The sequence below is a fragment of the Pedobacter jeongneungensis genome (assembly GCF_000633455.1).
Lineage (GTDB): Bacteria > Bacteroidota > Bacteroidia > Sphingobacteriales > Sphingobacteriaceae > Pedobacter > Pedobacter jeongneungensis_A.
This window is the reverse complement of record NZ_AYMG01000001.1, coordinates 1-57671: the sequence shown is the minus strand read 5'-3', so window position 1 is coordinate 57671 and position 57671 is coordinate 1. Positions and strand designations below refer to the sequence as shown.

The 57671-nt window shown below is 39.4% G+C and carries 45 protein-coding genes (1 of these 45 running past the window's edge); 26 read left to right on the top strand and 19 right to left on the bottom strand.

Translation table 11 applies throughout. From position 1 onward, the window contains the following. From U859_RS0100240 to U859_RS0100230, 3 genes are all read right to left on the bottom strand, one after another. Positions 1-514, bottom strand: the 5' portion of a protein-coding gene (locus U859_RS0100240) for a shikimate dehydrogenase family protein (RefSeq protein WP_025141438.1). Its footprint begins 230 nt before the window's first position; 514 of the gene's 744 nt are visible here — the first part of the coding sequence; it begins with the start codon at positions 512-514; its stop codon lies beyond the left edge, outside the window. 153 nt (positions 515-667) lie between these two features. Further along, entirely contained in the window at positions 668-1435 is a 768-nt protein-coding gene (locus U859_RS0100235; RefSeq protein WP_025141437.1) for a phosphosulfolactate synthase, read from the bottom strand. Between the two features lie 60 nt (positions 1436-1495). After that, entirely contained in the window at positions 1496-2899 is a 1404-nt protein-coding gene (locus tag U859_RS0100230; RefSeq protein WP_025141436.1) for a tetratricopeptide repeat protein, read from the bottom strand. Between the two features lie 250 nt (positions 2900-3149). On the opposite strand from U859_RS0100230, the gene U859_RS0100225 reads away from it, so the two are divergent. Then, positions 3150-3605: a nuclear transport factor 2 family protein gene (locus tag U859_RS0100225; protein WP_025141435.1), complete on the top strand. Its 456-nt coding sequence runs from the start codon at positions 3150-3152 to the stop codon at positions 3603-3605. A 143-nt stretch (positions 3606-3748) separates the two neighbouring features. Here the strand turns inward: U859_RS0100225 and U859_RS0100220 are convergent, their stop codons facing one another. Continuing rightward, on the bottom strand, positions 3749-6259 hold the full coding sequence (locus tag U859_RS0100220) for a M1 family metallopeptidase (protein ID WP_025141434.1): 2511 nt from the start codon (positions 6257-6259) through the stop codon (positions 3749-3751). 124 nt (positions 6260-6383) lie between these two features. On the opposite strand from U859_RS0100220, the gene U859_RS0100215 reads away from it, so the two are divergent. Next, positions 6384-7925, top strand: coding sequence for an aldehyde dehydrogenase family protein (locus U859_RS0100215; RefSeq protein ID WP_025141433.1), 1542 nt, complete (start codon positions 6384-6386; stop codon positions 7923-7925). 154 nt (positions 7926-8079) lie between these two features. Then, entirely contained in the window at positions 8080-8796 is a 717-nt protein-coding gene (locus U859_RS0100210; RefSeq protein WP_025141432.1) for a 3-ketoacyl-ACP reductase, read from the top strand. Between the two features lie 57 nt (positions 8797-8853). Here the strand turns inward: U859_RS0100210 and U859_RS0100205 are convergent, their stop codons facing one another. Beyond that, positions 8854-9495: a GIN domain-containing protein gene (locus U859_RS0100205; protein WP_025141431.1), complete on the bottom strand. Its 642-nt coding sequence runs from the start codon at positions 9493-9495 to the stop codon at positions 8854-8856. Between the two features lie 281 nt (positions 9496-9776). On the opposite strand from U859_RS0100205, the gene U859_RS0100200 reads away from it, so the two are divergent. The 4 genes from U859_RS0100200 to U859_RS0100185 all read left to right on the top strand — a co-directional run bounded on the left by U859_RS0100200 (position 9777) and on the right by U859_RS0100185 (position 14665). Then, the gene (locus tag U859_RS0100200; RefSeq protein WP_025141430.1) at positions 9777-12581 is read left to right on the top strand and encodes an outer membrane beta-barrel family protein; all 2805 of its coding nucleotides are present in this window, start codon (positions 9777-9779) and stop codon (positions 12579-12581) included. A gap of 2 nt (positions 12582-12583) precedes the next feature. Beyond that, positions 12584-13366, top strand: a complete 783-nt coding sequence (locus tag U859_RS0100195; RefSeq protein ID WP_025141429.1) for a GLPGLI family protein — start codon at positions 12584-12586, stop codon at positions 13364-13366. A gap of 57 nt (positions 13367-13423) precedes the next feature. Then, entirely contained in the window at positions 13424-13993 is a 570-nt protein-coding gene (locus U859_RS0100190) for a Crp/Fnr family transcriptional regulator (protein ID WP_025141428.1), read from the top strand. 237 nt (positions 13994-14230) lie between these two features. Further along, complete coding sequence (locus tag U859_RS0100185) at positions 14231-14665, top strand: carboxymuconolactone decarboxylase family protein (RefSeq protein WP_025141427.1); 435 nt, start codon at positions 14231-14233, stop codon at positions 14663-14665. Between the two features lie 87 nt (positions 14666-14752). Here the strand turns inward: U859_RS0100185 and U859_RS0100180 are convergent, their stop codons facing one another. Then, the gene (locus U859_RS0100180; RefSeq protein WP_025141426.1) at positions 14753-15544 is read right to left on the bottom strand and encodes a rhamnogalacturonan acetylesterase; all 792 of its coding nucleotides are present in this window, start codon (positions 15542-15544) and stop codon (positions 14753-14755) included. Positions 15545-15547: 3 nt separating this feature from the next. Continuing rightward, on the bottom strand, positions 15548-17188 hold the full coding sequence (locus tag U859_RS0100175; protein WP_025141425.1) for a glycoside hydrolase 43 family protein: 1641 nt from the start codon (positions 17186-17188) through the stop codon (positions 15548-15550). Between the two features lie 438 nt (positions 17189-17626). Here U859_RS0100175 and U859_RS0100170 point away from each other — a divergent pair, with 438 nt between their 5' ends. From U859_RS0100170 to U859_RS0100120, 11 genes are all read left to right on the top strand, one after another. Then, on the top strand, positions 17627-18583 hold the full coding sequence (locus U859_RS0100170; RefSeq protein WP_025141424.1) for a pectinesterase family protein: 957 nt from the start codon (positions 17627-17629) through the stop codon (positions 18581-18583). Between the two features lie 159 nt (positions 18584-18742). Further along, on the top strand, positions 18743-20413 hold the full coding sequence (locus U859_RS0100165) for a glycoside hydrolase family 28 protein (protein WP_025141423.1): 1671 nt from the start codon (positions 18743-18745) through the stop codon (positions 20411-20413). Positions 20414-20418: 5 nt separating this feature from the next. Then, entirely contained in the window at positions 20419-22350 is a 1932-nt protein-coding gene (locus U859_RS0100160) for a glycoside hydrolase family 88 protein (protein WP_025141422.1), read from the top strand. A 280-nt stretch (positions 22351-22630) separates the two neighbouring features. Beyond that, on the top strand, positions 22631-23662 hold the full coding sequence (pelA, locus tag U859_RS0100155; RefSeq protein WP_025141421.1) for a pectate lyase: 1032 nt from the start codon (positions 22631-22633) through the stop codon (positions 23660-23662). Positions 23663-23773: 111 nt separating this feature from the next. Beyond that, on the top strand, positions 23774-25285 hold the full coding sequence (locus U859_RS0100150; RefSeq protein ID WP_025141420.1) for a tagaturonate reductase: 1512 nt from the start codon (positions 23774-23776) through the stop codon (positions 25283-25285). A 1-nt stretch (position 25286) separates the two neighbouring features. Continuing rightward, positions 25287-26933, top strand: a complete 1647-nt coding sequence (locus U859_RS0100145; RefSeq protein ID WP_025141419.1) for a UxaA family hydrolase — start codon at positions 25287-25289, stop codon at positions 26931-26933. 203 nt (positions 26934-27136) lie between these two features. Continuing rightward, complete coding sequence (gene uxaC / locus U859_RS0100140) at positions 27137-28537, top strand: glucuronate isomerase (RefSeq protein WP_025141418.1); 1401 nt, start codon at positions 27137-27139, stop codon at positions 28535-28537. 114 nt (positions 28538-28651) lie between these two features. Further along, on the top strand, positions 28652-29707 hold the full coding sequence (locus U859_RS0100135; RefSeq protein WP_025141417.1) for a sugar kinase: 1056 nt from the start codon (positions 28652-28654) through the stop codon (positions 29705-29707). Beyond that, positions 29700-30362, top strand: coding sequence for a bifunctional 4-hydroxy-2-oxoglutarate aldolase/2-dehydro-3-deoxy-phosphogluconate aldolase (locus U859_RS0100130; RefSeq protein ID WP_029985305.1), 663 nt, complete (start codon positions 29700-29702; stop codon positions 30360-30362). The genes U859_RS0100135 and U859_RS0100130 overlap by 8 nt, the downstream gene beginning before the upstream one ends. A gap of 21 nt (positions 30363-30383) precedes the next feature. Then, a complete protein-coding gene (locus U859_RS0100125; protein ID WP_025141415.1) occupies positions 30384-31823 on the top strand; it encodes an MFS transporter in 1440 nt (479 codons plus the stop codon). Positions 31824-31934: 111 nt separating this feature from the next. Then, complete coding sequence (locus U859_RS0100120) at positions 31935-33560, top strand: NADP-dependent glyceraldehyde-3-phosphate dehydrogenase (RefSeq protein ID WP_025141414.1); 1626 nt, start codon at positions 31935-31937, stop codon at positions 33558-33560. A gap of 182 nt (positions 33561-33742) precedes the next feature. On the opposite strand, the gene U859_RS0100115 is transcribed toward U859_RS0100120, so the two are convergent. The 5 genes from U859_RS0100115 to U859_RS0100095 all read right to left on the bottom strand — a co-directional run bounded on the left by U859_RS0100115 (position 33743) and on the right by U859_RS0100095 (position 42503). Next, positions 33743-34483: a rhamnogalacturonan acetylesterase gene (locus tag U859_RS0100115; RefSeq protein WP_025141413.1), complete on the bottom strand. Its 741-nt coding sequence runs from the start codon at positions 34481-34483 to the stop codon at positions 33743-33745. 4 nt (positions 34484-34487) lie between these two features. Next, the gene (locus U859_RS0100110) at positions 34488-35510 is read right to left on the bottom strand and encodes a pectinesterase family protein (protein ID WP_025141412.1); all 1023 of its coding nucleotides are present in this window, start codon (positions 35508-35510) and stop codon (positions 34488-34490) included. A 231-nt stretch (positions 35511-35741) separates the two neighbouring features. After that, positions 35742-37391 carry a fibronectin type III domain-containing protein gene (locus tag U859_RS0100105; RefSeq protein ID WP_025141411.1) on the bottom strand — a complete coding sequence of 550 codons (1650 nt, stop codon included), beginning with the start codon at positions 37389-37391 and terminating at the stop codon, positions 35742-35744. A gap of 19 nt (positions 37392-37410) precedes the next feature. After that, complete coding sequence (locus U859_RS0100100; protein WP_025141410.1) at positions 37411-39255, bottom strand: RagB/SusD family nutrient uptake outer membrane protein; 1845 nt, start codon at positions 39253-39255, stop codon at positions 37411-37413. A gap of 17 nt (positions 39256-39272) precedes the next feature. Continuing rightward, positions 39273-42503, bottom strand: a complete 3231-nt coding sequence (locus U859_RS0100095; RefSeq protein ID WP_025141409.1) for a SusC/RagA family TonB-linked outer membrane protein — start codon at positions 42501-42503, stop codon at positions 39273-39275. A gap of 262 nt (positions 42504-42765) precedes the next feature. On the opposite strand from U859_RS0100095, the gene U859_RS0100090 reads away from it, so the two are divergent. Then, positions 42766-43782: a LacI family DNA-binding transcriptional regulator gene (locus tag U859_RS0100090; RefSeq protein WP_025141408.1), complete on the top strand. Its 1017-nt coding sequence runs from the start codon at positions 42766-42768 to the stop codon at positions 43780-43782. A 123-nt stretch (positions 43783-43905) separates the two neighbouring features. Then, the gene (locus tag U859_RS0100085) at positions 43906-45090 is read left to right on the top strand and encodes a class I SAM-dependent rRNA methyltransferase (RefSeq protein ID WP_025141407.1); all 1185 of its coding nucleotides are present in this window, start codon (positions 43906-43908) and stop codon (positions 45088-45090) included. Positions 45091-45808: 718 nt separating this feature from the next. Here U859_RS0100085 and U859_RS0100080 read toward each other — a convergent pair. Together U859_RS0100080 and U859_RS0100075 are read right to left on the bottom strand one after the other, a co-directional pair. Further along, positions 45809-46060, bottom strand: a complete 252-nt coding sequence (locus U859_RS0100080) for a DUF6814 family protein (protein WP_025141406.1) — start codon at positions 46058-46060, stop codon at positions 45809-45811. A gap of 10 nt (positions 46061-46070) precedes the next feature. Then, positions 46071-47594, bottom strand: coding sequence for an MFS transporter (locus tag U859_RS0100075; RefSeq protein WP_025141405.1), 1524 nt, complete (start codon positions 47592-47594; stop codon positions 46071-46073). A 148-nt stretch (positions 47595-47742) separates the two neighbouring features. Here U859_RS0100075 and U859_RS0100070 point away from each other — a divergent pair, with 148 nt between their 5' ends. Continuing rightward, entirely contained in the window at positions 47743-48633 is an 891-nt protein-coding gene (locus U859_RS0100070; protein WP_025141404.1) for a bestrophin family protein, read from the top strand. Here U859_RS0100070 and U859_RS0100065 read toward each other — a convergent pair. The 5 genes from U859_RS0100065 to U859_RS0100040 all read right to left on the bottom strand — a co-directional run bounded on the left by U859_RS0100065 (position 48630) and on the right by U859_RS0100040 (position 53068). After that, positions 48630-49259 carry a Pr6Pr family membrane protein gene (locus U859_RS0100065; protein WP_025141403.1) on the bottom strand — a complete coding sequence of 210 codons (630 nt, stop codon included), beginning with the start codon at positions 49257-49259 and terminating at the stop codon, positions 48630-48632. The genes U859_RS0100070 and U859_RS0100065 overlap by 4 nt on opposite strands. A gap of 678 nt (positions 49260-49937) precedes the next feature. Continuing rightward, complete coding sequence (locus tag U859_RS0100055) at positions 49938-50483, bottom strand: TlpA family protein disulfide reductase (protein ID WP_025141402.1); 546 nt, start codon at positions 50481-50483, stop codon at positions 49938-49940. A gap of 69 nt (positions 50484-50552) precedes the next feature. Further along, the gene (locus U859_RS0100050; RefSeq protein ID WP_240182994.1) at positions 50553-51839 is read right to left on the bottom strand and encodes a hypothetical protein; all 1287 of its coding nucleotides are present in this window, start codon (positions 51837-51839) and stop codon (positions 50553-50555) included. A 151-nt stretch (positions 51840-51990) separates the two neighbouring features. Continuing rightward, positions 51991-52518: a hypothetical protein gene (locus U859_RS0100045; protein WP_025141400.1), complete on the bottom strand. Its 528-nt coding sequence runs from the start codon at positions 52516-52518 to the stop codon at positions 51991-51993. Next, complete coding sequence (locus tag U859_RS0100040) at positions 52511-53068, bottom strand: RNA polymerase sigma factor (RefSeq protein ID WP_025141399.1); 558 nt, start codon at positions 53066-53068, stop codon at positions 52511-52513. The genes U859_RS0100045 and U859_RS0100040 overlap by 8 nt, the downstream gene beginning before the upstream one ends. A 1071-nt stretch (positions 53069-54139) precedes the next feature. Here U859_RS0100040 and U859_RS0100025 point away from each other — a divergent pair. The 5 genes from U859_RS0100025 (at position 54140) to aspS (ending at position 57364) form a co-directional block, all read left to right on the top strand. Next, entirely contained in the window at positions 54140-54544 is a 405-nt protein-coding gene (locus U859_RS0100025) for a hypothetical protein (RefSeq protein WP_025141398.1), read from the top strand. A 95-nt stretch (positions 54545-54639) separates the two neighbouring features. Further along, positions 54640-54765 (top strand): hypothetical protein, encoded by a 126-nt coding sequence (locus U859_RS32435; RefSeq protein ID WP_262496773.1) that lies wholly within the window; start codon positions 54640-54642, stop codon positions 54763-54765. A 14-nt stretch (positions 54766-54779) separates the two neighbouring features. After that, a complete protein-coding gene (locus tag U859_RS32605; protein ID WP_410477216.1) occupies positions 54780-54863 on the top strand; it encodes a hypothetical protein in 84 nt (27 codons plus the stop codon). A gap of 32 nt (positions 54864-54895) precedes the next feature. Next, positions 54896-55465 (top strand): Crp/Fnr family transcriptional regulator, encoded by a 570-nt coding sequence (locus tag U859_RS0100015; RefSeq protein ID WP_025141397.1) that lies wholly within the window; start codon positions 54896-54898, stop codon positions 55463-55465. Positions 55466-55618: 153 nt separating this feature from the next. Further along, on the top strand, positions 55619-57364 hold the full coding sequence (gene aspS, locus U859_RS0100010) for an aspartate--tRNA ligase (protein WP_025141396.1): 1746 nt from the start codon (positions 55619-55621) through the stop codon (positions 57362-57364). Positions 57365-57671: the final 307 nt, after the last annotated feature.

Sequence of the window (57671 nt, the reverse complement as noted above, 5' to 3'; positions counted from 1 at the left end):
GCGAAGCCAGAATTTCTGGCGTAAGTTCGGTGTATAGGATAGCGCCTTCAACAGGTTTACGCACCACTACCTGGTATTCGATATTGAGCTTTTCTAAAACATATTTTACTGCTTTGGCTGCTCCCCCATCGCCAAAAACCAGTGCTTTGGTATGTTGTGAACCTAATAAAGGTGTTAAGGATGTTTCAAAACCGTAGGCGTCGGTATTGTAGCCTTTTAAATAATTTTCGTTTTCGAAACTTTTAATGGAAATGCAGTTTACGGCGCCGATTTTCTCTGCAGCTTCATCTACTTCGTTTAAATAACAAAGCACATTTACTTTATGTGGAATGGTTACATTCAAGCCGCAAAGCGATGGGTTTTCGCTCAGTAGGTCAGGCAGCGATTTAATATCTTCAATCGGAAAAAGCTCGTATCGATGACCGGCGATGCCTTCATTCAAAAACTTTTCGGTAAAATATTTTTTAGAGAAAGAGTGAGATAGCGGATAACCGATTAAGCCGTATGTTTTCATATTGATGTAAAAAGTAAGAGGCTGTATTATAAAATCGATTTGTCATCCTGAGCCTGTCGAAGGACTATTGCAAATGCATATAAAGCATTTCGACAAGCTCAATGTGACAATTCTAAGAATATACCGGTTTATAATACAGGTACTTAAATTCGATTATTTTGCTTGGTTCAGGAAATAGTCGAAAGTATCTCCACGCAAACCTAAACGAATGGTTTCTAAAGGAATTACTTCAGCTGGAGCAATGTTACCAAGGTTTACATTGCTGCCAATTAATTTGATAAACCAAACCTGCTGCTCCTTTTGTGGCGCTTCCCAAATTATGGTTTCTTCGGGGATCTGTGTTAAGATTTCATCAACCAAACCTTCACGCACTTCGCCGCTTCCACGGTAAATACCTACGTTACCGCCTTCGCGGGCTTCGGCAATTACTTTCCACGATCCGGCTTCAATTTCGGCCTGCATTAATTTAATCCACTTGTATGGTGCAAATATTTTAGCTGCATCTTTACTGCCTACTTCCGAAATTACCGTTACCTGTTTAGAAAGCTCACGGATAAATTCACATTTTTTATCATGCTCAATTTCGATAGACCCGTCAGAAACTTCTGCATATTCCATTCCGTACTGGTCTAAAATACGTTGATAATCTGAAAACTGGTTACGGATAATAAAGGCTTCAAATAAGGTTCCTCCGAAATAGGTTGGAATGCCTGCACTTTTATATAAAGCTAATTTTTCTTTAAGGTTTGGTGTTACGTGTGATGTTGCCCAACCTAATTTTACGATATCTGTATGTACGCCGGCAACTTCAATAAAATCTTCTACCTGGCGTAGGCTCAATCCCTTATCCATAACCATTGTTAAGCCTTTTTGGCGTGGTTTAGCTGGACGTTCGGGAACGTTTAATAATGGATAATTCATATGCGTACAAAAGTGAAAAAAATTTTGAGATTTATTTGTTAAATTTTTCTCACAAGGTCATTACCTTATATATCTGTTTATAACGTTCAAAATGGCACTATTATCCTGCAATTGCGGTAAATATTCAAATAAAATATAGTGTTTGTCAGGGTCAGTTGTTAAAGCCGTTTCCAAATATCCCAGCGCATCACTATAATTGCCCATGGCAAAAAGATAGGCTACCATGCGATAGTAAAGCTCAGCGGCTTCCGGATTGTTCTTAATCGCCTCAGCCATTGTTTCTGATGCTTCGAGCAGTTTTCCCTGCTCGTATAGCACAGTGCTAAAATCTAACCAGGCTTCAATATCCATCGGATTAAATTCCAATACTTTTTCGTAAGCCTCGATCGATTCATCAATCTGGCCTAATTTATAATAAGCATCGGCCATGGCAAACCAAAAGTCTGGGTTTTCGGCTTCTAAATCAATTGCTTTTTTATAAAAATGAAGCGATTCGAAATAACGTTCTTCAAAATTCAGCGTAACTCCGATCCCAAACCAGGCATCGCCCATTTTTGGGTCCATTTTCACTGATTTTTTATAATAAGAACGTGCTTCGTCCATTTTTTCGAGCTTTTCGTAACACTCGCCGATGGCACAATAGGTATCGGCATTAGGTGGTTCGTATTCGAAAGTCTGTTTGTACACATCAATGGCTTCGTCGTACTTATCCAGCTGTACCAGCGCATTTCCTTTATTAAAATAAGCCGAACTGAAATCTTCTTTAATTAAAATCGCATAATCGTAAGCATCAATTGCTTTTTCGAAAAGGTTCAGTTTGTGGAAACTATTGCCCAGGTTGTACCATGCCGCGTACGAATATGGATCGGTATCGATATATTGCTGATAGAACTTAATGCTCTCTTCCTGTTTATCCAATACATCGTAACAGAAAGCCAGTTCATATAAACCATCCTGATTTTCCATATTCTGCTCTAAACTAAGCTTAATGTAAGTAATGGCGCTTTCATAGTCACTCATGCTTTGATATACATAAGCCATCTGCAATAAAATTTCATCGGTACTTTCGGCCAGGCCTAAAGCTTTTTCGTAATTTTCCAAAGCCTCGTCATAACGTTCAGTGTTCTGAAAAATATTACCGCGCAGCAGATAAATATCAGGTTCTGAAGGCTCTAAAAGTTCAGCCTTTTGCAAAGCGATGAAAGCCTGTTCGTGGTTGTTGGTTAAAATGTAAAGATGAGCCTGTTTAATTAAAAAAACAGTTGCATAAGGGTGTTGACTGATTGCAAAATCAACTACCTGCAAAGCTTTGACCGGATCATTTTTCTCAATGTAAAAATCTACAATGTATTCGAATGCACCTGCATCGAAAAAATACTGATCCTGATTGCGGAGCATTTCTTCGTAACGTTCTACCGAGCGTTGTGCGTCTTCGTTGGATTCAAAAAAGAATTCTTCTTCCATATATTATACTATTAAAGAACCGTGCCAATTAGCAGAAAAACACATTATAAGTTTACCAATTAAAATAATCCGTTTTTAAAATAATTATTAACATCAACAAGCTTAAACAGCGTAAATGGCTGAATATAAAGTGTATTAACTGTGGTTAAGATGTGTGGATAATCGATAGATTTTTTGCAACATCGCGGTTCCTTTTCCCTTCTTTTACAAAAATACTATAAATTTATGGGATATACGTAATTAAGAAGTCATGAAAGGATTGATCATTTTTGCCCTGTTTTTGCTGGAGTTTACTACAGCTGGTTTTGCACAAAACAGTGAAGAAAGTGCTGTTAAAGAAGCGGTAAATCACTTATTTGCCGGAATGAAAACAGGTGACAGCGCTGTAGTACGGTCTGCTTTTGCGGCCGGTGCAGTAATGCAAACCATTGTGAATAAGGCTGAAAAGGTGAACGTTAGAACAGAATCGGTTAATGATTTTGTAAAGCTTATTGGCATGCCGCATAAAGAAATATATGATGAACGCATTGTGTTCACTAAAATATTAATTGATGGGCCACTGGCTGCTGTATGGACAGATTATAAATTTTACGTTGGTGAAAAATTTAGTCATTGCGGGGTGAATTCCTTTCAATTGGTAAAGGGAGATAAGGGCTGGCAGATTGTTTATATTATTGATACAAGGAGAAAGGATGGTTGTAATTAACGTTTTTATAGGTTGAGTTATTATTTTGTGGAAAGCAAGGCTTGTGGTTTGATTATTGTTTGTCGGGCTTTACATTTTATAAAAGAGTCGTCATTGCGAGAAGGCTTTTTCAGCCGACGAAGCAATGACGACTCTCGGTATTCTTATTCTTTTCCTAAATCTGCTGCGCCTTTTTTAAATAGCTCAGCCTGTTTGTTCAGGTTTGTTTTAGCTTCCCCGCTTGCTGCTGTGGCCTGTTTTGCTTTGGCTTGTGCGGTGGCTGTATAAGCGCCTGCCAGCTGTTTGTTTAAATACGATTGCAGTTTTAATCTTTCAATCGCGCTACTGATGTTGTTTATCCCTTTTTCGGTAATCGTTGGGTTTGTATTTGCCCTTAAATACTGGAAATACTGACCAATTACGCCAAAAATTTTATTGCGGTCGCCAGTTAGCATAATGTTTTCGTAAAATGCCTGATGCTCATCTTTAGGATCGCTGATATACAACGATGCAATAGAAGGTGCAATATGCTCTTTTGTATCGGCATCTAAAGCAGATAATGCTGCAATACTTTCTTGTGGTGCCAGTTTGGCTAAACCACCAATACCAGCAGCCAGTACTTTGTACGATTTGTCTTTAAGGCTTTCTAACATCAATGCCTTATAGGTTTGATCGCCGGTTTCGGATAATTTTACAATTGCAGCAGATCTTACCTCGGTATCTTTATCGCTTTTGGCCAGTTGAAGCAAAATTGGTAAAGCTGCAGCTTTAATGTTTGCATCTTCCAGGTTAATGCCATCGATACTTAAGGCACGTAAATCGCCCGATTTATCTTTTAGCCCCTCTAATAATACCTGTTGACCGCTATTGGCTTTGCTCTGCATAATAAATTGCAAAGCCTCAATCCTATTGGCATAGCTAGGTGCGTTTTTGTACTGGAAATAATAGTTTTCGGCAATTTTATTATCATTGGTTTCACCCACGATGATTTTGTCTACGTCAAAATCGATCAGATCGGGTTTAGCGCTTACCTCAAAACTAAAATTCTGCTCGCGGCTATTGATCAGGATATCTTTTCTGATTTTTTTACCACCCGCATAAATGTCAATTTTAACCGGTAAGGTAAAAGTTTGCACGCTCGAATCCTGAGTTTGTTTCACCTTAATGGTTGCTTTGCCATTTTCGTAGCCATAATCGATGCTTAAAATCGGGTGACCGCCATTGTAGTACCACTGGTTAAAATATGGGCTCCAATCTTTACCGGTCACATCCTCCATAGCTAAACGTAACTGGTGTGTTTCGCCATTTTTGAAAGCGTTTGTGGTTAAATAGCGGTTAAGCGATTTATAAAAGGCTGCATCGCCCATCTGGTTTTTAAGCGCATATAAAATGATCGAACCTTTGGCATAACTCACATTGTCGAACATGTCTTCCTTATCGTTATAATAAAAACGTGCCAAAACCGGGCTTTCGCCTTTCTTGGTCGATCCTAAGTACGATTGTAGTTTTTCGTAACGTGATTTATCTTCTGCATCCTGACCCGCATCATGTCCATGCCAGATCACTTCGCCAAAAGTGGCAAAAGATTCGTTCATGGTTAGGTTAGACCAAGATTCAGCTGTTACATAATCGCCAAACCACTGATGAAAAAGCTCATGGGCAATGGTCCCTTCTTCATTTCCGTCCAATAATTCGCGGTCTGTTTTCTGTACCTGCTCACCGTGTAAAGTTGCTGTAGTGTTTTCCATCGCACCCGAAACGTAATCTCTGGCTACCACTTGCGAATATTTGTTCCATGGATAATCTACACCTAAAATATTGCTGTAAAACTGGATCATGTCGGGTGTTTTTCCGAAGATCTGTTTAGCATAAGGTGCAAATTTTGGTTCCAGGTAATAATTTACCTCTTTACCTTTATAAGTATCTTTTGTAACCTTAAACTCTCCAACGGCCATCATAAATAAATATGGCGAATGTGGCAAGTCCATTTTCCAGGTATCGGTTCTGGTGCCATCGGCATTGGCTTTCTGACTAACCAATTTACCATTAGAAAGTGTGGTGTATTTCGATTTTACGGTCATCGAAATTTCTTCGGTGGTTTTCTGATCTGGTTTGTCGATTGTAGGAAACCAGGCTGATGACGATTCCGTTTCGCCCTGCGTCCAGATCTGAGTTGGTTTATTTTTATCGGTACCATCAGGGTTGATAAAGTAAAGGCCTTTGGCATCGGTTATAGCTGCACTTCCTTTTACTTTAAGCTCATCTGGTTTGGCAGTATAAGCGATGTAAATGGTGTAATTTTCGGTGTTGGTGTACTTTTTATTGAGCGTGATGTGCAATTTATTGTCGTTATACACATATTTAAGTGGCGTATTTCCTTTTGTGCCAACCAGGGCAACCGTTTTAATGTCCATACCCTGCGCATCGAGGGTTAAAGAATCAGTAGGATAAAAGTGAGGTTTTAAGGTTACCCATTCCTTACCATTCAGGTAGCGTTTCGCATAATCGAAAGATACATCGAGTTTGGTATGTACCAGGTCATTAACTTTGGTTGCTGTTACGCGGTAAACGCTGAGGTTATTTGATTTTTCTACGGGTTGTTCCTGTGCGAAAAGTGGATTAGCCATAAAAGCTGAAACCAGTATTACACCACAGGTAATAAATTTTTTATTCATTTTTTAAGATTTTATAAGTCAGTTATCTTTAAAGCAAGATATTAAGAATTGTGGTAAAAGTAAAGCACCAAATGTAACCTGCTTTAACTTAATTTTTTGTTTTTTTGTGTAAATCGTTAGATATATGACTACAGATATTCAATCCATTTTAAAGAAATTGGGCGTACAAGCAGACAATGCCGCCTATAGTACAGGTAGCAATTGGGGCGGAACATCGAACACAGAAAAATTAGAAAGCTATTCTCCTGTTGATGGTAAACTGATTGCTTCGGCAAAAGTTGCAAGCACTGCCGATTACGATGCTATTGTAATAAAAGCACAAGTTGCATTTAAGGAGTGGCGTACTGTACCGGCGCCGAAAAGAGGCGAAATTGTACGTCAGTTTGGCGATGCCCTGCGCGAAAATAAGGAAGCTTTGGGCACCTTGGTTTCTTACGAAATGGGTAAAAGTTTGCAGGAAGGATTTGGTGAGGTGCAGGAAATGATCGACATATGCGATTTTGCAGTGGGTTTATCGAGGCAGCTTTATGGTTTAACCATGCACAGCGAGCGCCCAAGCCACCGGATGTACGAACAATGGCATCCGCTGGGTATTGTTGGTATTATTTCGGCCTTTAATTTTCCGGTGGCGGTTTGGAGCTGGAATGCAGCCCTGGCTTTGGTTTGTGGGAATGTATGCATTTGGAAACCGTCAGAAAAAACGCCTTTAACCGCCATTGCCTGTCAGCATATTATTGCAAAGGTTTTTAAAAACAATGATGTTGCCGAAGGCGTTTGTAACCTGGTTTTAGGAGATAGAGTCGTTGGTGAATTAATGACAAATGATAACCGGATTCCATTGGTTTCAGCAACCGGATCAACACGTATGGGGAAAGCAGTTGGTGCTGCTGTTGGTGCCCGTTTAGGTAAAAGCTTGCTTGAACTTGGTGGTAACAATGCGATCATTATTTCTGAGCATGCAGATCTGGATATGAGTTTAATCGGCGCTGTATTTGGTGCAGTTGGTACTGCCGGGCAACGTTGTACTTCTACCCGAAGATTGATAATTCATGAAAGTGTATATGATGCTTTTATAACTAAACTGGTTAAAGCTTATGGACAACTTCGCATTGGCGATCCGCTAGATCAAAATAACCATGTTGGTCCGCTGATTGATACCGATGCTGTCGAGGCTTATTTAGATTCGATAGCAAAATGTAAAGAAGAGGGCGGTAATTTTGTGGTAGAAGGCGGTGTTTTATCGGGCGATGATTATGCAAGTGGATGTTATGTAAAACCTTGTATTGCCGAGGTTCAGAATGATTTCAAAATCGTTCAGCACGAAACTTTTGCACCAATTTTATACCTGATTAAATATAAAACACTGGATGAGGCCATTGCTCTGCAAAATGCTGTGCCACAAGGTTTATCATCAGCCATTATGACCTTAAATTTAAGAGAAGCAGAACATTTCTTGTCTGCTAAAGGATCAGACTGTGGTATTGCCAATGTAAATATTGGTACCTCGGGAGCCGAAATTGGTGGTGCTTTTGGTGGCGAAAAGGAAACAGGCGGTGGTAGAGAAAGCGGATCGGATGCCTGGAGGGCTTATATGCGCAGGCAAACGAATACGATCAATTATTCCAATATTTTACCGTTGGCACAAGGAATTAAATTTGATTTATAGGTATTGATTTAAGTTTGACCACCAAGACACTAAGAACACAAAGACCATTTATTCCTTTGCGCCTCTGTGTCTTTGTGGTAACAATATCATGTGATCTGGATTTATAATCCAGATCTTTATAAAATCCCAACTATCATCAGTATTTTATTAAATAATGGAAAATATATCAGGAAAAAATGCACTTATAACAGGTGCAGGAAAAGGCATTGGAAGAGCAATAGCCATAGCACTGGCAAAAGAAGGTGTAAATGTGGGGTTGGTTGGCAGAACCAAAAGTGACTTAGATGAATTGGCTGAGGAATTAAAGCAGTATCAAATTAAAATTGCGGTCGCGACGGCTGATGTCGCCAATATGGATGCCGTTAACGAAGCCGTAGAAAGTGTACAATCAGCACTGGGTTTTATCGATATCCTGATTAACAACGCAGGTGTGGGTAAATTTGGTAAATTTTTGGAGTTGAGTCCAGTTGAATGGCAGGAGATTATTCAAATCAATTTACTGGGAACTTATTTTGTTACCCGTGCAGTGGTGCCACAAATGATGGAAAAAGAAACTGGCGATATCATTAACATTTCAAGTTCTTCTGCATTTAATCCTGCTGCAGTAACAAGTGCGTATTCGGCGTCGAAGGCTGCAATTAATGCGTTTTCGGTATCTTTAATGCAAGAGATGCGTAAGCATAATATCCGTGTAACCGCTTTGTCGCCAAGTACAACGGCTACCGATATGGCAATCGACTTAAAGTTAACCGATGGAAATCCGGATAAGGTTATGCAACCGGAAGATCTGGCAGAGTTCATCGTTTCTCAATTGAAACTGAATCGAAGGGTTTTTGTAAAAGACGCAAGTCTTTGGTCAACAAATCCTTAAATAAAAAAGGCGCTGAAATCTAAATTCAGCGCCTTTTCGGTAAAATATATGATAGAGTTAGAATAGTTTTTCTAATAAATCAACTTGTATATCGTCGTAACGGGATTTTTTGTTGTTTGCTAAAAGTGATTTTCCTGTTAGTCTGATACTGGTTTCCTGAGCGGTAAAACCAGCCATGTTTATTTTGGATGCAACACCCATTACAGCCTGGTGTGTATCAGTAGTGCCTTCTAATTTTAAGGATGCATCATCTTTTACATTTGTTGATAAATTAACGGTATTGGCTTTAATATCTGCCGATGCATCATCATTTAAAACAACGCTTAGGTTTAACAGGTTGAAATTTCCGGCAGTGCTTACGCTTGCAGTATTTGAAGCTTCAATAGCGGTTAAATTATTTACATGGGCAATAACCGTTAACGTATTTTTATTAAAAGAGCTGATCCTCAATTCTGCTCCCTGTTGTTGTACCAAAGCATTTTTGGTGTAATATTGATCGTACACTTCAACACTTTCCTTAGCATCCTGAACAAGGATCAGTTTCACATTTCCTGATACCACAATTTTGCTGATATTTTTAACTTTTGTTAAAGCAGTGTAGCTGGCATTGTTTTCTGTTGCGTTTGCTACTACGGTTGCGCTACTTAAAGTAACCATTACTAATGCAGCTGCGAATAAATTTTTGATAGAAGTTTTCATGATCTTAATATTTTATGTTTTATAAATCTTTATTTTAAATCCCTAATTATTAGGTGGTTTTGTAATTAAGACTGCGATCTGTTAAAAACGTTTCAGCCAATTGTGGGCTATTATACCATGAGCTTGTATTTATAGACGAACGCCAAAATAACCTATACGAAAAGTGACTGGTTGATTAATCTAAAAAACTGGCTATACATTAATATGTTAAAAAAGGTTAAACCATTGCGGGTAACTAATATATTAGTTTTATATTCGGGCAACAAAACCAAATCTTATCTATGACACGTCTATTACTCTCGTTGTGCTTTTTAGTTTTGATCTCTTCATACTCAAAAGCACAGGGCCTTCATGCCATTAAAGGCCGAACGATTGACACCGCATCTACCACCCTCTTGTCTGGAACTTCAGTCGCAATTTTAAATGCAAAGGATTCTACATTGGTAAAATTTACCAGAACAGCCGAAAATGGCGCTTTCGAAATCAATGGTATTAAAAACGGAAAGTATATCCTACTGGTTTCCTATCCAAAATATGCCGATTTCGTGGATCATTTTGCCTTAGATTCTACCACCCTGGTGAAGGATTATGGAAAAATTAACCTTACCGGAATGGCTAAAATCCTTTCTGATGTAATTATTAAAGGAAACCGTACAGCCATAAAAATTAAAGGCGATACAACCGAGTTTGACCCTAAAGCATACAATATCGAGCCCAACTCGAAAGTGGAAGACCTGATTAAACAGTTTCCTGGCTTTCAGGTAGATAAAGATGGAAAAATTACAGCCCAGGGAAAAACCGTTCCGAAAGTACTGGTAGATGGGGAGGAATTTTTCGGTGATGATCCTACCCTGGTAACCAAAAACCTGCGGGCAGACATGGTAGAGTCGGTTCAGCTTTATGATAAAGCAAGCGATCAGGCCAGTTTTACCGGTATCGACGATGGCGAAAAAACAAAAACGTTGAACATCAAATTAAAAGAAGATAAAAAGAACGGTTATTTCGGTAAAGTACAGGGAGGTTATGGAACTAAAGACTTTTACCAGGGACAGGCCATGTTCAATAAATTCTGGGGGAAAAAGAAATTCTCTGCCTATGGTATTTTAGGCAATAACGGAACAGTAGGCTTGGGTTGGGACGACCGCGATAAATATAGCGGATCGAGTGGCTTAACGATGACTGATGATGGCGGAATGTATTTCAGTTATGGAGGAGGTGATGACTTAGATTCGTACAGCGGCCAGTATAATGGAGTGGGTTTACCGGTAGCCAGAACAGGTGGTTTGCACTTCGACAATAAATGGAATAAAGACAAAGAATCAATCAATACCAATTACAAAATTGGTTCGATCAGGGTAAAAGGTAGCCGGAATTCGATCAGTCAAAATAATTTAGCATCTGGCACGCAGTTTAGCACTTCGGATGAAGATTTTGATAACGACATGTTCAGGCAAAAACTGGATGCGACCTACGAAATAAAAATAGATACCACCTTAACAATGAAAGTGAGTGTTGACGGAGCCCTGAAAAAAAGCAACACCGCAAACCACTATAAAACAGAAACAAATGGAGAAAACGACTATTTTTTGAATTCATCAGATAGAACAATTACCAACGAGGCGGATGATCAGAATTTCAATATGAATGTGCTGTTAACCAAAAAACTGAAGAAAAAAGGGCGTACATTGTCATTGAACCTCAACCAGTCGATCAATAAAAACAGTACTGAAGGCTATTTAAATTCTGAAAATAAACGACGTATTATAGAAACGGGTGCAATCGTAGACAGCCTCACCAACCAGTTCAAGGTAAACGATATCACAAACAATTCGTTTAAATTAAATGCAGCTTATACCGAACCGCTTTCTAAAACCTTAACGGTGATTGTAAACTATGGTTTAACCTTAATGAATGGAAAATCAGACCGCAGATCTTTCAATCAATCTGGTAGCGGTAGATATGATATTTTAGATACTTTATTCAGCAACAACTTCGAGCTGAACCAAACCATTAATCAGGGAGGTGCCATTTTCAATTATAAAAAAGGTAAAACGGTAATCAATTTCGGTTCGAAATTTAGTGGAGTAAACTTTAAACAGGATGATGTTTACCACAACAGAACTTACATCCGGAATTTTGTGAATTATATGCCTCAGGCATCTTACCAGTACCGTTTTTCTCAACAGAAATCACTCCGGATCAATTATAACGGGAATACCAATCAGCCTTCGCTCGATCAGCTACAACCAGTTAGGGTAAATAACGACCCTTTTAATGTGGTTAAAGGAAATCAGGATTTAAGGCCATCATTCAGAAGCAGTGTTAATGCAAGTTATAACTCTTACAAGGTGTTAACCAATCAATCAATCTGGTTAAGCGGTTCTTATAGTTTTACCTCAAATCCGATCATTAGTGATGTAAACACTGATGCTGCTGGTAAGAGTACTTATAGCTACATTAATTTCTCGGATAAAATGCAGACCAACTTTTACCTGTACGGACAGGTTGGTCGGAAAATTAAGTTTCTCGATATGAACATCGGTTTAAACCTGGATGCGAATGGAAATTCTAATTATAACTACATTACCACTAACCAGGGCAGGACATTAAACAACACCAAGAATTACAATTATGGTGGAGGTTTAAATATTTCTAAATATGTAGAGAAGAAATACAGTTTTTATGGTCGTTTTGGTCCAACTTATAACATGTCGAGGGTAAGTATTGGTACAAACAGCGATGGCTGGGGACTTGGGGGTTATTTCTCCGGAAATGTGCAGTTACCAGTTAAATTCGAAATCTCTACGGATGGAGAATACCAGTATAATGGAAAAACGCAGGTGCTTAACAAGAGTTTTGAGCGTTTTATCTGGAACGCCTCATTGAGCAAAAAATTCTTCAAAACGGATAATTTAAAATTCTCTTTAACTGTAAACGATATCTTGAATCAAAATGTAGGATTTGACCGATCGGCAACGAATACCACCATCAGCGAAACCCGGAATACGACTATTCAACGGTATTTTATGTTTTCGGTATCATGGGACTTCAACAAAATGGGCGGCGGCGTTAAAACACAGAAATAATCATGAAAACTATACTAAAATATATCATCCTGTTTGCTGTTATTTTCATCAGCAGCGATCTTTTTGCACAAAATATACACTTCGTTCAAAATGGTGTGATTGAATTCGAGAAAAGATCGAATATATATGCATTGATCAAAAAGAAGATCGATAAAGACAATGAAAGTTATATGAATGAGGCTTTCGAGCTGTATAAAAAAAATAATCCCCAATTTAAGGTTGCCAAGAGTACTTTAAGTTTTACCAGGGATAAAAGTTTATATAAATGGCCACCGGTAGAGGAAACAGCAAATGGCAATTGGATATCATCTGACGCGCTGGCTGATCTAAAAAATACGATTGCCACAAATTTTGATCAGCAAACCAGTATTACGCAAAAGAATGTATACGAAGAAGTTTACCTCGTTAAAGATAGTGTACGTAAAATCAACTGGAAGATTACCGACGAAACGAGAGAAATTGCAGGTTATGAGTGTCGCAGGGCAAATGCCATCATTATGGATTCGGTTTATGTAGTGGCTTATTACAGCAACCAGATTGCCGTTTCGGGCGGTCCTGAATCTTTTACGGGATTGCCCGGAATGATTTTAGGTTTAGCTTTGCCACACGAAAATGTAACCTGGTTTGCAACCAAGGTAACAGAAGTTACCATACCCGAAAAAGACTTAACAGCACCTGTAAAAGGAAAGCCGACAGATAATAAAGGTTTAAAAGCGATATTGCTTGGGGCGATGAAAAACTGGGGTGAATATGCGCATCCTATTTTTAAAGCCTTTTCGCTTTAGCACGATAGATTAGGTTTCTTATAATTATGTTTATTTTAGCATAATCAATAAGATAACATGTATAGTGCACTTTATAGCCATATTAATAGATTTATAGATTTGAGTAGCGATGAGCAGGAAATGCTGGCATCGATGCTCAAATCTTTTTCAGTTAAAAAGAAAGCCTTTTTGTTAACGGAAGGACAAACCTGCAGGGCTAATTATTTTGTAGTGAAGGGCTGCCTAAGGCTTTATTTTATTGACATTAAAGGTGCGGAGCAAACCACCCAGTTCGCCATCGAAAACTGGTGGATTACCGATCTAACCAGCTTCCTTTTTCAACAACCGACAGAATTTTATATCCAGGCAGCAGAAGCCACCGATGTAATTGCCATTGAGCACCATCATTATGATGAAATGTTTCATAAACTGCCCAAGCTGGAAAGATATTTCAGGTTGATCTTGCAGAAAAATCATCAGGCCTCGCAACGGCGGATAAAATTCCTTTACAGCCAGACTGCAGAAGAAAGGTATCGCCATTTTAACAGTTTATTTCCCGAATTTGTACAGCGCGTGCCGCAATACATGCTGGCCTCATACCTGGGTTTTACGCCGGAGTTTTTAAGTAAAATCAGGGCGAAGAAATAATTGTTTGTTAACCGCAAAATTAGGCTTACATTGATGATCAGCCACGGAAACATAGATTAACACGGAGAATTTGATTCGCGATGTGTATCCGTGCCTCCATGGCTAAAAAAACACAGCTGTCTAACTTTGCGAAAGCCTTTGTGCCCTTTGCGGTTAGAAAATTCATTTCTTAAACTACATTAAGTTTTTTGTTTTTTATGATGCCGACCTTTACATCGTAATCAAAAAACAAATAAAATGGAAAACAGAATTGATATCCCAAAAGTAGAACCTGCAGCTTATCAAGCCATGTATGGTTTAGAGAAATATTTATCAACCAGCAAACTAGATCCAATCCTTTTAGAACTGATCAAAATGCGTGCTTCGCAGATTAACGGCTGTGCATTTTGCTTAAATATGCACTCTACCGATGCACGTAAAATAGGTGAAACCGAACAACGTTTATATCTATTAAATGCCTGGAAAGAAACAACTTTATTTACTGAAAAGGAAAAAGCAGTTTTGGCTTTAACAGAAGAAGTAACCTTAATTGCCAACCACGTTTCTGATGCCACTTACCAAAAAGTAGCAAGTTTTTTCAATGAGCAAGAGGTGGCACAGCTTATTATGGCCATTGTAACCATCAATGCCTGGAACAGGCTCGCTATTACCGCAAAAGTAATGGTGGGCTAAACAACCCATCAGACCTATGAGGTTTCAAAAACCTCATAGGTTTATTAATAAAAATCCTTCGCGACTTCGTGTCTTAGTGGTTAACCATTATGCTTTATGGTTAATCTTCTTCAATTCCTCATATACCAACCTCGCAACTTCCTTAGCCCCTTCTGGCTGGAAATGCGTGTTATCTTTTTGTCCTTTCGGGTAAGCTTCATATTTCGCCGAATCTAAATTCATAAAGTAATTTTTGCTTACAAATTCGTTGCCTTTGGTAGTGAAAAAATCAGCTGAAAGTGAAGTAAGATCAATAACTGGTACATTTAATTCTTTCGCCACATCCTTTACGGCCTGAGGATATTCGCCATGCGCACTGCCTAATTTACCGTCTTTCCATGGGTAATTTCGGGTAACTGGTGTAATGAGGATTGGTAAAGCACCTTTCGCTCTGGTTTCCTTCACATACATCCTTAAAAAATCTTTATATCCCGGAATATTTACATAACGTTCGGGTTTGTCTTTTGCCGCATCGTTATGTCCAAACTGGATCAATACCAGATCATTTTTGTCTAAAGTTGATAAAACATCTTTCCACCTTCCCTCTTCAAAAAAAGTTCTCGTGCTTCTTCCGCCTTTTGCTTTATCAACGACCAAAGCACTATCGCTTTTAATCAGTTTGTTTAATTTTTTTAAATTGTCTTTTGTTAAAAACTGTTGAAAAACCTGTCCCCAACCCGTAATGGGGTATTTCTTTTGCATATAACCTTCATCCAGAGTATAATCTGCAACTGTAGAATCGCCAATTAAATAAACTTTAACGGGTTTAGGTTTGACGATGAAAGACATTAGTAAAATAGCACCAAGTGCTGCAATAAGAAATTTATATTTTTTCATCATATTTTATTTTAAAGGTTGTACGCGGAACCAATCATATTCGGCATTTCCAGAATCGTTTGTCTGGGTATCTCTAATGGCAAATATTCCCATTTTAGCACCGATCCATTGTCCGGCAGTGGCTTGAAATTCATCACCCACATTGGTGAAATTTATGCCATCTTCACTATAACTGAACTGGCATTTTGCGCCTCCAGCAACTTTTACGCGAAAATAAACCAAGCCCGATTTAAGCCTGGCAATTTCTTTTTCATTCTCTGCCTTTCCCTTATCCGCATTCTGGCAAACACCATACATGAGGTATAAACCGTCTTTTTTGCTTTTGATGCTAATCTGTGCATAACTTCTTCCCATGATTACTAAACCTGTTTTTTCACCCTCTAATTTTGGATTAGGTTTAAAGTTGAGTTTCGTTGTTGCCATAAATTCATCAGCAGGAAATTTTTGCATCAACAGGTTCGGAACATCCCAAAGGTTTTTAGCCTCATCAGGAATTTTCGAAGTGTAGAGCTTTAACAAGCCCTTTTCGGCATCCGTAAATAACCAGGTAGGTTGCGGATTAGCCTGCCATTGCCATTGCAAACTTAATTTTGCTGTACCAAACTCATCACTCTCCGCCGGTGTTTCAATTGGGAAAAACTTACCCACATTTGGTTTTTTATAGGTGATGACGGGTTCGCCTTTTCCGTTGCCATCTGCATCAAGGCCGATAACTGGCCAGTTATTGATCCATTTCATGGGCTGCAGGTGTACCACCCGGCCGTAAGCATCTTTATCCTGAAAATGCAGGAACCAATCTTCACCGGTTTGCGTGTTTACCCAAGCACCTTGATGTGGACCGTTTACCGCAGATTTTCCCTGATCCATGGCTACTTTTCTTTCATAAGGACCATAAATGTTTTTACTTCTTAGAATCAATTGCCAGCCGGTGGAAACGCCACCAGCAGGTGCAAACAGATAGTAATAGCCGTTGCGTTTGTAAAATTTTGGTCCTTCGATGGTGGGGTCGAGCTCATGTCCATCATAAACAATTCTACCCGTTTCTGTCGCTTTTGAGCCATCGTTAGTTAATGGCATGATCGCTAATACGCTTTTAATCCCGGCTCGGCTGCCTGCATAAGCATAAGCCAGATAAGCTTTGCCATCTTCATCCCAAAACGGGCAGGGATCAATCAATCCCTTGCCTTCAGCAACCAATTTAGGTGCAGACCACTCGCCGGTTATGGATTTAGCCTTGGTTAAATAAATACCAAAATCGGGATCCGGGTAATAAATGTAAAATTCGCCATTATGATAACGAATAGCAGGCGCCCAAACGCCATTACCATGTTGTGTTTTTTCGAAATGATCAAAGGGAGGCTGGCGTTTTAAGGCATGACCGATGATTTTCCAGTTGACCAGATCTTTTGAGTGCAAAATCGGTAATCCGGGGACGGCATCAAAACTGGAGGCGATCATATAAAAATCGTCACCCACACGGATGGCATCAGGATCGGAATAATCTGCATTAATTACCGGGTTTTTATAAGTTCCATTACCTAAATCAGACACCCAAACTTTAGAAACATAACGGTTATCTGGCATTTGTTGGGCAAAGGCATTGATGCTAACACTTAAAAATAGGATTGAACTGTATAGATATTTCATCTTACAATGATGTTTTTTTAATATTTGGTCTTACGTCATTCCCGCGCAGGCGGGAATCTTAATGTGGTTTGTGATATGAGGTTGTATCATAAGTTGTAATTCACTTCGATTTTGTCACGTTGAGCCTGTCGAAATGCCTTGTAAAACATTTAAAAACGACTCCTTCGACAAGCTCAGGATGACAATTCTATAATTATGATACAGACTCGTGTATTTTATCAATTAGCCTATCAACAAGATTAAGCCTTTTTTTATTTTAAGACAAGTTGTTATTGTGCAATCGTTCCCGACATCGTTTGCAATGTTTAATCTGCTAAAAACTTCTTCCACTTCGATATTAATGTTTAAAATTGTTCATCATATATTTTAAAACACGGCTGCGTTACAAAGTTTATACTTTTACGTGGCCGATTTTAATTTTAGCCTAACCAAATTGATATGAAAGCAATCATCCTATTTTTACTGATAAGTATTTCATCTGGAGTTTATGCCCTGGATGTTAAACCCGATTTTGTGGTGGCAGCCGATGGAAGCGGAAATTTTAAAACCGTACAGGAGGCCATCCATGCCGTACCCGATTTCAGGAATAAAATCACTATTATATTTATCAAAAAAGGCATTTATAAAGAGAAGCTGGTATTGGCGGCCTCTAAAAAAAATGTAAGGTTTATTGGAGAAAGCTTAAATGAAACCATTTTAACCTATGATGATTTTGCCCAGAAAAAAAATGCTTTTGGCGAAGAAAAAGGCACTTCGGGATCATCAAGCTTTTACATTTATGGCGAAGGCTTTTCTGCCGAGAACATCACTTTCGAAAACTCATCTGGTCCGGTGGGACAAGCAGTGGCTGTTTGGGCAGGTGGCGATAAACTGATTTTCACCAACTGCCGGTTTTTGGGTTTTCAGGATACACTTTACACTTATGGTGGCAATAACCGTCAATACTATAAAAATTGCTACATAGAGGGAACAGTAGATTTTATTTTCGGCGCTTCTACCGCATGGTTCGAAAGCTGTACCATTTTTTGCAAAAAAGCGGGTTATATTACGGCGGCTTCAACGGCCGATACCACAAAATTTGGCTATGTATTAAATAAATGTAAAATCAAGGGAGATGCTCCTGCCAATAGTTTTTACCTCGGCCGCCCCTGGAGGCCTTATGCTAAAGTTGCCTACCTCAATTGTGAGTTGCCAGATTTTATCCGCCCTGAAGGCTGGAACAACTGGTGCAAAGAAAGCAATGAAAAAACGGCTTATTATGCTGAATATAAAAGCACTGGGAAAGGTGCCGATCCTAAAAATAGGGCCAATTGGTCGCACCAATTAACTGATAATGAGTATAAGGGCTACATTTTGGAAAACGTTTTCCGTGGATGGGATCCGGAGGCGAAATAAGTCATTTAACTTGTTGTTATACAGCGTTTAAGCGTCTTTTTTGAGGCGCTTTTTTGTTAAGTTTTCCGGTAACGATTGCATAGATTTCTCTTCTGTTTTAACTGCAAACAACGTACACTTGTTATTACAATAACCAAGTATAATTTAACAGCGCAAATAATGAAACATATTTCTGGTAGTTTATGCCATATTAAAGTAGCTCTCGCATGCTTAATTTTATCTTCTGCAACGGCTATGGCTCAACAAAAGCAAAGTTTACCCATTATACAGCAGGTTAAATTTAAACAGGACACAACAAGCATCGTTAATTTCGGGGCAAAAGGCGATGGCATTACTTTAAATACTCAAAGCATTAATAAAACCATTGCCAGTGTAAGCCAAAAAGGTGGTGGTGTGGTGCTAATTCCCTCTGGTTTGTGGTTAACCGGACCAATCGAATTAAAAAGCAATGTAAACCTTCATTTAAAACGCGATGCCATCCTTCAGTTTACGGCCGATTTTAACCAGTATAAACTCGTTCAGGGCAATTGGGAAGGTCAGCCGGCGTGGCGGAACCAGAGCCCGATTTCGGGTGTAAACCTCGAGAATATTGCCATTACCGGAAGCGGGATCATCGATGGCAATGGTGGTGCCTGGCGTATGGTTAAAAAAGATAAACTCACCGAAACACAGTGGAAAAACCTCGTTGCATCAGGAGGTATCGTTAAAGCAGACGGCAAAATGTGGTACCCATCTGAGAAAACCGTTAAAGGCTCTAACACCAAAAATGCCGGGGTAATTGAAGCGGGAAAAACTGCTGCTGATTATGATGATATTAAAGATTTCCTTCGCCCCAATTTATTGGTGCTAACAGGTTGTAAAAAGATTCTTTTAGAAGGTGTTACCTTTCAAAATTCGCCTGCCTGGAATTTACATCCTTTATTGTGTGAAGATTTAACGCTAAGAAATTTACAGGTAAAAAACCCATGGTTTGCGCAAAATGGCGATGGTGTTGATGTAGAATCGTGCAAAAATGTATTAATCGAAGGCAGCACTTTTGATGTTGGCGATGATGGCATCTGTATAAAATCTGGTCGCGACGAAGCTGGCCGTAAGCGTGGTGTACCCACAGAAAATGTGATTGTAAGAAATAATATTGTTTACCATGCCCATGGTGGTTTTGTAATTGGTAGCGAAATGAGCGGGGGTGCTAAAAATATCTGGGTGTACGATTGTTCTTTTATCGGTACCGATATTGGTCTGCGTTTTAAAACCACCCGCGGTCGTGGTGGTGTGGTAGAAAATATCTACATCAATAATATCAACATGATCGATATTCCTGGCGAAGCCATTTTATTCGACATGTATTATGCTGCGGTTGATCCGGTTCCTTTGGCTGGCGAAAAACGTGAAGCCATTAAAACGGTAACGGTTCCGGTTACTGAAGCTACTCCTCAGTTTAAGAATTTTTACATTAAAGATGTAGTGGCCAACGGTGCCGAAAAAGCAATATTTTTCAGGGGCTTACCAGAAATGAATATTAAAGATGTGCATTTAGAAAATGTAACCATAAAAGCCAAAAAAGGCATCGAAATTATTGAGGCAGCAGGAATTTTCCTGAAAAACGTAAACGTAATTACCGATAATACCAGTCCGGTGGTGATGATCCAGAACGGCTCTAATATTAACATCAGCAACCTTAGTTATCCAGCTAACAGCAAAGTTTTATTTGATGTTTCTGGTGAAAAATCAAAAGGGGTAAAAATTAGCTCAACCGATGTGTCCAAAGCGAAAACAGCTTCTGTTTTAGGCACCGAAGTAGATAAAAAAGCACTGGAAATTTCAAAATAATAAAAATGAAAAGATCAATTTTATATACAGCGGCTGCCCTTATCAGTTTTTCGATTTTATCTCAAAGTGGATTTGCTCAAAAGAAATTATCAGAACAGTTAACCTTAACTGCGATGGAAACACTCTGGCAGGACACTACCGTTTTAAAAGGGCCAAAGGGCCCGAGATGGTCCTACGATATGGGGGTAGTTTTGGAAGGCGCAGCAGCGGTTTGGCGCAATACCGGCGATGGAAAATATTTTAAGTACATCCAAAGTTCGATGGATGCTTATCTGGATAAAGAAGGAAATATCACCACTTACAAGCCCGATGATTTTAACATCGACAACATTAAAAATGGTCGTTCATTATTATTGCTCTATAAAGTTACCGGACAGCAGAAATACTTGTTGGCGGCAACTAAATTATACGATCAGTTACAAAAACAACCACGTACCAAAGAAGGTGGTTTTTGGCATAAGAAAATTTATCCAAACCAGATGTGGCTGGATGGTTTATACATGGGTGAGCCTTTTTACGCAGAATATGCCAAACTGATGAAAAAGGATGCTGCTTTTGATGACATCGCCAAACAGTTTATCCTCATGGAAAAAAACGCCCGCGATGCAAAAACAGGTTTGCTTTACCATGGCTATGATGAAAGCAGAACCGAACAGTGGGCGGATAAAACAACCGGGCGCTCGCCAAATTTTTGGGCCAGGGCAATGGGTTGGTACATTATGGCTTTGGTAGATGTGCTGGATAATTTTCCGGCCGATCATCCGCAACGAAAAGAATTACTGGCCATTTTAAACCGTACAGCAACAGCGGCGGTAAAATACCAGGATCCAAAATCAAGTGTTTGGTATGATATTTTAGATATGCCAGCCCGTAAAGGGAATTACCTGGAAAGTTCTGCATCGAGCATGTTTGTATATGGCCTGGCCAAAGGAGTGCGTAAGGGTTGGTTGGCGCCATCTTTTATGCCAGCTGCAAATAAAGGTTATGCGGGTTTAAAGAAAGAATTTATAGAAAAAGCAGGCGATGAAAGGGTAAACCTTACTAAAACCGTTTCGGTATCTGGTTTGGGTGGAAAACCGAAATACCGCGATGGCAGCTTCGATTATTACATCAGTGAAAAAGTAATCACCAACGATCCTAAAGGAATGGGTGCATTTGTGTGTGCTGCTGCCGAGATGGAAGTTGATCAGCTGCCAAAACCTGGTAAAGGTTTAACGGTTACGGTTGATAATTTCTTCAACAATGAATACATGACTGGGCCAACGGGCGATAAAATCCCTTTCCATTACCTTTGGGAAGAAGATGATAACAACGGGTTCTCTTTATTCGGAAAAGTATTTAGCGATGCTGGTGTAAAAACCAGTACACTTAAAGCTGCACCTACCGCTTCAAATTTAAAAGGAACCAACATTTACATTATTGTAGATCCGGATACCGAAAAAGAAACAGCAAACCCGAATTTCATGAATGCTGCACACGCCAAACAGATTAGTGAGTGGGTAAAGGCAGGTGGTGTTTTGGTATTGCTGTTAAATGATGTTGGCAACTGTGAAATTTCAAAATTCAATGTACTGCCAGAAACATTTGGTATCCATTTTAATGAAGATAGCCGCAATAAAGTTCAGGGCGCAAATTTTGAACAGGGTGCAATAAAAATCCCGGCAGGCAATTCTATTTTCAAGACAGCCAAAAAAGTGTACATCAAAGAAATATCGACCATTGTGGCGAAAAGTCCGGCGGTTTCTGCTTTAACCGATAATGGAGATGTGATTATCGCCACAGCAAAATATGGCAAAGGAACTGTTTTCGCGGTGGGCGATCCCTGGTTTTATAATGAATATATCGACGGTAGAAAATTACCTGCTGAATTTGAAAATTTTAAAGCCACGAATGATTTGGTGAACTGGTTGATTAAGCAGGTGCCGGGGAAGAAGTAGGATTTAACAACAGATAATAATGGTTCGTGTAGACACGAACCATGGCGAATGGATAAAATAAATAGAATTGTCATCCTGAGCCTGTCGAAGGACTCTTTAGATTAATGCAAGGCGTTTCGACAAGCTCAATGTGACAGATTTGAGCAATAATTATTCTATAGAAAAATCCTCCGTGTTAATCTGTGTCTCCGTGGCAAACAATAACTACGGCACATGGAAACAAAAAGAAAAGAAAATTAGTGGTCTGTGAGGATACAAACCACGGAACAGAACAAACAAAATGATGAAAGTAAAAATATTGTTTACCCTAATTTGTAGCACTTTATTACTATCGTGTTACGCACAACAGCCTACCGATTCTACGGCAGATAAAATGTTGGTTTATCAATTGGGCAATGGTGGCTGGCCAAAGCAATTGGAAGATAAAAGCGTGGTAAACTATGGTGCAGCTTTAACCCCTGAGTTATTGGCCAAAATAAAAGCAACTAAAGATCTCCACGCCACATTTGATAATAAGGCCACCAGCAGAGAAGTGCTTTACCTGGTAAAAGCTTATAAAAAAACACAGAACAAAACTTATTTGGCTGCTGCCGAAAAAGGTTTAGATTATATTTTATCGGCCCAATATGCTAATGGTGGCTGGCCACAATATTATCCTGATAAAGCTTTGTACCGATCAGAAATTACCTACAATGATGATGCAATGATCAATGTGCTGAACATTTTGCAGGATATTGCCACGCAAACAAACGATTTCGAAGTGGTAAATCCTGCTTACATCAAAAAAGCAGAAAAAGCAGTTACAAAAGGCATCGACTGTATTTTAAAAACACAAGTAAAACAAAACGGTGTTTTAAGCATTTGGGCTGCACAGTATGATAAAGATTCGCTGTTGCCGGCAAAAGCCAGGGCATTTGAGCCAGCCTCGTTGAGCACTAGCGAATCAGCAGGGATTGTCCGTTTTTTAATGCGGATGAAAAATCCTTCTGCGGCAGAAAAAAATGCAATTGCAGGAGCTGTAAAATGGTTTGATACCTATAAAATTGCCGGCTACCGTTTCGATAGACCAAGCGATCCTAAAACCAATATCAAAACCGCAGCTTTAGTTGCAGATAATACAGCCAATACCTGGGCACGTTTCTACGACCTAGATAAAAATACACCGATTTTTGGTGACCGCGACAATACAATCAAAACAAAATTAGAAGAGTTGAGTCCTGAAAGGCGTAATGGTTACGCATGGTACGGCAACTGGGGACAAAAATTAATTGAAAAGGAATACCCGAAGTGGTTAGCCGCAAATGGGAAATAAACATCGTATAACTCGTCATTGCGAGGCACGAAGCAATCTTACTACTATGGGTGGGAATTTCTACCGCTTTAAGATTGCTTCATTCCTCGCAATGACGGAAATCTCAAGAATATGATTTTAAATAAAGAAAATCTAAAAAACATTAACAGTGATAAGGTTACAAAACCTACCACCGAAATTTTAGCTTTACCCGAAAAAGTAATCCAGTTTGGAACAGGTGTTTTACTGCGTGGACTTCCAGATTATTTTATCGATAAGGCCAATCAGAAAGGCATTTTTAATGGTCGCGTTTTAGTCGTTAAATCAACCTCAAGAGGTGGTGCCGATGAATTTTCGAAGCAAGATAACCTTTATACACTTTGCGTAAAAGGTATTGAAGATGGTGTAAGTGTTGAAGAAAATACCATCAATGCTTCAATCAGCCGGGTTTTATCTGCCTCGCAGGATTGGGCCGAAATTTTAAAAGCAGCGCATCAACCAGAAATGCAGGTCGTAATTTCGAATACCACTGAAGTTGGCATCGTTAAAAGTGAAGATAAAATCACCGATAATCCGCCACAATCTTACCCGGGCAAATTATTGGCTTTTCTGCACGAAAGATATCAAGCTTTTAATGGCTCAGCTGAAAGCGGAATGGTGGTCGTACCTACGGAACTGATCAGCGATAATGCTGATAAACTAAAAGAAATCTTATTGGATCTTGCCATCCAGAACAAGTTGGGCTGGGATTTCGAAAACTGGTTAAAAACTGCCAATCACTTTTGTAAAACTTTGGTCGATCGTATTGTGCCGGGAAAACTTCCAGAGGCAGAACAAAAAGCCATCGAAAACGAATTGGGTTACGAAGACGAACTCATGATCATGGCCGAACCTTTCAGGCTTTGGGCAATTGAATCATCAAACGAAAAAGTGAAAGAGGTTTTGTCTTTTGCAAAAGCAGATAAGGGTATTTTCATCGTTCCATCAATCGATAAGTTTAAAGAATTAAAACTGCGTTTGCTTAATGGTACACATACCATCAGCTGTGGACTAGCCATTTTAGCCGGTTTCAATACCGTAAAAGAGGCTATGGCTGATGAAGATTTCGCCAACAACGTACTAAAACTAATGAAGGAGGAAATTGCGCCTGTTGTCGTAAATGAAGATATTACTTATGATGAAGCCCTGGCTTTTGCCGAAAGTGTGGTCGACCGTTTCAGTAATCCTTTTTTAGAGCATCAGTGGCAGGCCATTACGCTAAACTTTACTTCAAAAATGCAGATGCGCAACATGCCGCTCATTAGAAGATATTATGCCTTAAAAAATGAAGTTCCTCAGCTTACTGCTTTAGGTGTTGCCGCTTACCTCCTTTTTATGAATGTGAACAAAGATGGCGATACTTATACGGCCAGTGCTAACGGAAAAACCTTCCCTGTACAGGATGAATTTGCAGAAGTGTTGTACGAATACTGGAAAAATCCTGAAACTGTTGTAGATAATACCCTTGGCGACAGGCGCCTTTGGGATAAAAACCTGAACAATTACCCCGGCTTTAACGCAGCCGTAAAATCTTACGTAGAATTATTACAAAATAAGGGTGCAAAAGAAACTTTAAGTAACTTGCATTCAGAAAGAACAATTTAAAATGGTGACTAGAATTTTAAAAATCCATCCCAATGATAATGTGCTTGTTGCCTTGCAAAACCTGGCAAAAGGCGAAACTGTTATTTACGATGGACATGAATATACTTTGCAGGATGACATCCAGGCTAAGCATAAGTTTTTTATGCAGGATATGAATGCCGGCGACCACATCATTATGTATGGTGTTTTGGTTGGTAAGGCACAGCATTTCATCCTTAAAGGAGGTTTGATGGATACTGAAAATACCAAACATGCCTCAGATCCTTACGAATTTCGTCCATACCATTACGAGTGGCATGCGCCTGATGTTTCCAAATTTGAAGGCAGAACTTTTAATGGTTATATCCGTAGCGATGGTCGTGTAGGAACTGCCAATTACTGGTTATTTATTCCAACCGTTTTTTGTGAAAACCGCAATTTAGATGTGATCCGAGAGGCTTTGCATAACGAATTGGGTTATGCCGTAACCGATAAATATAAATCTTATGCCCACCAATTGGTTGAGGCTTATAAAAACGGAGAAATTTTAGAAGAAGCTGATCCAAATTCCATCGGATTGGCCAATCCATCAGCCAACCGTGTTTTTAAAAATGTAGATGGCATTAAATTTCTGAACCATCAGGGCGGTTGCGGTGGTACCCGTCAGGATGCTGCTGTGTTGAGTAAACTCTTAGCTGCTTATGCCGATCATCCCAATGTGGCTGGTGTAACTGTATTGAGTTTAGGTTGCCAGAATTTACAGGTGAAAGATTTTATGGACGACTTAAAACAGCGTAGTCCGAATTTCGATAAACCATTATTCATTTTTGAACAGCAACAATCGCAGAGCGAAGAACAGCTGGTTAAAGAAGCCATCCGTAAAACGTTTATAGGTTTAACCGAAATCAATAAAATCGAACGTCAGCCAGCACCATTGAGTAAACTGGTTTTAGGCGTTAAATGCGGTGGTAGCGATGGTTTTAGTGGTATCAGTGCCAATCCTGCTGTAGGTTATACTTCTGATTTGTTGGTTGCTTTAGGCGGAACGGTGCTTTTGGCCGAATTCCCTGAACTTTGCGGTGCCGAACAACAACTGATCGATCGTACCAAAGACGAAACCGCTGCGCGCAAATTTATCCAGTTAATGACAGCTTACAACCAGGCTGCAGAAAATGTAGGTTCTGGATTTTTTATGAACCCATCGCCAGGAAATATCAAAGACGGTTTAATTACCGATGCGATTAAAAGTACCGGTGCAGCCAAAAAAGGTGGAACCTCACCGGTAGAAGATGTATTAGATTATACTGAACCCGCCACTAAGCCAGGCTTAAATTTGGTTTGTACGCCTGGAAATGATGTAGAGGCCACAACCGGAAAAGCAGCCTCGGGGGCAACCTTAATTTTGTTTACTACCGGTTTGGGTACACCTACCGGAAATCCGGTTTGCCCGACCATCAAGGTATCAACCAATAATGCATTAACTAAACGCATGGGCGATATCATCGATATCAACTGTGGACCGGTAATCGAAGGAGAGAAAACCATCGAGCAGATGGGAGAAGATATTTTGGAATATTGCATTAAAGCGGCCAGTGGCGAAGTGATCCCTAAAGCAGTGTTGCTTAACCAGGATGATTTTATTCCATGGAAACGGGGCGTTAGTTTGTAGTCCAGAGTCTTGAGTCCGAAGTCGTGAGTCTTAGACCCAAATGCCGTGGTCTGTGACCCCACAGAACACCAAGCAAATAAAATATAAATTGAATTCCGGTCTGTGTTACCACAGACCGGGGACAATATTACATAAATAAAAAAATAATAGATAGTCGTTTTGAACATCTCAAATCCATTATCTAATGTCTCAAATTACATAGCATGAAACCTTTTTTAGACGAAAATTTTCTTTTGCAAAGCAAAACAGCAGAAAAGCTTTACCACAACTTTGCAAAACCGTTGCCGATTATTGATTACCATAATCACCTTATTCCGGAGCAGATTGCCAATAATACCCAGTTTGCCAATATTAGTCAGGTTTGGCTTTATGGCGATCACTATAAATGGAGAGCCATGCGTGCCAATGGTGTTGATGAAAAATACATTACCGGCATTGGATCAGATTATGAAAAATTTGAGAAATGGGCTGAAACTGTTCCTTATACCTTACGTAATCCATTATACCACTGGACACACTTAGAACTTCAACGTTATTTTGGTGTAACCGATTTACTTTCGGGCAAAACGGCACAGAAAATTTATGACGAATGTTCTGCAAAATTGCAAACCCCAGAGTATTCTGTGCGTGGTTTATTGGCAAAAATGAATGTAGAGGCGGTTTGTACCACAGATGATCCGTTGGATAGTTTAAACTTCCACCAACAGTTGGCAAGAGAAGGTGCAAATTTGAAAATGTTACCTGCTTTCCGTCCGGATAAGGCTATGAATAGTGATGATATTGAAGGATTGAACGAATATATCAACAAGCTGGAAAGCGTTGCAGATAAAACAATCAGCAGTTTTCAAGACTATATCGAGGCCTTAAAAAGCCGTCACGATTACTTTGCCGATAATGGCTGCTCAGTTTCCGATCATGGTTTAGAGCAGATTTATGCCGAAGACTATACTGAAGCCGAAATCTCATCAATTTTTGATAAAATTCGCGGTAAACAAGACATTTCTTATGAGGAAAACCTGAAATTTAAATCGGCCATGCTGGTTTATTTTGCCGAGTGGGATCATGAAAAGGGCTGGGTGCAACAATATCACCTTGGTGCTTTGCGTAACAATAATGCCCGTATGTTAAGGCAATTAGGTCCGGATACCGGTTGGGATTCGATAGGCGATTTTAGCCAGGCCCGTATGCTTTCTAAATTTTTGAACCGTTTGGATAATCAGGATAAACTGGCCAAAACCATTATTTATAACCTTAACCCTGCCGATAACGAATTAATTGCCACCATGATCGGTAACTTTAACGATGGTTCGGTTGCTGGTAAAGTTCAGTTTGGTTCTGCCTGGTGGTTTTTGGACCAGAAAGACGGCATGATCAAACAATTAAACGCACTATCGAATATGGGGCTTTTAAGCCGCCTGGTAGGTATGCTTACCGATTCGCGCAGTTTCCTTTCTTTTCCTCGTCACGAATATTTCAGAAGGATTGTTTGTAACCTGTTTGGGGAAGATATTGAGAACGGAGAATTGCCTAACGATTTGGAATGGGTTGGCAAAATTGTTCAGGATATTTCGTACTTTAACGCAAAAAATTACTTTAAATTTTAACCAAAATCAGGCTTTAGGACGGTATTTCATTGGAATCAAATCATTTCAATCGTTTTCCTTCCATTTTCATACCGTTGCAGAAAACAGCATGAAATACGCCGATTAGATATAAAAATGAGCACCCAAATATTCGCTTCATCACAAAAAGGAAAAAAAGTTTTAAGCTTTGGTGAAATACTTTTGCGCATCTGCCCCGATATGGATGGTGCCTGGTTAAAAGAAAATAAACTTCCGTTTTATGTTGGCGGTGCAGAGCTGAATGTAGCCACTGCACTGGCCCTTTGGAATGTTCCTTCGGCCTATTTATCGGCTGTACCCGATAATTCAGTCACCCGCGAAATTGTAGATTATCTTGACGCCCGTAATATTGATACCACGCCGATGGTTTACCATGGCGAACGTTTGGGTTTATATTATCTCCCGAAAGGAAAAGACCTTAAAAATGCCGGTGTAATTTACGATCGTGCAAATTCTGCCTATGCAGATTTAAAGGTTGGCCAGATTAACTGGGATGAAGTTTTTGAAGACGTAAGCTGGTTCCATTTCAGTGCGATATGCCCTGCAATCAACCAATCTATTGCTGATGTTTGTCTGGAAGCTTTAAAAGCAGCAACTAAGCGAAATATCACCATTTCACTGGATCTGAACTACCGCGCCAAACTTTGGAAATACGGTAAAGATCCGATTGATGTTTTGCCAGAACTGGCTCAATATTGCACCCTGATTATGGGTAATGTTTGGGCAGCCAATAAAATGTTGGGTACTGCACTTCACGAAGATTTAACACCAACTGAAGGTTATGCAAAAGAAACGTTACTACAGCAGGCAACAGATACTTCTAAAGAAATATTAAGTTTGTTTCCGGCATGTAAGGCTGTAGCCAATACATTTAGATTCGATCATGGCAAAGGCATCAGGTATTATACCGCTATTTATACCGAAGGTGAACTAACGGTTTCCGAAGAATATGTTTCGGACGAAATTTTAGATAAAGTAGGCAGTGGCGATTGTTTTATGGCTGGCCTGATATACGGTTTTTACAACCAGTTATCGGCCAAAGAAACTTTAAACTTTGCCACCGCGGCAGCATACGATAAATTATACATTCCAAGCGATGCTACAACCAGTACCGTAGCTGACATAGAAAAAAGAATAATACGCAATGATTAGCAACAAGCACAAAATTTTAGATGCCATTTTAGAGCAGGGCATGTTACCCCTTTTTTATCAGGATAGCGAAGCAGGTAGCGTAGAAATATTACGCACGCTGTATAAAGCGGGCGTACGTGTTTTCGAATATACTAACCGTGGTAAATCGGCTTTGCCGAACTTTAAAAAACTAAAGGAAGTACGCGATGCAGAAATGCCGGATCTTTATCTGGGTATCGGAACCATTAAAACCCCTGCCGACGCACATGCTTTTATCGAGGCTGGTACAGATTTTATTGTGGCACCGATCGTAAATCCGGCTGTTGCCGAAATTGCCAACAAAATAGGTATGCTGTGGATTCCTGGTTGTATGACGCCGACTGAAATCAGCGTTGCCCAGGAGCATAAAGCCATGCTGATCAAAATTTTTCCTGCCAATATTTTAGGTCCGGAGTTTATTTCATCAATTAAGGATCTTTTCGCCGGACAGCTGTTTATGCCTACAGGTGGAGTAGAAATTAATGCCGATAACTTAAAAACCTGGTTTAAAGCTGGTGTTTGTGCGGTTGGTATGGGAAGTAAATTAATCAGTAAAGATGTGATGAGTAAAGGACTTTACGAGGAGTTATTCGACAATACCAAATTAGCGCTTGATCTAATCCAGCAGAGCAAATAAAAATTTAACAAACCTAACCAAATGAACCAACCCAAAACAAGCAAATATAGATGGACCATCTGTTTGCTGTTATTCTTAGCCACTACGATAAATTATTTAGATAGACAGGTCCTTTCTTTAACCTGGACAGATTTTATTAAACCGGAATTTCATTGGGATAATAACGACTATGGAAATATAACGGCCCTGTTCTCTATTTTTTATGCCATATCGATGCTTTTTGCAGGTCGTTTAGTTGATAAACTGGATACTAAAAAGGGCTTTTTATGGGCCATTGGTGTTTGGTCTGTTGGAGCCTGTTTACATGCTTTCTGTGGTATCGCCACTGCAGGTATTGTTAATGGAAACTGGTTTGTAGGTTTTGAAGGCGCTAAAGAAATTATTGCCCGTGTTAATGATACAGGTTTGGTGGTTTCAGTAAGTGTTACGCTCTTTATTTTTGCCCGATTCGTATTGGCTGTTGGAGAGGCCGGAAACTTCCCTGCAGCAATTAAAGCCACTGCTGAGTATTTCCCTAAAAAGGACAGGGCATTTGCAACCAGTATTTTCAACGCAGGTGCTACGGTGGGTGCATTGGCTGCTCCCATTACCATTCCCTTTATCGCCAAAGCTTATGGCTGGGAAATGTCGTTCATCATTATCGGTGCCCTGGGTTTTGTGTGGATGGGCTTATGGGTTTTTGTGTACAACAAACCAGAGCTGCACAAACGGGTTAGTCCTGAAGAACTGGCCTATATCCAGCAGGATGTAATCAACGACCGGAAATTAGCCGATTACGTTGAAGAAACCAAAGAAAAAGTTTCGTTTATCGATTGCTTTAAATACAAACAGACCTGGGCTTTCGCCTTTGGTAAATTTATGACCGATGGGGTGTGGTGGTTCTTTTTATTCTGGACTCCAGCCTACCTGAAATCGGTTTACGGAATGGATTCTACTCAAAGTGCGCTTCCTTTATTTGTGCTTTACATGATTACCCTGCTTTCGATTATCGGAGGATGGTTGCCCACTTATTTCGTTGATAAAAAAGGCATGAACCCTTACGAAGGTAGAATGAGGGCCATGTTGATTTTTGCATTTTTCCCGCTATTGGCTTTGGCCGCACAACCTTTAGGCCACATTACCTATTGGATTCCGGTAATCATTATCGGTATTGCAGGTGCAGCCCACCAGGCATGGTCGGCAAATATATTTTCTACCGTAGGCGATATGTTCCCTAAAAAAGCCATTGCAACCATCACCGGTATTGGTGGTATGGCGGGTGGCTTAGGCTCTTTCATCATCAATAAAGGCTCTGGTTTGCTGTTCGATTATACGGGCAAAAACGAGATTGTTTTTATGGGTTTTAAAGGTGAGGAAGCCGGTTATTTCATTATTTTTTCCATCTGTGCGGTGTGTTATTTAATCGGCTGGACAGTAATGAAATCCTTAGTGCCAAAATATAAAGTAATCGAATTAAAATAAACCAGAGGCTGATGTAAGGAAAGTTTTCTGGACCATCAGCTTTTTTATACAAACGAATCTATACTTAAACGATAGATTTAACATTAATTTAACCCTAACAACAACTTAAAATTGAGTACAACGCTAAACCTCGAAAGTATTTTCGTTGAAGAGAGCCAGATTCCAGATGAATTTAGGCTCACGGAAGAAATCAATCAAAAGGAGTTTCTATCAAACGGAGAGATGAAACCATGGAACGGACCGTTTAATGAAGTGTTTTCTCCAGTATGCGTAAAAACCCCTGAGGGTTTGAAACGAAAGCGTATCGGTAGTTTTCCGGTATGTACAGAAAAAGAGTCGACAGAAGCTTTGGATGCCGGCGTAGCCGCTTATGACAACGGTCGCGGGCAGTGGCCAACCATGAGCGTTGCCGACCGCATTGCCTGTGTAGAAAACTTTACCCATAAAATGGTTGAGCAAAAAGAAATTGTTGCTAAACTCATTATGTGGGAAATCGGAAAATCTTATGCCGATTCAATAAAAGAGTTCGACCGTACAGTTGAATATATCTACGCGACCATTGATGCATTGAAAGATATTGACAGACAGTCATCACGTTTCGAAATAGAGCAGGGAATTGTAGCCCAGGTGCGCCGTTCTCCGCTTGGGGTGGTACTTTGTATGGGCCCGTTTAATTATCCTTTAAATGAGACTTTTACTACGCTGATCCCGGCTTTGATTATGGGCAACACGCTTTTATTCAAACCACCTAAACATGGTACTTTATTACATTACCCTTTGTTGGAAGCTTTCCGTTCTAGTTTTCCTAAAGGTGTAGTGAATACGATTTACGGCCGTGGCAATACCATTGTTCCTGGATTGATGAAATCAGGAAAAATCAATGTGCTTACCTTAATCGGTTCGAGTAAAGTAGCTAACGAATTAAAAAAGCTGCACCCTAAAGTAAACCGTTTAAGGGCAATTTTAGGTTTGGATGCCAAAAATGCAGCCATCATCACCAAAGATGCCGACCTGGACTTAGCCGTTTCTGAAACTGTTTTAGGTTCACTTTCTTTTAACGGACAACGTTGTACCGCGATTAAAATCGTTTATGTACACCGAAGTCTGGCACAGGAATTTTTAAAACGTTTATCTGCAGAAGTAGAAAAACTGAAATTCGGTATGCCATGGGAAAAGGGCGTAAACCTTACACCATTGCCTGAGCTGAATAAACCAGAATATTTAAAAGAATGTATTGATGATGCGGTTTCACACGGGGCAAAAGTGGTGAACAAAAATGGCGGACAAACCTTAGAAACTTTTGTTTATCCTGCCATTGTGTATCCGGTAAACAGCAACATGAAACTGTACCGCGAAGAGCAGTTCGGTCCGATTGTTCCGGTTGTACCTTTTGATGACCTGGAAGAACCAATTGAATATTTAATCGGTTCGCCACACGGCCAGCAGGTAAGTATTTTCAGCAACAACGCTGCGGTAATTTCTTCACTGATCGATCCTTTGGTTAACCAGGTAAGTCGTGTAAATATCAATTGCCAATGTCAGCGTGGACCGGATGTATTCCCTTTCACCGGTCGTAAAGACAGTGCCGAAGGAACGCTTTCTGTAGTGGATGCTTTGCGTTCATTCTCGATCCGCTCTTTAGTAGCTACTAAATTTACAGAGGATAACAAAAAGTTACTGAATGAAATTGTGAGGGGAGATGATTCGAACTTTTTAAGTACGAAGTATATTTTCTAGTCGCTAACTAATTAGTATATATCGTCATTGCGAGAAGGAACGACGAAGCAATCTTAAACGAAGAATTAATCATCAGTTCTAGGGAGATTGCTTCGTCGGCTGAAAAAGCCTTCTCGCAATGACGATTTTTTTTATAAATAATCCAATCTCAAGGTTGGTGGCTCACCAACCTTGAGATTGGATTACTTCAAACTCTTCGCTAAACTCAACTTCAACTCCTTAATCCCTTTCACAACCAATTCTGCTACCTGTTTAGCACCCTCCGGGCTTAAATGCGTATCGTCTTTTTTGCCTTTTGGATAATTTACATTTCCAGAATCAACATGGTTGAATAATTTAATTGAAGGCTCATCTCCCAAACGGGTCAATAAACTTTCTGTTTTAGCCAGCATATCAATTAAGGGTACATTTAACGAATCGGCCACCTGACGGGTAATTCTGGGATAATCGCCATGGGAATCTATTAACACCCCATTTTTGAAACTTCTGCGGGAAATTGGCGTGAGTAAAACCGGAAAAGCTTTTTTGCTACGGGTTTCTTTTACATAATTCACCAGATTGATCTTAAAATCAGCTAAAGAAACACCGACTGTAGGTTTATCAACTTTTTCATCATTATGTCCGAATTCTATAAAAACATAATCACCTGGGTTTAGTTGCGCCAATATTGGGTCCCAACGTTTTTCGGCCCTGAACGATTTGGTACTCCTCCCATTTAAAGCCCGGTTATCAACCGTAACATCAGGTTTAAAAAAAGATTGCAATGCCATGCCCCAACCCGTTTCCGGATAAGCTTTTTCTTCTTTATTGGCCGCGGTAGAATCGCCGATGATGTACAGCTTTGTTTTCTTTTGAACAAAAGTAAAAGAGAATAGAACGGCTAAGGTACCTGCCGCAAAAATCTTAAGGAAATTCGTTTTCATTTTATTAATTTGTAATTGGATTCCATTGATCCGATCCACTCAATATATTTTTTAAAGTATAATTTTTAGCCTCTTTATCTGTGAGCTTTTTCGTCCAGGGTAATCTTGCTCCGGGCGATGCCCCGGCACCTTTATTTTTATATTCCGCATAAAAAACCGTTAACTCTTTATCAGGAAACATCTTGTCGCCTTTCCAGGCATTCCAGCCCTCGGGTAAAATGTGTTTGCCTAAATCACAGTTTAAGAATACCGTTTTTGCATAAGGTCGCCATGGTCTGCCTAAATAAGCTTTCTTTACAGCAGTATCTGCAATGAGCTTACAAGTTAGAAAAACAAATCCAAATTTCTGTTGCGCAGAAGTAGAAGCTGCTGTAATATATGAGTCACTTAAACTTTTGATCGTACAATCCTGAAAAACAACGGTGGCTTTGCCAAAAATAAAATCGGTTGTACCCTCTATATAGCAGTTTTGATAATATTGACGGCTATTTTCGATAGCAGCATAAAGCGTATCCTGATTGCCCAAAAACCTGCAGTTTTTTGCTATAAAGCGATCACCTTCTACGTGCAGCGCAACAGCCTGGCCAACACGGCCGGCTGAATTGATGATGGTTAAATTTTCGAGGTGAATATCATTCCCTTGTATCAATACGGTAAAAGAAGTATAGGTGCTGAATTTCGCATTACCAAACTGGTCTTTACCTGCTGGATTTGGCTTCCCTGAATAATCGTCGAAAGTAATAATGGTATTTTCAGGATTCTCCCCAATAATAGAAATTCTGATCTTCCATGAAGGGATAATCAGTTTTTCTTTATAAATGCCCTTTTTAACATAAATCTTTACTTCTTTCTCACCTAAATCCCTTACCGAATTTACAGCTTCCTGAATGGTTTTATAATTTGCGCCGCCATCTTTTGAAACGGTTATAGTTGATGGATACTTAGGGTCCTGGGCATTGGCGTAAATAAAGGATAAGGTATTTAAAAAGAGTAGCGTAATCAGTTTAAAATAGGATATTCTTCTCATTATGGTTAAGTTTCGTAAAAATCAATGACAATATATTTTTCGCAATTTGATAGTCCGAGGGGAATCGTCATTGCGAGAAGGCTTTTTCAGCCGACAAAGCAATCTTACTACAATCGCTACCAGCGGTTGCATTAGGATTGCTTCGTTCCTCGCAATGATGATATTTTTAATTAGTAGTTAAATTTCATTAAAAAAGGGCAGATTAAAAACCTGCCCTTGATATAATAAAAATTAATATGTCCACCTAGGGTCGCCGATTGGGCCTCCTGTGCTTCCCGCACTTCTCAAAGGAGAGGCAGCTGGCAGTGTAAAATCTGTGGTTGTAGCTGTCCAGCCTGCATTAAGACTTTGGTTGCTTGCCAAGGTTGCTGTACCAAAAGTTAAAGCTGTTCCTCCGGTTAATGCGCTGAATAAGTTAAAGTAATTACTGTTTGATATTCTTAATGTACTTCCGGCACCAGTTCCTCTAATCGCTGCTGCCACCACCGTGCCCGATTTTGGCGTATTAGCCAAAATACTATTCTGGATAATAAAGCTGATCGGGTTTGCATTTGCATCTAACAAAGCATATTTGGCATTTCCACCAAAACCGTTGAAAGTAGAATTAGTAATCGAAATTGAAGGAATAACATCGCCGGCATAAGTGGTGCTCGCGGTAACTAAACCAGGACCTGAGTTATAAAAAGTAGATTTCGATATGGTTAGGGTGTTAAACTGCATTTTGTTCACATGGAAGGTGTAATAAGCGGAAGAACCGTTTGCACCCATATCGTATACAATTGAGTTATTCACTGTAATGCCTGTTATTTTAAAATCGAGGGCAGCTGTACCTCTGTCACCCCTCAAAAATGCTGTTGTAGAACCATGGGCTATACAATTATCTACCACTACATTGGTAAAGGTTGCAGCTGCTCCATTTGCTGCTTGCGTACCGATAAAATTGATGAAATAAAGCGATGCTCCGGCTGTTCCATCGAATTCTATGCCTGATAGTGTTACCCCAGAACCTGTTCCCTCTAAATCTATTTCTTTATAGTTTACTTTAGTATCTGCCGGATTACCTGAGGTTGATTTTATGGTGATGGTTTTTTGTGTAATAAATGTTGTTGCAGCAGTTATATTGTAAGTGCCAGGATTTAAACCAATAACAGCACCATTGGCTGCCGATATAATCGCAGCTGCTAAATCATCACCAGGGTTTAATTTTACGGTGTAGGTAGTAGGCGCAAGGGTAGTAAAAGTGGTAATTCCTTTACTCTTTGTTCCCGCAAAAAGTTCGGCGGTATATTTTGTTCCTGCCGTTAATCCTGTAATGGCTTTTAAGCCTCCAGATGCGTCACTCGTACTTAAAGTGGTAGTAATAGCATTACCGGTTGCCGGTGTTAAAACGATAGAAGTTAAGCCAACTGTTGGGGTATAACGCAGGGTAATACTGTTTTCTTTAATCTCGTTGTCCCTGATCAGTAGAAACAATTGAATACCTGTTAACTGGAAAGCACTGCTCCTTACGTATTTCGATTCAGGCTGACTTTCGGTTGCATTGGCTTTAACCCTTGCATAATATTTTGTCCTTACTGCTAAATTATCTTCAGTTACCGTAACTCCCGCTGTATCTGCTGTAGTGCTGTAATTTACTGTTGCAAATAAAGAATCGGTAGAAAAATCAATACTATATTTAAAGGTTTTTCCTGTCGACATTAAAGGCGTAGTCCAGGTTAATTTCGCCGAAGTTTCCCCGGCAGTAATTTTTACGTCGCTGGGTTTAAATATCCGGGCAGGGTCAGTAGGGATGTCATCTTCCTTTTTACAAGAAGAGACCACAGCAACCATTAGTGATAAAATGATCAGTTTAAGCCCTATTTGATTTATAATTTTTTTCATAATTTATGATATAAATGCGTTAATAACCAAAGTTTTGAGCCATGCTCGGGTTTTCGATCAATGTGGTTTTTGGATATGGGAAAAGCTCCTTTTTGTTGGCTTCAAAGTAAAAAGCGAGGCCTGTAGAAGTACTGGTTATCGAATTATCTTCGGTTACCGCTTTTCTCCAGTTCTTGGTGGTATAACCTGTTGGTGCCGTTGAGTTGTTTAAACCTGGTGAAGCAAACACATTGTTTGGAACGCCACCATACAGGTCGAGTGTGGCCACTTCATTAACACTGGTTCCTAATAAGTAGTTACCTTCTTTGGCATAAATATAATTTGGCACATTTACGTAATCGCCCGTTCCGGCAATTAAAGCACGGATTTTAGTACGTGTTTCGTCAAATTTGCTTGCCAATAAATTCCAGCGGATTAAATCATATTTACGGATACCTTCACCACCAAATTCCAATAAACGCTCTTTAACGATGGCATTAAAAAATCCGGTTTTATCCATTGGTGTTACCGGGATCTGGGTTTCGAAGCCAGCATAGGCACGTTTCTGAACTTCCTGCAAAGCATTAACTGCAGCTGCTGATGGTGCACCATTGATTTCATTATCGGCTTCTGCATACATTAAAAGGATATCTGAAAAACGTAACATCGGCCAGTTTACCCCAAAGGTTTGCGCCGCGGAAGAATTGTTAAAAGCCGTCCACGATTTACGGAATTTTCCATCTGTCATGTTAAACAACGTATTGACGATTTTTTTTGAAGATGCTACAATTTCGAAAACACCGATGGTTACATCCCTGCGGCAATCTTTAGTTGCATCAAATTCATAGAAATAAGTGGGGATGGCATTCATACCGCCACCGCCAGAACCAAAAGTAGAGGCTGAGTTAAAACGGATCCCGTTGTAATATCCTAATTTACTATCGGTAGAAGCGTTACCGCCAAAAGCAGCCACTTCGAACATCAGTTCGTGGGCATCATCGTAACGTGTTGTGGTATGCAGACTTTTAAATACATTTTCGTAAACCGGGTTCAAATTGTGTTCCGAACGGTGATTCATAATATCCAGACACTCATCAAAAGCAATTTTATAATAGGTTAAATAATCAGCGCTACGCTCCATGGTATGGCTTGCTGTACGTAATGAATAACCTCCCCTTGCCAATGCGATTCTAGCCCTTAAACCTTTAATGGCTCCTTTGGTGTAGCGGAAACTGCCATATTCGGTAATTCCGCTTCTCCATGGAACAAGGTCTTCAGCCATTTTTAAATCTGCAATCATCTGGTCGTAAGTTTTATTGCGATCTACATTAGGGCCGTATAATGTTTCCGCATCTGCCGCTGGTACAAAAGAAGCCGGTACGTCTCCCCAGTTACGGATCAGCTCGTATAGAAATTGAGCCCTTAACGTAAGTGCCTCACCATAATAATGCTGCATGGTAGCTTTTTCCGCATCAGAACCGCTGGTATAAAGCTTAGAGATCGGAATATATTTAATACAGATATTTGCACGTTCTACACCTGAATAGAGTTGTAAAAATGGATTGATCAGGTCGGTATTGTCAGAACTTGCACCATACATGCTGATTCCCCTACGGTCAGAAGAACTATAACTCCCCGAAGTTTTAAAATCATCAGCAGTTAAACCAAATAAGGTAGAGATACGGCTTCCGTAGCCATTATCTCCGCAAAGGCGGTTATAAATGGCAATCACTGCAGCATTGGTATTGGCTGTACTTTCGAAAACAACATCAGGAGAAGAAGTTGACGGCGATTGTACATCTAAATATTTTTTACAGGAAGTGGTTATGCTCAATGCTCCAACAGCAATTACCATTAAAGCCGATTTTATAAATTTATTGTTCATTTTCTTTAATGTTGAGGTTAAAATACCATATTAATACCGGCAAGAATATATCTGCTACGTGGATAAGCTGCATAATCTATACCTGGTGTAAGTGGGTTTGATCTTCGGGTGTTCGCTTCAGGATCGTAACCGGTATACCCCGTGATGGTGTAAAGATTATTAACTGTTCCATAAACCCTTAGTTTGGAGATAAACCCTGTTTTTTTGATTAAACTTTGTGGTAAGCTATAACCCAATGTTACGTTGCTGATTCTTAAGAAAGATCCATTTTCGATGGCGTAAGAAGTTAAGGCGTAATTACCTGTTGTAGGTGTCCATAAGGTAGTATTGGCATTCATTGCAGTTAGTACTGCCGGATCGGTTACTTTCACCCCATTGGCATCAAAATTTTGCCAGCGATCGTTCATTACCGCTAGTAAATTGTTATCCTTAACGTTATACTGCGAAGTAAATTCGAGTTTATTGGCATTGTACACCTTGCTGCCATAACTGAAGTTTACGAATACGGTAAGGTCGAAATTTTGATAGGTAAACTGGTTGTTAAAGCCACCGGTAAATTTCGGTTGTGCGGTGCCTAAAACCGTTCTGTCATCATCACCGATCATCATGCTCGATGAAGAAGAAAGTTTTTGAACTTTCATATCGCCTGGCTGTGGTTCGCGGTTACCCAACAATACCCTGCTGTTTGCCACCGTTGGCTTAAGGGTATAAGTATAAACCCCGGTAGTAGCATTTTGTACATAGGTAAAATCATCAACCGTATAACGTCCGTCGGAAATGAAACCGTAAAACTGGCCAACCGGTTGTCCAACTTCAACTTTAAAATCGCCTAAACTGTTTACCCAGCCCGATTGCGTAATGTAAGAACTCACTCCGTTCTGCAGTTCGACAATTTTATTTTTGTTGAATGAGATGTTGAAACTGGTATTGTAGCTAAAGTTCCGGGTTTTAATCGCCTGGTAATTTAACTGTAGTTCAAGCCCCCTGTTTTGGGTTTTACCCACATTTTGCTGTTGGGTTGCATAACCTGTAGTTTGTGGTACGTTTGCATTTAACAGTAGGTTTTTGGTTCTGTTATCATAATAATCCAGGTTCAGCGATAACTTGTTTTTGAACAGATCAATATCTATCCCCAGGTTTTTAGAGATGTTGGTTTCCCAGGTAATGTTCGGGTTGGATAAAATGTTTCCAGTTGCTGTACCTGATATCAAACCTGTTGATACAGCTCCATCCGTATCGGCATAACCACCTGTAGTAGAACTTAAGTAAAATAAGGTTCTGAATAAATCCTGACCAATGCGGTTGTTCCCCGCGGCACCGTAACTAAACCTCACTTTAAAATTATCCAGCCAGTTTAACTGCATGTCTTTAACAAATTTCTCTTCTGTAACCCTCCATGCAACCTGTGCTGAAGGGAAATATCCCCATTGCTTGCCAGCTGCAAATAAAGACGAAGCATCTGTTCTGAAATTCACCGTAGCCAGGTATTTATTTTTGAAGCCATAAGAAGCCCTGCCAAAAATTGAAAACTGTCTGGTGGCTGAGATTAATGATGTAGGTCTATCCTGAATGGTATTTGCTGGGGCAGCACTTACAAAGGCATCGTTAGCAGAAATGTTGATTGGTAAAAATTTAAGTACAGTAGTTCTCGAATCAATATCGACCATGTTAATTTCCTGACCTACCAATAAATCTAAACTGTGGTCTTTACCCAGATTTGGCCTGTAATTAATGGTATTGGTGTTGATAAAAGATTTTTGTGCTGTAGTATCCAGTTGGATAGCTGGTAAACCAGCATTGTTCCGCGCCACATTACTTACCGGACCATTAAAGGTATTGGTGTGCCTGTTGGTTCGGTTATAACCTACGGTACTCTTTATTGTTAAGTTTTTAAGGATTGAGTATTGGACATAACCGCTCGAAATTAAATCGTTACGGTAATCGTATTTCAGTTCCTGGTTGGCCAATGTAATTGGATTAGTTAATCCGGTAGTTAAATAATCGGCATCAAATAAATCGCCGGAATCACTTCCGCCCGAATAGGGCTGATAACGTACCGAGTTTCTTAAACGGTTTGTGCCCTGTGAGCCTGTAGAGCTGGTGCCCACACCATCAACACGTTGACGGCTGTAACGGGCATTTAAACCTACCCTCAGTTTATCTGAAAATTTATGGTCTAAACGTACAGAAGCAAAAGTTCTTCTATAACCCGAATTAAGCATGATACCATCTTCTTTTGTATTGTTTACCGAAACATTGTAAGTGGTTTTAGAAGTACCGCCCGATAGATTTAAAACTTCGGTATTGCTCCATGCCTGACGGCCGAAAACTTTGTCCTGCCAATCGATATTTGGAATGTTTTTGTAAATATCTAGATCTTCAAAAGTGCCGTATTTCTTGGTAAATGTATCTTTTACATCCTGGTTGGTGTTATTGTTATACAGTTCGTACTGATATTTGATAAACTCATAAGGGTTCATTACATCAAGTTTGTTTACAATCTGTCTGGCGCCTGCGTAAGCGTCGAATGAAACAATCGGTCTTCCTTTTTTACCGCTTTTTGTAGTGATGATTACCACCCCGTTGGCACCTCTGCTACCGTAGATCGAAGTAGATGCAACATCTTTTAATACATCAATAGACTGGATTTCGTTTGGCGATAAAATGGATAGAGCATTTTCAACCTGGATCCCATCTACAATGTACAGCGGCGAATTATCACCAGTAAGTGAACTACCTCCACGTACTTTAATCACAATTTCGGCACCCGGGCTTCCTTCCGTTGTGGTAACCGAAACCCCGGCAAGTTTCCCTGCCAATGCCTGTGCCGCAGTACTTACCGGAAATTGGTCGATATCTTTGCCGGTAATGGATGAAACCGAGCCTGTTAAGGCTTCTTTACGTACAGAGCCGTAACCAATGTTTACGGTAACCTCTTGCAAAGTATTGGCATCTTCTTCCAGGTTAACATCAAATTTAGTTTGATCGGTAATGGTTACATTTTTGGTTTTGTAACCCACATAAGTAAAAGTTACAACGGCTCCTTTAGCAGGAACGCTGATTTTATAAACCCCATTTGCGTCGGTACTTGCTCCGGTTTTAGAATCTTTAACATTCACACTAACGCCAACCAATGGCTGCCCATCAGTTTTATCCTTTACCGTTCCGGTAACCTGCCTGGTTTGTGCCTGTGCTACAGATAATCCAAAAAAAGAGAAAAATGCTAAAAAGAGTAGAACTCTGCTCATAAATTATTTATTTGAAGTGATTTGGTTATTTTAAGATACTGCAATCGCTTGCATGTAGAATTAAATTCTATTTCGGGATGTTATTGTTTGTTTATATTTGGTTACGTTGATGTAACAATTTTACAAACTAAAAACCGTTTGAAACCATTTTTAACTAAAAAAGTGTGCAAACGTTCCCAAAAACGTCTATATAACGTTTATTAATGTTTGCGATGCAATCCCCTTAAAGAGATATTTTTTGTAACTTGTACGCATTACGAAAATGAGATTTGAAACATCTACCATAAAGGATATTGCTAAAGCATTAGGACTGTCAACTTCAACGGTTTCGAGGGCTTTAAGAGACCGTTACGAAATTAGTGAAGAGACTAAAAAACTGGTTTTGGCCTATGCCGAAAAGGTTAATTACCGTGCCAATCCCATTGCCCGGAGCTTAAAAGAACGCCGTAGCTATTCTATTGGTATTATTGTGAGCGAAATTGCCAACAACTTCTTTTCGCAGGTGATAAATGGCATTGAATCAATTGCTTATGACAGGGATTATCATGTAATCATCTCTCAAAGCCACGAATCTTACAAGCAGGAAAAACTGAACGTTGAGCACCTGGCCTCGCGATCTATAGATGGTTTGCTGATTGCACTCTCGTCAGAAACGCAGGATATAGATTATTTGAGGAGCCTTTATGCCAAAGGTTTACCCATTGTTTTTTTTGACCGGGTGCCTAAAGACTTTGAAACCCATAAAGTCATCGCGAATAATTTTAAAGGCTCTTTTGATGCCACGGAGCACCTGATTTTATCAGGAAAGCGGATCATTGCACACTTAACCAATTCAGAAAACCTTTCGATAACGAAAGAAAGGCTGGAAGGTTACAAAGCTGCCCTGGCCAAATACCATATCGAATTTAAGCCCGAACTGGTTAAATATTGCCAGCATGGTGGTATGCACAGTGCAGAACTGGAACAAGCCGTTAAAGAACTTTTACCCTTCAATCCTGATGGGATTTTTATTTCTAGCGATCGCTTAACAACCGGCTGTATTATGGCGCTGAAAAAAACCAACCCCGAAGTGGCGCATAAAATTGCAATTGCAGGTTTCACAAACTCCAACCTGGTCGAATTGTTTAATCCATCGCTAACGTCAGTTAAACAGCCTGCATTCGAAATGGGTCAGGTAGCCACCGAGTTATTAATTTCGATGATCGAAGCAAAAAGGCCTATCACCGAATTCGAAACCAAGGTTTTGGATACAGAGCTGGTGAAGATGGCGAAGCGGTAGGCAGTTTGCGTTTAGCGCTAAGCGAAGAGCGATTGGCGTATAATTAAACGCTTAGCGCTAGTCGCCTAACGCTCCTCTCCAAACTCTCATTCTCAACTCCAAACTAATTATTACCTTTGCACCATGGTAGAAATCATATTAAAAAAGGGCAAAGAAAAAGCGGCATTACAAAGACATCCATGGGTATTTTCTGGTGCACTGGAAAAAGTTAAGGGAAAACCTGAAGATGGTGATGTGGTAAAGGTTTTTGCTTTCGACAATGAATTTCTTGCCTATGGGTATTTTAACAGCAATTCGCGTGTTGCTGTTCGCTTGTTAGAGTGGGATGAAACACAAACCATTGATAACAACTGGTACCAAAACCGTTTAAAACAGGCCATTGCTTCACGCCAGTTTATTTTAAGTGAAAAAACCAATACATGTCGTTTAGTATTTAGCGAAGCAGATTTTCTGCCGGGTTTAATTGTTGATCAATATGCTGATTTTCTTTCCCTTCAGATTTTAAGCTCTGGAATCGAAAAAGTGAAAACGGAAATTGTCGACATTTTAAGAACAGAATTAAAACCTAAAGGGATCTTTGATAAAAGTGATGCTACTGCCCGTACCCATGAAGGTTTACCCATCGAAAACGGACTGCTTTGGGGAGAAAATCCACCAGAATTTTTAGAGGTAAAAGAAAACGGAATTATTTACCATATTAATATTGCCGAAGGACAAAAATCTGGTTTTTATTGCGATCAGCGTGATAACAGAAGCATTTTAGCCAGTTATACAAAAGGTAAAAAGGTTTTAGATTGTTTTAGTTATAGTGGTGGTTTCAGTTTAAACAGTTTGGCTAATAATGCAGCAAGTGTTACCAGTGTTGATAGTTCTGCTTTGGCCGTAGAAACGTTAAAGCAAAATGTGGCTTTAAACAAATTTGATGTAAATAAAGTTACAGCCATTCAGTCGGATGTAAATAAACAATTGCGTGCTTTTAAAGAATCAGGAGAATTATTTGATGTAATTGTACTCGATCCGCCAAAATATGCGCCATCACGTTCCGCATTAGATCGTGCAGCAAGGGCCTACAAAGATTTAAACCGCTTAGGCATGTTATTGCTGGAAAAAGGAGGTTTATTAGCTACTTTCTCGTGTTCGGGTGCGGTTGATATCGAAACTTTTAAACAGATTATCGCCTGGGCAGCCCTTGATGCGGGTAAAGAAGTGCAGATCATCAAACAATTTTGTCAACCCGAAGATCATCCTGTTAGAATTTCTTTTCCAGAAGGAGAATATTTGAAGGGGTTGTTGTTAAGAGTCTTGTAGCGATATGTCGTCCTGAACGTAGTTGAAGGATCTTTGTGCTTTCGTGCCTTTGTGGTTCAATAGTTCATTTGTCATTCGTTCATTGGTTAGCATGGATCAGAAACTGATCCCACAATCCTTGGTCCTATCCCTTGGTCTGTGTCTCCACAGACCAATAATTTATATTTTCAGCCACTGAAACACGGATTAACACGGCATACTTAATTAGATTGTCAGTTCGGGGCATAATTTGGTTTTTAACAGGGATTTATGAGGTGCGGCAGCTTAGAAGTTCTGTCATTTTGATCCCGAAGATTCGGGAAGAAATCTTTTAAATTTCAATTCTTATAACTTATTTCAAAGATCTCTCCGTTCTGTTGCACTCCAGTCGAGATGACGAACCTTCTATATTGCTAATAGCCCATTTAAAGCATGGATTAGATTATTTCTCCGTGACTTCCGCGTCTCCGTGGCAAAATATAAAACCTTCTTTCTTTGTGGCTTCGTGTCTTTGTGGTTAATAACGGTTCATTGGTTCATTCGTTCATTGGTCAGCATGGTTCGGAAACTTAATACTGTCAACTCAATCCTTGGTCTGCGTCCTCACAGACCAACAATTTGTAAGTTGTAATTTCAGCCACAGATGCGCAGATTAACGCGGAGATTATAGTTCAGAATCTTTAATACCACCAACTGAAAATTGCAAGCTGAAAACTTGTTTTTTTGTTAAAACACTGTGTTATAATTCTTCCGGGTTTTCTGGCAGCTGCTCATATTCCCCTTTCCATGCATAAAAGCCAAAAATCATCAATCCTAAACTGATCGGCAGAAAAATAAACAGAATAATTCCCCATTGCAGAATGGTATTGGTGCGTTCGGTATAGGTATGTGTTAAACCCACCTTGTCAATAGCCTGTAAAAACAGGAAAGTCATGGTTAATGGACCTAGAACCATCCAAACCAAGCCTAAAAATTTCTTTAACGTGTTCATCCTTTTTGTATTAATCGTTAATGTTTTCGTCTCTCTTATTCGATAAATAAATGGTTCCTATAATTAAACTCAGTGCCGCAATACCTATCGGGTACCATAAACCTGATAATGGCGTAGAACCCGAAAAACTGGCAATTAAGGTCGCGATAAACGGAACAAGTCCACCAAAAACACCGTTCCCGATGTGGTATGGCAGCGACATGGAAGTGTACCTGATTTTGGTTGGAAACAATTCAACAAGAAAAGCCGCGATTGGCCCATAAACCATCGTTACCAATAAAATCTGGAAGAAAATTAATCCCACAAATTTCCAGAAAACTGGTGTAGCCAAAACTTTATCTTTGATCACCTCTTTACCCACAAGAACACCTTTAGTGGCAGAAACTGTATCTACCTGAACCTTATTAAAAGATGCCCCATTTTTCAATATTACTTTAATAGAAGTTGTTCTTAAGCTGTCTGGTGAATCTGCAATTAAAACAGAAGTTATAGGTGCAGGTTTTGATGATAAAATAGCAGCCTGTTCAATTTTTGAATAATCGGTGTCGTCTAAAAATATTTGATATATGGGTCGGTAAAATAAGATCCCCAGTAACATTCCGCTCAACATAATCCATTTTCTACCTACTTTGTCGCTCCATGCCCCAAAAACAACAAAAAATGGTGTGGCAAAGGCAATTCCCCAGAGCAAAATATACCTCGAATCGTTAAAATCCAGTTTGCAGGTATTTTCTAAAAAAGATTGGGCATAAAACTGGCCTGTGTACCAGATCACACCCTGCCCCATGGTAGCCCCAAAAAGAGCCAGAAGCACCATTTTAAAATTTGCCTTATTATTAAAACTTTCTTTTAACGGATTTTTAGAAACATTTCCTTCCGCTTTCAGTTTTGAAAACATGGGCGATTCGTGCATCTTCATGCGGATATAAATCGAAACCACTACCAGTACAATCGATAACAGAAAGGGAATCCGCCAGCCCCAATCGCCAAAAGTTTCTGCGCCCAGAATATTCTTGGTGATGACGATAATTCCTAAGGAAAGAAATAATCCTAAGGTAGCAGTCGTCTGGATCCAGCTGGTAAAAAAACCACGTTTATTTTTCGGTGCATGTTCTGCAACGTAGGTTGCCGCACCCCCATATTCACCACCCAAAGCCAGGCCCTGGATCAGCCTTAATATCAACACCAAAATAGGTGCTGCATAACCAATGCTTTTATAAGAGGGAATTAAACCGATAAAAAATGTCGATCCGCCCATCAGTACCAAAGTGAGTAAAAAAGTGTATTTCCGGCCGATCAAATCACCTAATCTGCCAAAAACCAATGCACCAAAGGGGCGGACAATAAATCCGGCAGCAAAAATAGCCAGGGTATTAATTAAGGCCGAAGCACCAGCATCTTCAGGAAATAATTGATGGCCAATGATGACCGCGAGGCTACCAAAAATGTAAAAATCATACCATTCTATCAGTGTGCCCAGTGATGAAGCACCAATAACTTTAAAAATGTTATTCTTGGGTAACGTTTCGCTCATAAGAAAAAAGAATATTTGGCTCTCCAAGATAAACATTTGCATAACAATCGGCAACCTGTACTGTCTGTCATTTAATTTGTTACATTGTAAAACATTTCGGCTTTAGTTTTGTATTTTCAACCATAAGAATTTGTTCCCCAAAAAATATATGCTTTTAATACAAAATATCAGATTAAGTAGAATTTTAAGAAATACATGGCATGTTGATCTGATTATGATTGCTTCTTGCACGGCAGCGTATCTTGTTCGGGAGTATTTAATTGCGCATCATTTCTCCATCCCGTCAATTATTCCAACCGTACTAGGTACAGCCATTGCCTTTTTTATTGGTTTTAACAATAATCAGGCTTACGATAGGTGGTGGGAAGCCCGGAAAGTATGGGGTGCACTTGTAAACGATTCTCGTTCGTATGCACGGGCGTTGATCAATTACGTTGATGAAGATGAAGAAAGTGTAAAACGAATGATTTACAGGCACATCGCTTTTTTGTATGCGTTAAAAGCTAATTTAAGGAACACGGTAGATGAGATTTATACCAAATATCTGCCGGAAGCCGATTTAAATGAAATTAAAAAACACAACAATGCGCACAATGCCCTGCTTAACATCCAATCGCGTGATCTGCAGAAGTTAGCAAAGGCAAATAAAATCGATGGTTTCCGTTTTATAGAAATCAACGAAATGCTGACCCGTTTTTCTGATTCGATGGGGATGAGTGAGCGGATTAAAAACACGATATTTCCAACAACCTACACTTATTTAACCAAGGTGTTTATCTGGCTGTTTGTGGTTACTTTTACCCTTGTAATCAGTCAGGATGCCGGCCCTGCTGCAATCTTTTTAGGCTGGTTAATCGGCTTCGTATTTGTATCTACACAAATTAACGGAATGAGTTTGGTTAATCCTTTCGAAAATAACTCAGCGGGTGTTCCGCTTAACCAGATTACCAGGACTATCGAAATCAACCTTTTACAGATGTTGAAAGAAGATGATATTCCGGAGCCTGTTAAGCCGATAAACGAAGAGTATATTCTTTAAACCTTTGCAGTTTTCTTTCCGATAAAGATGAAAAAGAGTGATAAAAGCCAAAAGATGAAGATTACAATAATGGCGTTCAGAATGGCTTTGGGGTAGCCTAATTGCACTACATCAATAAACGGGTAGGGATATTTGTTGATCAGATAACCTCTAATCACAATAAAAATAACATAGAGTAATGGATAAATGAGCCATGAAAGGGCCTGTTTATATTGTAAGGTTGATTTTTTAACAAAGAAAATCCAAAAAAGCAGGAAAATCAAGGGATTTACCACGTGCAGAAGTTCGTCTGCTGCCCTCGCCCAACCCACTGGAGAAACAATGCCTCTTAGCATTATATTGTAAATTAGGCCTACTACCACGATATACACCGTTATTGCAGTTAAAGTAGAGGATTTTGCAAATAGATTTTCAGTCTCATTCCATTTAAGAAAAGATAGACAGCTAAAACAAAAGGCAACAATAATATTTGTGGTTACGGTGAAGTAGGATAAAAATATTTTTGTTGTTTCCAGGTAATTGCCAGCCGAAAGATTCAAACTTACACTAAATTGAAGTGCCAGCGAAAACCATACAATTATGGAAGCACAGATAACAAAGGGCCTGAATTTTTCTTTTAGATCCATATTTTGCGAAAAGGGATGATCAGGCAAAAAATGCCTGTTTTAAAACTAAGATAAGCATTTCTAATATAATGATGTGTCTATTTGAACGTCATGAAACCAATGGAAGGTATAGATGGGTCGTCATTTCGACTGGAGCGTAGCGAAATGGAGAAATCTGTTAACATAGTTTAAAGATTTCTCCACTGCGGTGAAATGACGACCAACTATAACTGTACCTTTCGTTTTTTTATGAAAATAAAATCTACCATTGACGTTATTTTGTAATTATTTATTAATGAGCAATTTGAGGAGCTATGCATTTCCCGTCGAGTTAGGCCATAGCACCATATCTCCGTTCTACTAAAGTCCGGCCTAACATTCCGATAGCTATCGGGATCGGGCTACACTGTATTAGCCATATTACTGGCTTCGAAAGAAAAATTTTTAGCCGGTGGTTTTTGTTTTTTCATCAGTATTCATATTTTCAATGGTATTCAAGCTAGCTTCGCTGGTCTTTTTGGCAGCAAAAAGAAAGAGCCCTTTGGTGGCGGGGAGCCGGGGCAAGACCGTTCTGATGGCCAAAAAAACAATCAATTATATAAGTCATTCATATTGAATTTTATGCAATAAATTAATACTCAGAATGATAAAATATACCTTATCCATGGCCTCCCGGCGCTCACAAGCCGTTAAAACCTATTAATTCCTTTCTAACTCCGCCTTTAATTTTTCTTCAAAAAGTACAGATTTTGCTTTAAATTGGGGATCGGAGAACGAAATATTAGCCGTAGCATAAATGATTTTTCCATCCTTGCCAACTAAAATATTCGATGGGAAACCGTGATTGATATTTAACCTGCGGATTTCATCCTTGCTTAACGATACGATTTTATATTTATAGCCATTCCGTTTTTGAAAACGTTTTGCGCTTGCAGGGCTATCGTGTGTAATGCCGATAAACCTTACGCCATTTTTGCCATATTTCGATAGCAGTTTATTTAATTCTGGCATTTCTGCAATGCAGGGCGGGCATTTTTCGAACCAGAAATTAATTACGGTTACCTGGTTTTTTAAATCAAAATTGGTAAATGGTTTTTTATCAATGGTTAACCCGCTAAAAGCTGGGAGGTCTTTGCCTGCTAAATCTTCGAAGAAAGTTTCTTGAGTAGCCCATTTAACCGGTGCATCTTGCGCCAATACTGGTAAAGCAAAAATAGAAAATAGAATAATCAGGTAAATTTTCATCGGCGATAAATATAAAAAAAGTCCTACCAATGCGGCAGGACTTTATAGTTTGTTTAGCTTGGAAAATTTTTATTTAAAGGTAACCGAACCATATTCAGTTTTAACAGATACATTTGAAGCACCACCGCTGCCAATCTTGCCCGAATATTTTTTGGTTTCATCATCTTTGCTCACCATGCTTGATGTTACATTTGAGCCGTATTTAAAGCCTGCATAAGAAGTAGAAACATTAAAAGTTCCATTATAACGGTCTGCAAAACCAAGGCTTACACTTACATATTCGCCACCAAAGGTAAAGTTTCTACAGGCTGGTGTAATTTCATTTACACTTAGACGGTTGTAATCCATATTGATATTCGCATCACCATTTAAGGTGCCTAAAGTAACATTAGAATATTCTGCGTTTACCGCAATTTTACCGGCTGAAGCAATATTTAAGTCGCCATAAGCTTGTTTAGCAACCGTATTACCTTTAACCGTATTGATGTTTACTTTCGCATATTCCGAATTTAAAAGCAAGTTGCCGCCAATGGTACCAATGGTTAAACCTTTGCCATATTGAACTTTAATATCAGCCGATTTTCTGATGGTATTGATATTTACCGCAACATATTCCGCATCAAGTTCTAAGGTACCTACCGCACCAATAGTTACCGGACCATTGTATTCGTGTTTTACCACAGCAGCATTTAAATCCTGGATATCACATTTGCCGTACTGCACATTGATGTAGTTGTTGGCGTTACTTAAATTGCCTGCAACCAGATTTCCGTATTCTACTTTTAAAGAAGTTGGGCCAGCAAAGTTACCCATTTCTACGCTTCCATACTGTTGCGAAACGGTTAAAGGATTTACTGCAGGCATGTATACCGTATAAATTACTTTAATTTCCCTTCTCCAGGTGGTTACCCCGTTTTTAACACTGCGTCCATAACGTCCGTTTCTATCACCCATATTGGTTTTAACAGAAACTACATCGCCATTTTTAGTGGCGTCGATATTCACACCGTCAATCAGCCTTTGTACATCGCTATCCGAATTGCTGTAAACTTTAATATCTACATCAACCTTTACTTCTTTCCTGTCCCAGGTTTTAATGGTAATTGATCCGTATTGGTTATTTAAATTAACCTTATCGTTATTGTCTACGCTAAAACTCTTGCTAAAAGATTTAGAACGTTCGGCATCGCTTCCTGTTTGTGTTGATTTGGAATAGCTAACCATAGCCAGTGAAGTCGATTTATCGGCAGCTTCTGCAACTACTTTTTCAGTTGGACTATTCACCGCAATTTCTTGCGCATTGGTTTTTACGGCGATTAAAGCCATAAAGGCCAGAAATATTTTTATTGTTTTCATGTTGTTAATTGTTAAACATTTAAGGTTTACACCTGCCGGCTGGTCATAAACATTTAAATGTAGTGAGCGTACCCCTCCTGGTATTAAGTAGCGTGAATCGGGTATAAGGCCGATTCTGCTATTATTTAATTTTGCTTTTGCTGCTTGCAGCTTAAATTTGGTTAACCCTTTTGTAATCGTCAACCTGGTTAATAATCAATAATTGTTGTTTTAATAACTGTAGTTGTATTTCGCGGTTTTTAACCATCGCCTTTACCACAAAAGTTTGGTTGGGCGAGGTTGGCAGTTCTGCTTTTAACCTTTCGTAATCTTCATCAAGCTTTCTCAGGTCGGCAGTAAATTTTTTGTATAATTCTGGATTTGCCGAGGCGAAAATGGCTAAACTGTCTCTTTTTTCAGTAATTAATCCTGCAAAATGGACTTCTTTTTTTGCGTATGAAGCACTAACGTCGGCTATTTCTAAATCTTTGTTTTGTAACCTTCCGGCGTATAACCAAACTAAACCGAAAACGACTACGATAGCTGCTGCTGCACTCATCCATAAATACAGCTTTACCGGCTTTTTTTTCGTTCTGGCATCTAAACCTTGTTCAATCTTTGCCCAAAGATCGGCCGATGGCTCCATAATATCAAAAGACTTACGGTTATCCTTTACAAAGGTTTCTAATCTATTATTCATCTCTCATCCCTTTCTGTTCTAAAATACTTTTTAACTTCTTTTTTGCCCTCATATATTGTGTACGGCTGGTATTTTCACTTATTTTTAAAATGTGTGCAATTTCTTCATGATCATAACCTTCTAAAAGGTATAAACTCAATACTACCCTATAACCATCTGGCAATTGGGTAATGGCTGCTCTGATTTCTTCAGCCTGTAACTGCACTTCACTGTCATCAAAACTATCTTCATCCGGCACTTCCGATATTTCGTCTGTACTTACAAATTCCATTTTGCGTTTACGCAGGTAATTGATGGATTTGTTAATCACAATCTGTTTTAGCCAAAGTCCGAATGTGGTTTCCTGTCTAAAATCAACAATTCTGGTAAATGCATCCAAAAATGCTTCCTGTAAAACATCTTCAGCCTCTTCCTCATAATTTAAAATGCGCAGCGCCACATTATACATGGCCTTTGCATACAGCTTGTACAATTCAAACTGCGCTGCGCGGCTGCCCTGCATGCATTTTTTTACTAGTTCCAGGTTTTTATCGATGTATACGGCTTCCAAAATTTCGAATATTCTGATTATAAGACATAAGGGATTTTAAAACGTTGCATCAAGGTAGAAAAAAAGTTTAGAAATATATTAATACAGTATTAAGATAGAATCAAATATACTTTCATACTGAGGAAGGAAGCATCATTGCTCTATGAAATAACTCCTTTCATATCCAAAAAAAGGCATTTTACAATTAATAGGAAATTAATGGTTCTGTGCTTTTGGCATTTTCATTCCCGCTTTTTAGTACGAGTTCCGATGAAGAATCGGAAGCTCTTCCCGGCATCCGATAGCTATCGGATCGGGTTTAGATACCAAGTTTGGTGCATTGAAAACGAACCTTTGTTAAATAAACCTGACAGGAGCGGGCATCCCGATTTTTTCCAATCGGGATAAAGCGGACGGCGGGACTACAGCACCTATGAAATGCTATCCTTTCATTTCCGGAATATGAAAAGCATTTTATAATTAATAGGAAATGAGTGGTTCTGTGCTTTTAGCATTTTCAGCCCTGCTTTCCCTCCAGCCAATTTGAAGGAAATTGGCGTCCGTCCAATCAGGTTTATTTAACCTGGGCCGGTGCAGGAAAGCCAAACCGCTGTTAACTAAACCCGACAAAAGCGTGCATCCCGATTTTTTCCAATCGGGATAAAGCGGATGGCGGACTACAGCACCTATGAAATGCTATCTTTTCATCTCCGGAATATGAAAAACATTTTATAATTAATAGGAAATGAGTGGTTCTGTGCTTTTAGCATTTTCAGCCCTGCTTTCCCTCCAGCCAATTTGAAGGAAATTGGCGTCCGTCCAATCAGGTTTATTTAACCTGGGCCGGTGCAGGAAAGCCAAACCGCTGTTAACTAAACCCGACAAAAGCGTGCATCCCGATTTTTTCCAATCGGGATAAAGCGGATGGCGGGACTACAGCACCAATGAAACACTATCCTTTCATTTTCAAAACACAAAAATAATTTATACTCAATACAAAACAAGCAGTTTTACGGTTTAACATTTGTGGAAAATAGAATGCAGGATCATCATAAATTTGAAAACCCTGATACAAACCATTAACTTCATGCCATGGAAACCGATTTAATTATTTCAGCAATTAACGATCTACACCAAAAAGCAAACCTGGCCTTAGAGAATAAAGATGCAACCGCTTATACAGCTATGTTTGACGATAGCTTAACTTATACTCCGTTTGAAAAACCAACCATAAACAAACGCGATTTTACCATCGATTTAAAAAAATATTTGAGCGGGACTAAAGAAATCCATTCCAGTTATTACCGGATAAAGTCATCTATGGTAGATGATGTTTTTACCGAAAAAATAGCCCGTAAATCGGTTCTTTTAAAACCTAAAATGCTCGTTTTATCTAAAAAACAGACCATACAGGCTGAAGAAATATACCATTGGAAAAATATTAAGAATGAGTGGAAAGTGGTTGCGCTCGAAATTGTGTTAGAAGAAAAGTATTAAAATAAAGTATAGTTCCTAATTTTTTGACCTACATCAAAGTTTAAGGTTTTTGATACCTGCACTTTTGCAGTATTAAAAATATAAACTTTATAAAAATGAAAAAAGAATACTTTAGATACATCAACACGTTGTTTGTGGTAATACCCATGACTTTAATTATGGCCTTTGTTGGCCTAATGCGCAATTATGGTTTTGGTGAAGATTGGATATCAAATTTTTAAAAGCGTGGAGCGTGATGCTGCCCGTAGCCTATTTTGCGGCATTTATCATTATCCCCAACGCAAGGAAGCTGGCCGAAAAAATAACTTCGAAAACCTAAACATGATTATATTTGGTTAAGCCTAAATTTAAATGCACAAACAGCTTTCAGATTATATAAGAGAAAAAATCACAATCAGCGATCCGGATATGGAGACTGTATTCTCTTTTTTCAAAATAATGGAAGTAAAGAAGAATGAAGTCCTGATCAGTCCGGGCGAAACAAGCCAACGGATTTATTTTGTTGGCAAAGGCTGTTTGCGGATTTTTTTCCTAACTGAAGGTGGTACCGAAGCCACCAGGCATTTTGCTTTCGAAAACCAGTTTGCCACTGCTTTGGTCAGTTTCATTACCAACGAAACTTCAAAAGAATTTGTGCAGGCCATAGAAGATACCGAACTATATTACATTTCGCAGAACGACTTTTACTTCCTGCTTAAAATTATTCCCCAATGGGAGAAACTGTACCGCCATTACCTGGAATATGCGTATGTAACCAACACCAATCGCCTAATGTCGTTTATAACGCTCGACGCCACTGAACGTTACCGCCAGCTGCTGGCGCAAAATCCAAACGTGGTGATGCGTATGCCGAATAAAATGGTTGCCTCTTATCTGAATATTTCTCAAGAAACGCTGAGCAGATTGAAATCAAAAGCATAAATTCAATCAAGGCACTGAAATAGTATTATTTTTTCTTTGTGTTCTTCGTGGTCAAAAAAAGGCAAATCGGTTATCACAAAATTTCCTTAAATCTTCTATTCTAAACTTTAAAACAAAATCGGTATTTTTGCCGCTCAATTTAGATTACTATATATGTTAAGAACAGTAACTTGTGGCGCATTAAACCTAAATAACTTAGGCGAAAGTGTTACGCTATGTGGTTGGGTACAAAAATCAAGAGATTTAGGCGGTATGACTTTTATCGACATCCGCGATCGTTATGGTATTACTCAGTTGGTTTTTAACATGGACGATAATAAAGCGCTTTGCGAAACTGCACGTACATTAGGTCGTGAGTTTGTAATTAAAGCAGTTGGTACCGTTGTAGAAAGAAGCAACAAAAACCCAAAAATGTCAACCGGTGATGTAGAAATTAAAGTTTCTGCTTTAGAGATTTTAAATGCGGCAAAATTACCTCCGTTTATGATTGATGATGAAACAGATGGTGGTGATGAGTTGCGTATGAAATACCGTTATCTGGATTTACGTCGTAACCCGGTGCGTAATAACCTGGTTTTGCGTCATAAGATGGCACAATCGGTTCGCCGTTATCTGGATGCCTTAGATTTTATTGAGGTAGAAACACCTGTATTAATTAAATCAACACCAGAAGGTGCAAGGGATTTCGTGGTGCCTAGCCGTATGAACGAAGGCGAGTTTTATGCTTTACCGCAATCGCCGCAAACCTTTAAACAATTGTTGATGGTTTCGGGTTTCGACCGTTATTTCCAGATTGTAAAATGTTTCAGGGATGAAGATTTAAGAGCAGACCGTCAGCCTGAGTTTACCCAGATTGACTGCGAAATGTCGTTCATCGAACAGGAAGATATATTAAATACTTTTGAAGGATTGATCCGTACTTTATTTAAAGAAGTGCGCAATTACGATTTACCAGAAGTTCCGCGGATGCAATATGCAGATGCAATGCGTTTATACGGTTCTGATAAGCCAGATACCCGTTTCGAAATGAAATTCGTTGAGCTTAACGATTTGGTAAAAGGAAAAGGTTTTCCTGTGTTTGATAACGCTGAATTGGTTGTTGGTATCAATGCAAAAGGTGCTGCAAGTTATACCCGTAAACAATTGGACGAACTGACCGATTTTATTAAACGCCCGCAAATTGGTGCTACAGGTTTAATTTATGCCCGCCATAACGATGATGGAACAATTAAGTCATCAGTAGATAAATTCTTTAACGAAGAAGACCTTAAACAATGGAGCGAAGCTTTCGGAACAGAAAAAGGCGATTTATTGTTGATTTTAGCGGGTTCTACTGATAAAGTACGTAAACAGCTAAACGAGCTTCGTTTAGAAATGGGTAACCGTTTGGGTTTACGTGATAAAAATACATTTTCGGCCCTTTGGGTATTGGATTTCCCGCTTTTAGAATGGGATGAAGAAACTGAACGTTACCATGCGATGCACCACCCGTTCACTTCGCCAAAACCTGAAGATATTGCTTTGTTGGATACTGACCCTAAAAATGTACGTGCCAATGCTTACGATATGGTAATCAACGGAACTGAAGTTGGTGGCGGATCTATCCGTATCCACGACCGGGCATTGCAGGCTTTAATGTTTAAACATTTAGGTTTTAGTGCGGAAGAAGCACAAAAGCAATTTGGTTTCTTAATGGATGCTTTTGAATTTGGTGCACCTCCGCACGGTGGTATTGCTTTCGGTTTCGATCGTTTAACTTCAATTTTCGCAGGTTTAGATTCAATCCGCGATGTAATTGCTTTCCCTAAAAATAACTCTGGTAGAGATGTAATGATCGATAGCCCGAGTACCATTGATGAGAAACAATTGAAAGAATTGAAGATTAAGACTGATTTATAGTTTCATTAGTTACCTGGCCATTGGTTCATTAGTCATTGGTCATTAGGCTGGGAGCAGAATACACAGTTTGCTAAAGGCTAATGATGAATAGTCACGATTTATAAATACTTAATCAACATGAAAAAGCCTCAGAATTTTTATGCAGTGCCCCCAAAAAGTTAGACACTTTATGGGGGCATTTTTATGAGTAGAAAAGTTAAGCATAGCTTAGAATTTAAATTGGCTATCGTCAATCAGATCTTAAAAGGAGATAAATCTCTGGCCACAATCTCAAGAGAAAATGGTCTTGAACGTCGCATGGTGCTTC

What these genes read in the sequence shown, in the direction of transcription:
- U859_RS0100190 (WP_025141428.1), top strand. Translation starts at nt 13,424, where the DNA reads ATGTATAGTGCACTTTATAGCCATATTAATAGATTTATAGATTTGAGT.
- U859_RS0100210 (WP_025141432.1), top strand. Translation starts at nt 8,080, where the DNA reads ATGGAAAATATATCAGGAAAAAATGCACTTATAACAGGTGCAGGAAAA.
- U859_RS0100225 (WP_025141435.1), top strand. Translation starts at nt 3,150, where the DNA reads ATGAAAGGATTGATCATTTTTGCCCTGTTTTTGCTGGAGTTTACTACA.
- U859_RS32605 (WP_410477216.1), top strand. Translation starts at nt 54,780, where the DNA reads ATGCTGCCCGTAGCCTATTTTGCGGCATTTATCATTATCCCCAACGCA.
- U859_RS0100165 (WP_025141423.1), top strand. Translation starts at nt 18,743, where the DNA reads ATGAAACATATTTCTGGTAGTTTATGCCATATTAAAGTAGCTCTCGCA.
- U859_RS0100075 (WP_025141405.1), bottom strand. Translation starts at nt 47,594, where the DNA reads ATGAGCGAAACGTTACCCAAGAATAACATTTTTAAAGTTATTGGTGCT.
- U859_RS0100015 (WP_025141397.1), top strand. Translation starts at nt 54,896, where the DNA reads ATGCACAAACAGCTTTCAGATTATATAAGAGAAAAAATCACAATCAGC.
- U859_RS0100095 (WP_025141409.1), bottom strand. Translation starts at nt 42,503, where the DNA reads ATGAGCAGAGTTCTACTCTTTTTAGCATTTTTCTCTTTTTTTGGATTA.
- pelA (WP_025141421.1), top strand. Translation starts at nt 22,631, where the DNA reads ATGATGAAAGTAAAAATATTGTTTACCCTAATTTGTAGCACTTTATTA.
- U859_RS0100235 (WP_025141437.1), bottom strand. Translation starts at nt 1,435, where the DNA reads ATGAATTATCCATTATTAAACGTTCCCGAACGTCCAGCTAAACCACGC.
- U859_RS0100080 (WP_025141406.1), bottom strand. Translation starts at nt 46,060, where the DNA reads ATGAACACGTTAAAGAAATTTTTAGGCTTGGTTTGGATGGTTCTAGGT.
- U859_RS0100150 (WP_025141420.1), top strand. Translation starts at nt 23,774, where the DNA reads ATGATTTTAAATAAAGAAAATCTAAAAAACATTAACAGTGATAAGGTT.
- U859_RS0100185 (WP_025141427.1), top strand. Translation starts at nt 14,231, where the DNA reads ATGGAAAACAGAATTGATATCCCAAAAGTAGAACCTGCAGCTTATCAA.
- U859_RS0100130 (WP_029985305.1), top strand. Translation starts at nt 29,700, where the DNA reads ATGATTAGCAACAAGCACAAAATTTTAGATGCCATTTTAGAGCAGGGC.
- U859_RS0100170 (WP_025141424.1), top strand. Translation starts at nt 17,627, where the DNA reads ATGAAAGCAATCATCCTATTTTTACTGATAAGTATTTCATCTGGAGTT.
- U859_RS0100135 (WP_025141417.1), top strand. Translation starts at nt 28,652, where the DNA reads ATGAGCACCCAAATATTCGCTTCATCACAAAAAGGAAAAAAAGTTTTA.
- U859_RS0100215 (WP_025141433.1), top strand. Translation starts at nt 6,384, where the DNA reads ATGACTACAGATATTCAATCCATTTTAAAGAAATTGGGCGTACAAGCA.
- U859_RS0100070 (WP_025141404.1), top strand. Translation starts at nt 47,743, where the DNA reads ATGCTTTTAATACAAAATATCAGATTAAGTAGAATTTTAAGAAATACA.
- U859_RS0100200 (WP_025141430.1), top strand. Translation starts at nt 9,777, where the DNA reads ATGACACGTCTATTACTCTCGTTGTGCTTTTTAGTTTTGATCTCTTCA.
- U859_RS0100205 (WP_025141431.1), bottom strand. Translation starts at nt 9,495, where the DNA reads ATGAAAACTTCTATCAAAAATTTATTCGCAGCTGCATTAGTAATGGTT.
- U859_RS0100045 (WP_025141400.1), bottom strand. Translation starts at nt 52,518, where the DNA reads ATGAATAATAGATTAGAAACCTTTGTAAAGGATAACCGTAAGTCTTTT.
- U859_RS0100115 (WP_025141413.1), bottom strand. Translation starts at nt 34,483, where the DNA reads ATGAAAACGAATTTCCTTAAGATTTTTGCGGCAGGTACCTTAGCCGTT.
- U859_RS0100105 (WP_025141411.1), bottom strand. Translation starts at nt 37,391, where the DNA reads ATGAAAAAAATTATAAATCAAATAGGGCTTAAACTGATCATTTTATCA.
- U859_RS0100230 (WP_025141436.1), bottom strand. Translation starts at nt 2,899, where the DNA reads ATGGAAGAAGAATTCTTTTTTGAATCCAACGAAGACGCACAACGCTCG.
- U859_RS0100110 (WP_025141412.1), bottom strand. Translation starts at nt 35,510, where the DNA reads ATGAGAAGAATATCCTATTTTAAACTGATTACGCTACTCTTTTTAAAT.
- U859_RS0100160 (WP_025141422.1), top strand. Translation starts at nt 20,419, where the DNA reads ATGAAAAGATCAATTTTATATACAGCGGCTGCCCTTATCAGTTTTTCG.
- U859_RS0100180 (WP_025141426.1), bottom strand. Translation starts at nt 15,544, where the DNA reads ATGATGAAAAAATATAAATTTCTTATTGCAGCACTTGGTGCTATTTTA.
- aspS (WP_025141396.1), top strand. Translation starts at nt 55,619, where the DNA reads ATGTTAAGAACAGTAACTTGTGGCGCATTAAACCTAAATAACTTAGGC.
- U859_RS0100100 (WP_025141410.1), bottom strand. Translation starts at nt 39,255, where the DNA reads ATGAACAATAAATTTATAAAATCGGCTTTAATGGTAATTGCTGTTGGA.
- U859_RS0100125 (WP_025141415.1), top strand. Translation starts at nt 30,384, where the DNA reads ATGAACCAACCCAAAACAAGCAAATATAGATGGACCATCTGTTTGCTG.
- U859_RS0100055 (WP_025141402.1), bottom strand. Translation starts at nt 50,483, where the DNA reads ATGAAAATTTACCTGATTATTCTATTTTCTATTTTTGCTTTACCAGTA.
- U859_RS0100090 (WP_025141408.1), top strand. Translation starts at nt 42,766, where the DNA reads ATGAGATTTGAAACATCTACCATAAAGGATATTGCTAAAGCATTAGGA.
- uxaC (WP_025141418.1), top strand. Translation starts at nt 27,137, where the DNA reads ATGAAACCTTTTTTAGACGAAAATTTTCTTTTGCAAAGCAAAACAGCA.
- U859_RS0100050 (WP_240182994.1), bottom strand. Translation starts at nt 51,839, where the DNA reads ATGAAAACAATAAAAATATTTCTGGCCTTTATGGCTTTAATCGCCGTA.
- U859_RS0100025 (WP_025141398.1), top strand. Translation starts at nt 54,140, where the DNA reads ATGGAAACCGATTTAATTATTTCAGCAATTAACGATCTACACCAAAAA.
- U859_RS0100145 (WP_025141419.1), top strand. Translation starts at nt 25,287, where the DNA reads ATGGTGACTAGAATTTTAAAAATCCATCCCAATGATAATGTGCTTGTT.
- U859_RS0100085 (WP_025141407.1), top strand. Translation starts at nt 43,906, where the DNA reads ATGGTAGAAATCATATTAAAAAAGGGCAAAGAAAAAGCGGCATTACAA.
- U859_RS0100195 (WP_025141429.1), top strand. Translation starts at nt 12,584, where the DNA reads ATGAAAACTATACTAAAATATATCATCCTGTTTGCTGTTATTTTCATC.
- U859_RS0100065 (WP_025141403.1), bottom strand. Translation starts at nt 49,259, where the DNA reads ATGGATCTAAAAGAAAAATTCAGGCCCTTTGTTATCTGTGCTTCCATA.
- U859_RS0100220 (WP_025141434.1), bottom strand. Translation starts at nt 6,259, where the DNA reads ATGAATAAAAAATTTATTACCTGTGGTGTAATACTGGTTTCAGCTTTT.
- U859_RS0100175 (WP_025141425.1), bottom strand. Translation starts at nt 17,188, where the DNA reads ATGAAATATCTATACAGTTCAATCCTATTTTTAAGTGTTAGCATCAAT.
- U859_RS32435 (WP_262496773.1), top strand. Translation starts at nt 54,640, where the DNA reads ATGAAAAAAGAATACTTTAGATACATCAACACGTTGTTTGTGGTAATA.